The 51,106-nt window shown below is 44.6% G+C and carries 45 protein-coding genes and 1 pseudogene (1 of these 46 running past the window's edge); 40 read left to right on the top strand and 6 right to left on the bottom strand.

The features are described from left to right. A partial coding sequence (locus AACS92_RS06900; RefSeq protein ID WP_241537968.1) for a transposase occupies positions 1 to 264 on the top strand: 264 nt, incomplete at its 5' end. Positions 265 to 339: 75 nt separating this feature from the next. Here the strand turns inward: AACS92_RS06900 and srmB are convergent. Then, a complete protein-coding gene (gene srmB, locus AACS92_RS06895) occupies positions 340 to 1,680 on the bottom strand; it encodes an ATP-dependent RNA helicase SrmB (RefSeq protein ID WP_099110647.1) in 1,341 nt (446 codons plus the stop codon). Between the two features lie 160 nt (positions 1,681 to 1,840). Between srmB and trmN the strand changes: the two genes are divergently transcribed. The 12 genes and pseudogenes from trmN to AACS92_RS06835 all read left to right on the top strand — a co-directional run bounded on the left by trmN (position 1,841) and on the right by AACS92_RS06835 (position 12,291). Beyond that, a complete protein-coding gene (gene trmN / locus AACS92_RS06890) occupies positions 1,841 to 2,581 on the top strand; it encodes a tRNA(1)(Val) (adenine(37)-N(6))-methyltransferase TrmN (protein ID WP_099110646.1) in 741 nt (246 codons plus the stop codon). Between the two features lie 290 nt (positions 2,582 to 2,871). Further along, entirely contained in the window at positions 2,872 to 3,447 is a 576-nt protein-coding gene (gene rpoE, locus AACS92_RS06885) for an RNA polymerase sigma factor RpoE (protein ID WP_099110645.1), read from the top strand. A 70-nt stretch (positions 3,448 to 3,517) separates the two neighbouring features. Further along, a complete protein-coding gene (gene rseA / locus AACS92_RS06880; protein WP_099110644.1) occupies positions 3,518 to 4,171 on the top strand; it encodes an anti-sigma-E factor RseA in 654 nt (217 codons plus the stop codon). A 5-nt stretch (positions 4,172 to 4,176) separates the two neighbouring features. Then, positions 4,177 to 5,136, top strand: a complete 960-nt coding sequence (gene rseB / locus AACS92_RS06875; protein ID WP_099110642.1) for a sigma-E factor regulatory protein RseB — start codon at positions 4,177 to 4,179, stop codon at positions 5,134 to 5,136. Then, positions 5,136 to 5,600: a SoxR-reducing system protein RseC gene (gene rseC / locus AACS92_RS06870; protein ID WP_099110640.1), complete on the top strand. Its 465-nt coding sequence runs from the start codon at positions 5,136 to 5,138 to the stop codon at positions 5,598 to 5,600. The genes rseB and rseC overlap by 1 nt, the downstream gene beginning before the upstream one ends. Before the next feature lie 358 nt (positions 5,601 to 5,958). Then, positions 5,959 to 7,752 carry a translation elongation factor 4 gene (lepA, locus tag AACS92_RS06865; RefSeq protein WP_099110638.1) on the top strand — a complete coding sequence of 598 codons (1,794 nt, stop codon included), beginning with the start codon at positions 5,959 to 5,961 and terminating at the stop codon, positions 7,750 to 7,752. Between the two features lie 24 nt (positions 7,753 to 7,776). Continuing rightward, positions 7,777 to 8,751 (top strand): signal peptidase I, encoded by a 975-nt coding sequence (lepB, locus tag AACS92_RS06860; RefSeq protein ID WP_099110636.1) that lies wholly within the window; start codon positions 7,777 to 7,779, stop codon positions 8,749 to 8,751. A 210-nt stretch (positions 8,752 to 8,961) separates the two neighbouring features. Continuing rightward, entirely contained in the window at positions 8,962 to 9,642 is a 681-nt protein-coding gene (gene rnc, locus AACS92_RS06855; protein WP_099110634.1) for a ribonuclease III, read from the top strand. Beyond that, on the top strand, positions 9,639 to 10,544 hold the full coding sequence (gene era / locus AACS92_RS06850; protein WP_099110632.1) for a GTPase Era: 906 nt from the start codon (positions 9,639 to 9,641) through the stop codon (positions 10,542 to 10,544). Before rnc ends, era begins: the two co-directional genes overlap by 4 nt. Positions 10,545 to 10,552: 8 nt before the next feature. After that, complete coding sequence (gene recO / locus AACS92_RS06845) at positions 10,553 to 11,284, top strand: DNA repair protein RecO (RefSeq protein ID WP_099110630.1); 732 nt, start codon at positions 10,553 to 10,555, stop codon at positions 11,282 to 11,284. Between the two features lie 70 nt (positions 11,285 to 11,354). Beyond that, positions 11,355 to 12,086, top strand: coding sequence for a pyridoxine 5'-phosphate synthase (gene pdxJ / locus AACS92_RS06840; protein WP_099110628.1), 732 nt, complete (start codon positions 11,355 to 11,357; stop codon positions 12,084 to 12,086). Continuing rightward, positions 12,086 to 12,291, top strand: a pseudogene (locus AACS92_RS06835) (hypothetical protein). The gene pdxJ and the pseudogene AACS92_RS06835 overlap by 1 nt, the downstream one beginning before the upstream one ends. Before the next feature lie 77 nt (positions 12,292 to 12,368). On the opposite strand, the gene AACS92_RS06830 reads toward AACS92_RS06835, so the two are convergent. Continuing rightward, the gene (locus tag AACS92_RS06830) at positions 12,369 to 12,629 is read right to left on the bottom strand and encodes a YfhL family 4Fe-4S dicluster ferredoxin (RefSeq protein ID WP_099110626.1); all 261 of its coding nucleotides are present in this window, start codon (positions 12,627 to 12,629) and stop codon (positions 12,369 to 12,371) included. Between the two features lie 275 nt (positions 12,630 to 12,904). On the opposite strand from AACS92_RS06830, the gene cspE reads away from it, so the two are divergent. Both cspE and AACS92_RS06820 read left to right on the top strand, forming a co-directional pair. Then, positions 12,905 to 13,117 (top strand): transcription antiterminator/RNA stability regulator CspE, encoded by a 213-nt coding sequence (gene cspE, locus AACS92_RS06825; protein WP_099110625.1) that lies wholly within the window; start codon positions 12,905 to 12,907, stop codon positions 13,115 to 13,117. A 414-nt stretch (positions 13,118 to 13,531) separates the two neighbouring features. Beyond that, positions 13,532 to 14,434, top strand: a complete 903-nt coding sequence (locus tag AACS92_RS06820; RefSeq protein WP_099110623.1) for a DNA-3-methyladenine glycosylase family protein — start codon at positions 13,532 to 13,534, stop codon at positions 14,432 to 14,434. Positions 14,435 to 14,437: 3 nt separating this feature from the next. Here the strand turns inward: AACS92_RS06820 and fos are convergent, their stop codons facing one another. After that, positions 14,438 to 14,836 carry a fosfomycin resistance glutathione transferase gene (fos, locus tag AACS92_RS06815; RefSeq protein ID WP_099110621.1) on the bottom strand — a complete coding sequence of 133 codons (399 nt, stop codon included), beginning with the start codon at positions 14,834 to 14,836 and terminating at the stop codon, positions 14,438 to 14,440. Positions 14,837 to 15,039: 203 nt separating this feature from the next. On the opposite strand from fos, the gene AACS92_RS06810 reads away from it, so the two are divergent. Together AACS92_RS06810 and tadA are read left to right on the top strand one after the other, a co-directional pair. After that, a complete protein-coding gene (locus AACS92_RS06810; RefSeq protein WP_099110620.1) occupies positions 15,040 to 15,684 on the top strand; it encodes an HD domain-containing protein in 645 nt (214 codons plus the stop codon). 59 nt (positions 15,685 to 15,743) lie between these two features. Then, positions 15,744 to 16,250 carry a tRNA adenosine(34) deaminase TadA gene (tadA, locus tag AACS92_RS06805; RefSeq protein ID WP_099110618.1) on the top strand — a complete coding sequence of 169 codons (507 nt, stop codon included), beginning with the start codon at positions 15,744 to 15,746 and terminating at the stop codon, positions 16,248 to 16,250. A 7-nt stretch (positions 16,251 to 16,257) separates the two neighbouring features. On the opposite strand, the gene mltF is transcribed toward tadA, so the two are convergent. Continuing rightward, on the bottom strand, positions 16,258 to 17,736 hold the full coding sequence (gene mltF, locus AACS92_RS06800; protein ID WP_099110617.1) for a membrane-bound lytic murein transglycosylase MltF: 1,479 nt from the start codon (positions 17,734 to 17,736) through the stop codon (positions 16,258 to 16,260). Between the two features lie 265 nt (positions 17,737 to 18,001). Here mltF and purL point away from each other — a divergent pair, with 265 nt between their 5' ends. From purL to glnB, 7 genes are all read left to right on the top strand, one after another. Then, entirely contained in the window at positions 18,002 to 21,889 is a 3,888-nt protein-coding gene (gene purL / locus AACS92_RS06795; protein WP_099110655.1) for a phosphoribosylformylglycinamidine synthase, read from the top strand. 170 nt (positions 21,890 to 22,059) lie between these two features. Continuing rightward, positions 22,060 to 22,464 (top strand): RidA family protein, encoded by a 405-nt coding sequence (locus AACS92_RS06790; RefSeq protein WP_099110615.1) that lies wholly within the window; start codon positions 22,060 to 22,062, stop codon positions 22,462 to 22,464. Positions 22,465 to 23,229: 765 nt separating this feature from the next. Then, the gene (locus tag AACS92_RS06785; protein ID WP_193756950.1) at positions 23,230 to 24,669 is read left to right on the top strand and encodes a sensor histidine kinase; all 1,440 of its coding nucleotides are present in this window, start codon (positions 23,230 to 23,232) and stop codon (positions 24,667 to 24,669) included. A gap of 32 nt (positions 24,670 to 24,701) precedes the next feature. Then, positions 24,702 to 25,541: a two-component system QseEF-associated lipoprotein QseG gene (gene qseG, locus AACS92_RS06780; RefSeq protein WP_099110612.1), complete on the top strand. Its 840-nt coding sequence runs from the start codon at positions 24,702 to 24,704 to the stop codon at positions 25,539 to 25,541. Further along, a complete protein-coding gene (gene glrR / locus AACS92_RS06775) occupies positions 25,538 to 26,875 on the top strand; it encodes a two-component system response regulator GlrR (RefSeq protein ID WP_099110611.1) in 1,338 nt (445 codons plus the stop codon). The genes qseG and glrR overlap by 4 nt, the downstream gene beginning before the upstream one ends. 107 nt (positions 26,876 to 26,982) lie before the next feature. Next, on the top strand, positions 26,983 to 28,605 hold the full coding sequence (locus AACS92_RS06770) for an NAD+ synthase (RefSeq protein WP_099110609.1): 1,623 nt from the start codon (positions 26,983 to 26,985) through the stop codon (positions 28,603 to 28,605). Between the two features lie 15 nt (positions 28,606 to 28,620). Then, positions 28,621 to 28,959 carry a nitrogen regulatory protein P-II gene (glnB, locus tag AACS92_RS06765; RefSeq protein ID WP_086956068.1) on the top strand — a complete coding sequence of 113 codons (339 nt, stop codon included), beginning with the start codon at positions 28,621 to 28,623 and terminating at the stop codon, positions 28,957 to 28,959. A gap of 56 nt (positions 28,960 to 29,015) precedes the next feature. On the opposite strand, the gene hmpA is transcribed toward glnB, so the two are convergent. After that, a complete protein-coding gene (gene hmpA, locus AACS92_RS06760) occupies positions 29,016 to 30,263 on the bottom strand; it encodes an NO-inducible flavohemoprotein (RefSeq protein ID WP_369800393.1) in 1,248 nt (415 codons plus the stop codon). 287 nt (positions 30,264 to 30,550) lie between these two features. Here hmpA and glyA point away from each other — a divergent pair, with 287 nt between their 5' ends. Both glyA and AACS92_RS06750 read left to right on the top strand, forming a co-directional pair. Further along, a complete protein-coding gene (gene glyA / locus AACS92_RS06755) occupies positions 30,551 to 31,804 on the top strand; it encodes a serine hydroxymethyltransferase (RefSeq protein ID WP_099110605.1) in 1,254 nt (417 codons plus the stop codon). Positions 31,805 to 31,916: 112 nt separating this feature from the next. Then, entirely contained in the window at positions 31,917 to 33,143 is a 1,227-nt protein-coding gene (locus tag AACS92_RS06750) for a 3-phenylpropionate MFS transporter (protein ID WP_099110604.1), read from the top strand. 106 nt (positions 33,144 to 33,249) lie between these two features. Here the strand turns inward: AACS92_RS06750 and suhB are convergent, their stop codons facing one another. Next, positions 33,250 to 34,053 (bottom strand): inositol-1-monophosphatase, encoded by an 804-nt coding sequence (suhB, locus tag AACS92_RS06745; protein WP_099110602.1) that lies wholly within the window; start codon positions 34,051 to 34,053, stop codon positions 33,250 to 33,252. Between the two features lie 125 nt (positions 34,054 to 34,178). Between suhB and trmJ the strand changes: the two genes are divergently transcribed. From trmJ to pbpC, 14 genes are all read left to right on the top strand, one after another. After that, positions 34,179 to 34,940: a tRNA (cytosine(32)/uridine(32)-2'-O)-methyltransferase TrmJ gene (trmJ, locus tag AACS92_RS06740; RefSeq protein WP_099110654.1), complete on the top strand. Its 762-nt coding sequence runs from the start codon at positions 34,179 to 34,181 to the stop codon at positions 34,938 to 34,940. Positions 34,941 to 35,079: 139 nt separating this feature from the next. Further along, positions 35,080 to 35,574 carry a Fe-S cluster assembly transcriptional regulator IscR gene (iscR, locus tag AACS92_RS06735; protein WP_099110601.1) on the top strand — a complete coding sequence of 165 codons (495 nt, stop codon included), beginning with the start codon at positions 35,080 to 35,082 and terminating at the stop codon, positions 35,572 to 35,574. Positions 35,575 to 35,633: 59 nt separating this feature from the next. Then, the gene (locus AACS92_RS06730; protein WP_099110599.1) at positions 35,634 to 36,848 is read left to right on the top strand and encodes an IscS subfamily cysteine desulfurase; all 1,215 of its coding nucleotides are present in this window, start codon (positions 35,634 to 35,636) and stop codon (positions 36,846 to 36,848) included. 24 nt (positions 36,849 to 36,872) lie between these two features. After that, complete coding sequence (gene iscU / locus AACS92_RS06725; protein ID WP_099110598.1) at positions 36,873 to 37,259, top strand: Fe-S cluster assembly scaffold IscU; 387 nt, start codon at positions 36,873 to 36,875, stop codon at positions 37,257 to 37,259. Between the two features lie 260 nt (positions 37,260 to 37,519). Then, complete coding sequence (gene iscA, locus AACS92_RS06720) at positions 37,520 to 37,843, top strand: iron-sulfur cluster assembly protein IscA (protein ID WP_099110596.1); 324 nt, start codon at positions 37,520 to 37,522, stop codon at positions 37,841 to 37,843. A 31-nt stretch (positions 37,844 to 37,874) separates the two neighbouring features. Beyond that, positions 37,875 to 38,396, top strand: a complete 522-nt coding sequence (gene hscB / locus AACS92_RS06715; RefSeq protein ID WP_099110595.1) for a co-chaperone HscB — start codon at positions 37,875 to 37,877, stop codon at positions 38,394 to 38,396. Between the two features lie 127 nt (positions 38,397 to 38,523). After that, positions 38,524 to 40,371, top strand: a complete 1,848-nt coding sequence (gene hscA / locus AACS92_RS06710; RefSeq protein WP_099110593.1) for a Fe-S protein assembly chaperone HscA — start codon at positions 38,524 to 38,526, stop codon at positions 40,369 to 40,371. Positions 40,372 to 40,373: 2 nt separating this feature from the next. After that, on the top strand, positions 40,374 to 40,709 hold the full coding sequence (fdx, locus tag AACS92_RS06705) for an ISC system 2Fe-2S type ferredoxin (RefSeq protein ID WP_099110592.1): 336 nt from the start codon (positions 40,374 to 40,376) through the stop codon (positions 40,707 to 40,709). A gap of 154 nt (positions 40,710 to 40,863) precedes the next feature. Continuing rightward, positions 40,864 to 41,058, top strand: coding sequence for a Fe-S cluster assembly protein IscX (gene iscX / locus AACS92_RS06700; RefSeq protein WP_099110591.1), 195 nt, complete (start codon positions 40,864 to 40,866; stop codon positions 41,056 to 41,058). Positions 41,059 to 41,244: 186 nt separating this feature from the next. Beyond that, positions 41,245 to 42,570, top strand: coding sequence for an aminopeptidase PepB (pepB, locus tag AACS92_RS06695; protein ID WP_099110589.1), 1,326 nt, complete (start codon positions 41,245 to 41,247; stop codon positions 42,568 to 42,570). A gap of 21 nt (positions 42,571 to 42,591) precedes the next feature. Then, complete coding sequence (locus AACS92_RS06690) at positions 42,592 to 43,032, top strand: GNAT family N-acetyltransferase (RefSeq protein WP_099110588.1); 441 nt, start codon at positions 42,592 to 42,594, stop codon at positions 43,030 to 43,032. Between the two features lie 128 nt (positions 43,033 to 43,160). After that, positions 43,161 to 43,589, top strand: coding sequence for an enhanced serine sensitivity protein SseB C-terminal domain-containing protein (locus AACS92_RS06685; RefSeq protein ID WP_099110586.1), 429 nt, complete (start codon positions 43,161 to 43,163; stop codon positions 43,587 to 43,589). A gap of 70 nt (positions 43,590 to 43,659) precedes the next feature. After that, entirely contained in the window at positions 43,660 to 48,735 is a 5,076-nt protein-coding gene (locus AACS92_RS06680) for an alpha-2-macroglobulin family protein (protein ID WP_099110585.1), read from the top strand. A 78-nt stretch (positions 48,736 to 48,813) separates the two neighbouring features. After that, positions 48,814 to 51,106, top strand: partial view of a peptidoglycan glycosyltransferase PbpC gene (pbpC, locus tag AACS92_RS06675; RefSeq protein WP_099110583.1) — the 5' portion only. 29 nt of this gene lie beyond the right edge of the window; 2,293 of the gene's 2,322 nt are visible here — the first part of the coding sequence; the start codon lies at positions 48,814 to 48,816; its stop codon lies beyond the right edge, outside the window.

Raw genomic sequence — 51,106 nt, 5'->3', positions numbered from 1 at the left:
GTCACGTTAATCACGAATGTCCGGAGTAACATGAAATCCAAGGCATTATCTCTCTGGGATAGATTGATGTTAAGGCGGCGGTTTTTGATAGAAACCGTCATCGATCAGCTCAAGAATATTTCTCAGATAGAGCATTCAAGGCATCGCAGTCAACTCGGTTTTTTATTGGAAGTTACTGCCGGCCTTATTGCTTATACATTCCAACCTAAAAAACCGAGCTTGAATCTACGGGATAATGAGATCGCTATTTTTAAGCGAAGCTGAGGTTAATTAAGAATTCATGCGTTGAGAACAATACCGATAACAAGCGGGCAAATAGCCCGCTTATACCAAAATGGGTTAATTGTCAGTAGATTCTGGCAATTTTGGTTTAGGGTTTCCTGAAGGAGCGCGGCGCTTTCCGATGTTTTTGCTGTCACGATGACGCACTTTCACCCGGTTTTTCTTCGCTTCTTCTGTTTTTTTCTTTTCTTTACGCTTAGCCAGCACTTTCTTGGATGGCTTATAGCTTTTATTCTCACTTGGTGCTTTGGTTTGTGGACGAAGTTCGTCAACAACTCGCACTTTCAGTGGTTCCTGAAGATAGCGACTGATTTTTCCAAGTAATGGATGGTCATGGGACTCAATCAGCGCAATTGCAGTTCCTTTGCGGCCAGCACGGGCAGTTCGGCCAATCCGGTGCAGATAAACATCTGCTGTGCGTGGTAAATCAAAGTTAAAAACGTGGCTGATATTTTCGATATCCAGCCCACGGGAAGCAACATCGGTTGCAACCAGTACCTTAACTCGGCCATCATTCAGGCGCTTCACAGCGTCTGTTCGTTTAGCCTGTACCATTTCACCTTCAAGGAAACTGGACTGAATACCGGCCTGATGCAGCCATTCAACCAATTCGCGGACACGCTCCCGTTTACGTACAAAAACAATCGATTTTGTAACGTCTTCTTGTTTCAGCAAGTGGCATAACAAGGCTGTTTTATGTGCCAGATTATCAGCACGATAATAAAATTGCTGAATTTTCTTACGCTCACGACGGGAAGGCTCTGCATCGATCTCAACAGGATCTGTCAGCAGGCGCACCGCAAAATCACGGATACTTTCGCCTTCAAGCGTTGCGGAAAATAGCATGGTTTGTTTACGCCAGCGGGTCTCTCCGGCAATCGTCTCAACGTCATTGGCAAAACCCATATCCAACATGCGATCGGCTTCATCAAGGATGAGGGTTTCTACTGCACGGCAGTCAAAGTTTTCTTCTTTGATATATTGCAGCAGACGCCCTGTAGTTGCGACGACAATGTCCTGATTCTCACTGAACACTTCTGCATGATTCATATAGGCTACACCACCAGTAATTGTGGCAATATCCAGATTAGTATGTGCAGCCATCTCTCTGGCCTGCTCTGCAACCTGCATCGCCAGTTCACGGGTTGGTGTCAAAATCAAAATACGTGGTGGCCCTGATTTCTTACGTGGGAAATCCAGCAAATGCTGTATAGCCGGTAGCAGGTAGGCAGCTGTTTTGCCTGTCCCCGTTGGTGCGGAACCTAATACATCCCGCCCGTCCATGGCCGCAGGAATGGCTGCCGCCTGAATTGCGGTCGGGCGTTCATAGCCTTTATCATTTAACGCATCAAGCAGGCATTCATCAAGTTCGAAGTCGGAAAAGTTTGTCGCAGTCATCATATACCTCTGTTTGGGCCGATGATTATAAACAGGTTAGGCTCATTCTTCACCCTATAACATGCACCAGTGTTAAAAGTATCAGGCGTGCGTGTGGCTTTTATCCTCGAGTCATAAGATTTATGCTATGAAGAACTTTGGTTTTCAACAGATATAATTCATGACGTTAATACACAAACCTGCTTTGCGTCGCGGTGGTTTCACATTCAAACAATTTTTTGTCGGGCATGATAAATGTGCCATGAAAGTCGGAACTGATGGCGTGCTATTGGGGACATGGGCACCGGTAGATAATAGAAAAAATTGTCTGGATATCGGCTGTGGCAGTGGACTGATTGCACTGATGATAGCCCAGAGATCCGGAAACGATACAGCTATTGATGCCGTGGAGCTGGACGAAGATGCAGCAATGCAGGCTATTGAAAATATCGCTCAATCCCCGTGGCCTGACCGCATCAGGGTATACCGGCAGGATATTCATGATTTCGCTGTGAGAAGCGAAATCCGGTATGACTTGATTGTGAGCAACCCTCCTTACTTCGAACCTGCCATTGCCTGTCGTAATGAGGCGCGCAATCAGGCTCGTTATACCGAAGCACTGACTCATCAAGGGTTATTGGACTGTGTTGAACAATTGATTACCCCCAACGGGTTATTTTGTGTGGTGCTTCCTTATGGGATTGGAGAGCTCTTCGAAAAAATGGCGATAGAATGTGGTTGGTTTCCCCATTATCGGCTCAATATTCGTGATAGGCTGGATAAGCCGTTACATCGTTTATTGTTGGGATTATCCCGGCAGAGGCAGGAAATACAGGTTAGTGAGCTGATGATCCGTGCTGCTGATGGCACATATTCAAACGAGTTTCAGCAGTTAGTGAAAGATTTTTATCTTTATTATTGATAGGGTTATCGTTCATAAAAACCTTAAATTTTTTTACGGAAGATTGGGATAAATCTTTCTGTTTTTCAGAATCTAAAATCGAGTGAGCCACTGAATAGAGGCTATGATTTGTACTATAAATAAAAAGTGCAATGCAGAATAATCGGTGGTTGTAACACAAAATTACAATCAAAGTTGAACTTCACATGTAATGAACACTCAAAAGTGGTGCTTGTTCGAGTAGCAAAGTGTCATGGCTGGTGTAATGTAAGTGTAAATGTGGAGTTTTACCTCAGGAGAGTGAGCCTCGGATGAGCGAGCAGTTAACGGATCAAATGCTGGTCGAGCGAGTACAAAAAGGCGACCAAAAAGCGTTTAATTTGCTGGTAATCAGATATCAGCACAAAGTGGCAAGCTTAATTGCCCGTTACGTACCTCAAGGCGATGTTCCTGATGTTGCACAAGAGGTATTTATTAAAACTTATCGGGCACTGTCTTCTTTTCGGGGTGATAGTGCTTTTTATACGTGGTTGTACCGTATTGCCGTTAATACTGCGAAAAATTATTTGGTAGCTCAGGGGCGTCGTCCACCATCCAATGATCTGGATGCTAATGATGCAGAAAATTACGATACGTCAAGTTCATTAAAAGAAATTTCGAACCCTGAGAACTTAATGTTGTCAGAAGAATTAAAGAAAGTGGTATTTCGTACCATTGAATCACTGCCAGAAGATTTGCGGATAGCAATTACGCTTCGGGAACTTGATGGCCTGAGCTATGAGGAAATAGCCGTCATTATGGATTGTCCTGTGGGTACTGTTCGCTCGCGAATTTTTCGTGCAAGGGAAGCCATCGACAATAAAGTTCAACCCCTGATCCAGCAGTAAGCAGTAGTGGAAGCACCAGCAGCAGTGGAAACAGTAGTAGTGGAACAAAATAATATTGAAGGGTACTGGCATGCAAAGAGAGAAACTTTCCGCGTTAATGGATGGAGAAGCTCTTGATAGTGAAATCGTTCGTTTAATCTCTGAAGATGCTGAAATGCAGAAACAGTGGGAAAGATATCACCTCATCCGGGATACATTACGTGGTGATGTGGGTGAAGTGTTACATTTGGATATCGCTAGTCAAGTGGCACAGGCGCTTGAAAAAGAACCTGTCCATATTAATCCAGCAGCTATTCCGGAATCTCAGCCAAAACCTGATACGTGGCAGGAATTGCCGTTCTGGCATAAACTCCGCCCGTTAGTGACTCGGCCCTGGGCTAGTCAGATAACTCAGATTGGTGTTGCGGCTTGTGTGTCAATGGCAGTTATCATCGGTGTTCAGCAATATAATGGGTCTGACACTGATGCTCAGCTTGATAACCCGGTCTTCAATACATTACCGGTGATGGGTTCTGCTTCACCTGTTGGGTTATCGGTTCCCGCTGAACATGATGCTTTTGGTGGCGACTTGAGTACGCAGGTGAGGGAAAGTAATAAGCGTATTGATGCAATGTTGCAACAGTATGAACTTTTCCGGCGTATTAATGCAGAAAATGAACAAGGGTTGCCGGAGGTTAACGCAATACATTCGGGAGAACAAAGACCTGTAATCTCAAATAAGTAATAAAAATGAAATATACTGTTTTTTTCATTTTATTATTCGGGAGCTTCCTGAATTTATCAAAAGCCTCGGTTCAGCAAAAAAATAGTACCGAGGCTTTGTTACAGGTTATGGGGCACTCCGTACAGACCTTGCCTTATGAACTTGCTTTTATTAACCTGAGCCAGCAATTTATTATTCCTCTGCGTTATCGCCACGTTATTATTGATAATCAGCCCATCGCACAACTTATTCAAATGGATAACACGCGCCGTGAGATTATTCAGCGTGGTGATCAGATAAGCTATTACGAATCAGGCTTGGATTCATTTAGTCTGCGTGGTGATCATATTGTGGATTACCTGCCTCCGATCATCTTTGCCGATTTTTCTCAGATACAGAAATTCTACAATTTCATTGATGCAGGCTCTACCCATGTTGGCGATCGTCCTGTCTATTTCGTGCGTATAACATCCAAAGATAACGATCGTTATAATTATAATTTATTGATAGACAAAAAAAGTTATCTGCCTTTGCTGATTGAGTTATTTGATCAGGAAAAAATGGTGGTTGTTGAACAGTTCCGTGTTATATCCTCAAGGGTGAATGACGATATCAAGCAGGAATTGAACGCCATTGTGGATTTGAAATTACCACCGATGTTAGTTATTCCAAAAGCTGAAAAAGTAGCATTTAACTGGAAAGTTAGTAAGTTGCCTGAAGGCTTTCGGGAAATTTCCCGTAATCGGAGTCGGTTATCAAAGACAGAATTATTGGAATCCATTATGTACAGTGATGGGGTATTTAGTTTTTCTGTAAATGTGGTAAATACTGACGCAAAAGCTGCTGATGAGCCACTGTATCGACAGGGGCGACGAACAGTTTATACTGTGTCGAATGGCAGGCACAGCATTTCTGTTATTGGCGAATTACCCTTCGCCACAATTAAACAGATTGCCGGAAGTGTCACATTTACGGGGGGTAACTGATGGTTAAAGAATGGGCAACGGTTGTCCGTTGGCAGCAAGGCCGGGCAATATTGCGTTATGGCTCCTCTTCGGGTTGTGGCAGTTGTCAGGCAAAAACAGCCTGTGGGTCGTATTTGCTGGAAAAACTGGGGCCGGAAAATATCCACCAACTGGAGTTGGAGATTACTCAACCACTTCAACCGGGGCAAAAAGTCGAAGTTGGTATTCCGGAAAGTAGTTTATTACGTTCCGCTATGCTAGTTTATTTAACCCCATTATTAGGTCTGTTTTTAGGCGGGTTGCTTAGTCAATACTGGACTGCTGAGCAGTTATGGGTATGTATAGGTGGTATTGCTGGTGGTCTGGCCGGTTTTGCTTTTGCCCGTAAAATTGCTACATATTGGGATAATCAGCAGGCATACCAACCCGTGGTGTTACAAATTGGTTTACCTCCCGATACGATTAAGGTTCTACATCAGGAATAATCTGTTTTACCATAATCGCTTTCACGATTTATTACGAATATTTTCACTTTCTGGTCATACTGTATGGGTTGTACCCAATAGATTTCAAGTTGCATCGTTGCAGCAGGAGAATGAATCCCCAAGAGCATAGACAACTATGTGACCGGGGTGAATGAGCGTAGCCAACAAAGAGGCGGCTTGAAAGATGAAGGGTATAGGTTGAAAACCGTAGGCATGACTAGGTTTTCACTGTGTTGACATGTAGAATACGGCTTTTCAGGCCAGTGGCCAAACCCGTATCTAATAAACGTCGCTTTATGTCCATCAGTGTGTCCATAGGCGAATGATTCAGAAATATTAAGGCAAAAAAGATTTAATAATGAAGCAAATAAGAAATTTCTCCATTATCGCCCACATTGACCATGGTAAGTCCACGCTATCTGACCGGATTATTCAAATCTGTGGTGGGTTGTCAGACCGTGAAATGGCAGCGCAAGTACTGGATTCAATGGATCTTGAACGTGAGCGTGGTATCACTATTAAAGCGCAGAGTGTGACTCTTGATTATAAGGCACATGACGGAAACGTTTATCAATTAAACTTTATCGACACGCCGGGGCATGTTGACTTCTCCTATGAAGTCTCCCGCTCTTTGGCTGCCTGTGAAGGTGCTCTGTTGGTTGTGGATGCAGGGCAGGGCGTTGAAGCTCAGACGTTGGCTAACTGTTATACCGCGATTGAAATGGATCTGGAAGTTGTTCCGGTTCTGAACAAAATTGACCTGCCAGCTGCAGAACCAGAGCGCGTAGCAGAAGAAATTGAAGATATCGTCGGTATTGATGCAACAGATGCTGTTCGTTGTTCCGCAAAAACCGGTGTGGGTGTACAGGATGTTATTGAGCGTCTGGTTAAGGAAATTCCAGCACCGGAAGGTGATCCTGAAGCACCATTACAGGCATTGATTATCGACTCATGGTTCGATAATTATCTGGGTGTTGTCTCACTTGTACGTGTTAAGAATGGTACGCTGCGTAAAGGCGACAAAATCAAAGTAATGAGCACAGGTCAGGTATATAACGCTGATCGTTTAGGTATTTTCACACCGAAGCGCATTGACCGTGACGTATTAAATTGCGGCGAAGTGGGCTGGTTGGTCTGTGCTATAAAAGATATCCTTGGTGCACCTGTCGGCGATACGTTAACAACAGCGCGTCATCCGGCAGAAAAAGCATTACCGGGTTTCAAAAAGGTTAAACCTCAGGTTTATGCGGGATTGTTCCCTGTCAGCTCTGACGACTATGAAGCATTCCGTGATGCTTTGGGCAAACTGAGCCTGAACGATGCCTCTTTGTTCTATGAGCCAGAAAGCTCTACTGCTTTAGGCTTTGGCTTCCGTTGTGGTTTCCTCGGCTTGCTGCACATGGAGATCATTCAGGAGCGTCTGGAACGTGAATATAATCTGGATTTGATCACCACTGCGCCAACGGTTGTTTATGAAGTTGAGACAACTAGTGATGAAGTCATCTATGTGGATAGCCCATCCAAATTACCGCCATTAAACAATATTAAAGAACTGCGTGAACCTATTGCAGAATGTCACATGCTGTTGCCACAGGAATATCTTGGTAATGTCATTACACTCTGTATAGAAAAGCGTGGTGTTCAGACCAATATGGTTTATCACGGTAATCAGGTTGCGCTGACATACGAAATCCCAATGGCTGAAGTGGTGCTGGATTTCTTTGATCGCCTGAAATCTACCTCACGTGGTTATGCGTCGCTGGACTATAATTTTGTTCGTTTCCAACATTCTGACATGGTACGTGTGGATGTGTTGATTAACGGTGAGCGTGTCGATGCTCTGGCGTTGATCACTCACCGTGATAACTCGCAATACCGTGGTCGAGAGCTGGTGGAAAAAATGAAGGAATTAATCCCTCGCCAGCAATTTGATATTGCCATTCAGGCAGCCATCGGCACTCACATTATCGCTCGTTCTACGGTTAAACAGTTACGTAAAAACGTACTGGCGAAATGTTATGGCGGTGATGTCAGCCGTAAGAAAAAGCTGTTGCAGAAACAGAAAGAAGGTAAAAAACGCATGAAGCAGGTTGGTAACGTTGAACTGCCTCAGGAAGCCTTCTTAGCAATTCTGCATGTCGGAAAAGATTAATTAACAAGGTCGTAAGGAGTCTAAATGGCTAACACTTTTGCCTTGATCTTAACGTTTGCAACGTTAATCACCGGGATTATCTGGTGTGTAGATCGCTTTAAACTCGCCCCTGAGCGTAAGAGAAAACTGGCTCAGGCTCAGAAACAGGCAGCGGGCAACGAATCTCAGGAAGCTGCAATTAAAGAAATAAACAAGCCTACATGGGCTGAGACATTTGCATCTGTTTTTCCGGTGTTAGCCATTGTTTGGATCCTGCGTTCATTTGTGTATGAACCTTTCCAGATCCCTTCCGGTTCAATGATGCCTACCCTGTTGATCGGTGATTTCATTCTGGTAGAAAAATTTGCCTATGGTTTGAAAGATCCGATCACACAAACCACCCTGATTAAAACCGGTGAGCCTAAACGCGGTGATATTGCTGTTTTCAAATATCCCGTAAACCCAAGTATAGATTTTGTAAAACGGGTGATTGGTTTACCCGGGGATAAGATTGTTTACAACTATTGGGATAAAGAGCTTCAGATTTATCCTGGCTGTGGTTACGCTCAGCAATGTAAAGACATTCTCCCGATTACTTATGGGGATGTGTATCTTAGTGACTGGACTATCTCAGAGAAGATAAAGAAAGACGGTACGATTGCTAATGAAGTGCATCAAATTCCTGTTGGGCAAACATTAGGCCCTCGCACATTGCGTCAAGGGGAGCGGGTTGAAACGTTGGGTGATGTTTCGCACCATATTTTAACCCTTCCGCCACAACGTGAACCTGAGTTTGTTCAGGAAGGCCAACCGGTAGGCACTTGGGTTGTACCTAAAGGAGAGTATTTCATGATGGGCGATAATCGTGATAATAGCTCTGATAGCCGTTTCTGGGGATTTGTTCCGGAGAAGAATCTGGTCGGACGTGCAACCGCTATCTGGATCAGCTTCAATAAACAAGAAGGTGAGTGGCCTGACTGGCCATGGGTACGTTTCAGCCGAATAGGTGGAATTCACTAATATTTATATATTAGCGAAGCATTAATTTATCTCTCAGTGTAGAATATTCTCTCAAACGAGATGACTGGCTTCCTGAAATGATTAGCTTTTTAGGAAGCCAGTGCAAACGCAACAGTTTTGTAAGGCATATCATTAAGGCAGAAGTCAGGTAGCCTCACAGGTCTGTTGCGTGTGCTTTTATTTGACGGATTCTAACTGAATTGGTAGCACATGAACTCCATAATAATGAACAGGTTACAGCGTAAGCTGGGATATACCTTTAAGCAGAATGATTTATTGCTTCAGGCGTTAACTCACCGTAGTGCCAGCAGTAAACATAATGAACGTTTGGAATTTCTTGGCGACTCAATCCTGAGTTTTGTCATTGCTAACGCGCTTTATCACCGTTTTCCCCGGGTTGACGAAGGCGATATGAGCCGGATGCGCGCCACATTGGTGCGAGGTAATACACTGGCGGAACTTGCCAGAGAATTTGAACTGGGTGAATGTCTGCGTTTAGGGCCGGGCGAGTTAAAAAGTGGTGGTCATCGCCGTGAATCTATTTTAGCGGATAGCATTGAAGCCTTGATTGGCGGTATTTTTTTGGATAGCGATATTCAGACTGTTGAACAAATTGTACTGAATTGGTACGAAAGTCGTCTGAATGAAATAAGTCCGGGTGATAAACAGAAAGATCCCAAAACGCGTTTACAGGAATATTTGCAAGGGCGCCATCTGCCGTTGCCATCATATCTGGTTGTTCAGGTTCGTGGGGAAGCACACGATCAGGAATTTACAATTCACTGTCAGGTCAGTGGATTTGAGCAGCCTGTCAGAGGAATAGGTTCCAGCCGTCGCAAGGCAGAACAGGCGGCTGCGGAACAAGCATTAAAACAACTGGAGCTTGAATGAGCAAAGAAAAAAACTATTGCGGATTCGTTGCAATAGTCGGACGACCCAACGTCGGTAAATCGACTTTATTGAATCAGTTACTGGGTCAAAAAGTCTCCATTACTTCCCGTAAACCTCAGACGACACGCCATCGTATTATGGGGATCCATACGGAAGGGGTTTATCAGACTATTTATGTTGATACCCCGGGTCTTCATATCGAAGAAAAGCGAGCAATTAACCGCCTGATGAACCGTGCTGCAAGCAGTTCAATCGGTGATGTGGAACTGGTCATTTTTGTTGTGGAAGGTACTCACTGGACACCGGATGACGAAATGGTTGTGAATAAACTGCGTGACCTGCGTTGCCCGGTTATGCTGGTTATCAACAAAGTGGACAACGTTACGGATAAAACCATTTTACTGCCGCATATCGGTTTTCTCAGCCAGCAGATGAATTTCATTGATGTTGTGCCGATCAGCGCAGAAAAAGGCACAAATGTTGATACCATCGCTAAAATTGTGCGTGAGCGCATGCCGGAAGCGGAACATCATTTCCCCGAAGATTACATTACTGATCGTTCACAGCGTTTCATGGCATCTGAAATTATCCGTGAAAAACTGATGCGTTTTCTGGGTGAAGAATTACCTTATTCCGTTACAGTTGAAATTGAACAATTTGTCACTAATGAGCGTGGAGGTTATACGATCCACGGCCTGATTCTGGTAGAGCGTGATGGCCAGAAAAAAATGGTCATTGGTAACAAAGGCAGCAAAATCAAAACAATCGGAACAGAAGCCCGTCAGGATATGGAAAAGCTGTTTGATGTTAAAGTTCATTTAGAACTTTGGGTCAAAGTGAAAGCCGGCTGGGCGGATGATGAGCGTGCTCTGCGTAGCCTTGGCTATATTGACGATTTATAAGGTTAATCGTGGACGGCTGGCAGAGAGCCTTTGTGCTTCATGGGCGCCCTTACAGTGAAACCAGTTTATTACTGGATTTTTTTACTGAACATGAAGGGCGAGTGCGTGTTTTAGCAAAGGGAGCACGTAGCCGCCGTTCCAATCTGAAAGGCTGTCTTCAGCCTTTTACCCCGCTACTGGTTCGCTGGAGTGGGCGGGGTGAAATCAAAACATTACGGGATGCTGAACCCGTCTCGTTAGCTCTTCCTTTAACCGGTAGCGTGTTATACAGCGGCCTGTATGTTAATGAACTCTTATCCAGAGTCCTTGAACAGGGAACCGCCTATCCTGCCCTTTTCTTTGATTATCTCCAGTGCTTGCAAGTGTTGGCTGCAAGTGAATACACGCCTGAATACGCCCTGCGCCGTTTTGAATTATCGGTGCTAAATAACATGGGGTATGGCGTGGATTACCTCCATTGTGCCGGCAGTGGTGAGCCTGTCACAGACACAATGACATACCGCTATCGAGAAGAAAAAGGATTTATTGCCAGTCTGGTTGTTGATCACTACAGCTTTACTGGCAATGAACTAAAGGCACTGGCTGCGCGTGAATTTCCTGATCCGGCCACATTGAAAGCGGCCAAGCGATTTACTCGCATTGCCTTACAGCCTTATCTCGGGGGAAAACCGTTAAAGAGCCGTGAATTATTTCATCAATTTGTGCGCAGAAATACAGGTAACACGAACCAAAAAAATTAAGATGGGATCGCTCTCAATAATGGAGAGTGAGTACGTTGTTTTATCTAATATATAATTGCAGGAGCTAAAAATGGCTGAGGTATTGTTAGGCATCAACATTGACCATATTGCAACAGTACGTAATGCCCGTGGAACGCAATATCCTGATCCTGTACAGGCTGCATTTGTTGCTGAACAGGCTGGTGCTGATGGGATAACAGTTCACTTGCGTGAAGATCGTCGCCACATTACAGACAGAGATGTTCAGTTATTAGCAAAAACCATCCAGACACGTATGAATCTGGAAATGGCTGTGACTGATGAGATGGTAGAAATAGCCTGCCAAATCAAACCTGCTTTTTGTTGTTTAGTCCCTGAAAAACGTGAGGAAGTCACAACAGAAGGGGGATTGGATGTCTTCGGGCAGAAAGCACATGTTGGTGCGGCAGTTAAGCGTTTATCAGATGCCGGTATTCTTGTTTCCCTGTTTATTGATGCAGACCATCAACAGATTGATGCTGCGGCTGAAGTGGGAGCACCTTATATTGAAATCCATACTGGTGCGTATGCTGATGCAGAAAATGATGCGCAACAGGAAAAAGAGTTTCAGCGTATTAAAGAAGCTGTAACTTATGCCACCGCTAAAGGTATAAAAGTCAATGCAGGCCACGGGCTGACTTATCATAATGTACAGCGCATTGCAGCATTGCCGGAAATTTATGAATTGAATATCGGCCATGCCATTATAGGGCGTGCATTATTCAGTGGTTTGTCTGCTGCGGTTTCTGATATGAAAACATTGTTGCGTGAAGCCCGCCGTTAATGGCCATTATCGGACTGGGTACAGATATCGTTGAAATTCTCCGTATAGAGGAGATTGTCGGGCGTTCTAGCGAACGCCTGGCAAAACGTAAAAACTTCATGGCGAAGCAAGAATATTAGCGAGCCAACTGTATGTGAAATCTATGCATGTCACACTGGCAGATGAACGGCGATATGCCTGTGCAACGGTGATATTGGAGAGTTAGAAAAATATTATGGCCTCGTTCTATTTGGACGAGGTATCAGCAGAAAAGTTATTTTGAATTCCATGAACAAGCTGAATTTATATTTTGTCAGCATGATGTAAGAGTACAAATTTATCCCATAGCTGCTCTTCTGTCTCTTTATACTCGGGGTCGATAATAATAGTGTTGGTTATCGGACATACAGACTGGCAGGTAGGTTTCTCATAATGCCCTATGCACTCAGTACAGCGCTCTGGATCAATTTCATAGATTTCAGCCCCCATTGTAATGGCCTGATTAGGGCATTCAGGTTCACACATATCACAATTGATGCAGCGTTTGGTAATTAGTAGTGCCATTTCAATATATTACGCAAATTATTATTGTAAACTAAAGTGAGACAGAAAATAAAGTTTGCTATCACAGTGAAGATGTGGATATAATATCGCCACTGGTTTGGAAGTACAAACCTATTTATGATAAGCAAGTTTCAAGCAGTTCAGCAGTGAGCGTTATCTTTGATATCCCTTCATAGCGAATTCCTTCTAATTTAGTTCCCATAAGTACGTATAAATCAAATCAAAAATATCATCTTGCCTCATGGCAATTAATAAAACAATTCAAAGGAATTCGTATGTCTAATACAATGACTGGCACAGTAAAATGGTTTAACAACGATAAAGGCTTCGGTTTTATCTCTCCAAAAGATGGCAGCAAAGATGTGTTCGTTCACTATTCTGCAATCCAAAGTAATAGCTTCAAAAGCTTAGATGAAGGGCAAGAAGTTTCCTTTACCATTGAAAATGGTATGAAAGGCCCAGCTGCTGCCAATGTAGTGATCCTCTAAGGCACAACATCTATTTTTTGCAAAACAGTTATGCTACCTATTCAGATAGGTATACATCCAGATAATTAAATCCCGCAAATATAGGGTTTATTGAATAACTGTTTTCACTTCAAACCGTGTAGCGTTGATGCGCTTCACGGTTTTTTTGTATCCGTTGATTTATTTAGCAAATTCCTTACATTATCAGGGATTGACGCTATCAATAGTCAGTTCTTATGCCCAGTAAAATATAAATAATGGGCGCTTCATAATCCTCATAGTTTCTAAGAATCCATTCAGAATCTTTACTAAAACTTATTTATCCTTGATTATTTGCGGACTTGATAAGTTCACACATACCACTATAGATATAGTGTTTGGTCATCAGTAGCGCCATTCCGATCTATTATGAAAATTTATGATGGAGTTTTTGTAATGAAACCAAGCTTTTTTTCGGAAATTATCTTACCAGATAATTATCTCGCGCTAGATTTTTTGGCGTTTCATCAGCGGGATGAAAAGTGTGTTTCTGAAATTGTGCAGCTGGATCAGGTTAAAAAAGGCATTATCTGGCACGGAAAACCAGCATTACTGGCTATTTCAATGGAAAAAAACCGTGCTCAGGTACAGCTTGATATTGATGGTGACAGCGTTTCTTATTCCAAAGATGCTTTGTCTGTTTTAGCCACGCACATGCTTGGATTATTGCAGCCTGTTGAAATATTTGAAGAGCAATATCAGGAAAATCCAGTGATTGGAGAACTCATCACACGGCAGGCGGGTTTGCGTATTTATCAATCGGCATCGCCTTTTGAAGCGTTGAGCTGGGCGATTATAGGCCAGCAGATAAGTGTCAGTGCAGCAGTTTCCATTCGGCGACGATTTATTCAATCTGTTGGAATTAAACATACTTCAGGGTTAATGTGTCATCCGACTCATAAAGAAGTCATGCAGTGTACAGAGCAGGATTTGTATCAATGTGGTTTTTCTATGGGTAAAGCGAAGGCGCTGTTGAGTGTCTGTCAACTAATCGATTCTGGTGAATTGGATTTGTCTATTGAAAATGATGAAGCTGAAATTAGCCGGCTTACCAAAAATCTTTTAGCGATTAAGGGAATCGGTATCTGGACGGTCAATTATACCCTGCTAAGGGGATTAAATTATCTGAATGGCTCTTTGCATGGCGATGTCGCTGTGAGGCGTAATCTTCAGTACTTGCTGAAACAAGAAAACAAGGTAGATGCTGAGCAAACAGAGAAATGGCTAGCCGGTTTTTCTCCCTGGAAGGCTCTTGTTGCTGCTCATTTATGGAGACAACAATCCAGCAGTGGATATTAAATTTCAATACCACTCTAATCCGTCATAAGGCTTTATGCGTAGCGCATCAAGGCGGCTTGTCAGCGATCCCACATGGACTTCAAGCTGATGGCCGTCTGGATCCAGCAGGTAGATTGAATCTCCCTCACTCCGGTTCTCTTTCCATTGTGTTACTCCAGCACTGAGCAATTTTTCTCTGAAAGCAGAAAAATGTCGAGCTTCGATATTAAAAGCGATATGCGTATAATCCTGGGCTGGTTTTGCTTCGTCACAGGAAAGACAGAGCCACAGTTCTCCCAGAGTTAAATAAGCCCCATTTTGCCAGCGGGCATGTGGGGTGAATCCAAGCAGATTAATGTAAAAATCGAGACTATGCTCGAGATTAGAGACTGCCAGTGTCAGATGGTTTAGCCCTGTCAGCATAGAGTTTGCCTATTTTTATCTTGAAATAATCTTTTTAAAACAAATAATTAAATAATGTTATGCGATCATGCAATGACATCGCTATGTTAGGAAACGATATTATATCTGGCAAGTTTTCCTTGGTGTCCTCCTTTTGAAATCTAATAAAATGTTCCGAATGCTTTTGTTAAGATACCCTTTTTACCCATTAAGAGGTTTTGGCAATGTTATCTTTTTCACCGTTTGATGATTTAGCTCAGCAAATTTTACCGGTTGCAATAGAAGGGGATGATGGTGCGCATGATGTAGCTCATTTATACCGGGTTTGGAGAAATGCCCAGAAAATCTGTGAAGCTGAATGTGGTAATTTGAGGTTAGTTTTTGCAGCCGTTTTATTACATGATTGCGTTAGCGTTGAGAAAAATGACCCGAACCGGCATTTAGCCTCCCGTATGGCCGCGGAAAAAGCCACGCTGATATTAAAAGATCTTGGCTGGAGCGAAGAAGATATTGCTGCGGTCAGCCATGCAATTGAGACGCATAGTTTCTCTGCCGGATTGACTCCGGAGACACTGGAAGCTCAAATTGTACAGGACGCTGATCGGCTTGATTCCATAGGCATGATGGGAGTTGCCCGTTGTTTTTATACAGCAGGGCGTATGCGTTCAGGTTTATATAATGCTTATGATCCTTTGGCAAAGCAGCGTGAATATGATGATCGCTCTTATGCAGTTGACCATTTTTATACCAAATTATTCAAGATAGAAGCGGGTTTTCAAACGGAAACTGGCAAACAAATGGCTCGGGAAAGAACGAAGCGCATGGAACAGTTTCTGAATGAGTTCTTTGACGAAATTCAGGCTGAATAAATCAGTGTTAATTACATGAATGTATAATTAACAGGTTATAACCAGCAAGAGAACATGTAGTGACAGAAATATATAGTGATGAATACTGGATGCGTCAGGCCATGGATTTGGCAATGCAGGCACAGACAAAAGGGGAAATCCCTGTAGGAGCGCTGCTGGTAGCGGATAATAAAATTATTGCTGAAGGTTATAACCACCCCATAACAGATCATGATCCAACGGCCCATGCAGAAATTATTGCATTACGGCGTGGAGGCACTCAATTACAAAACTATCGCCTGTTGGAGACAACTCTGTATGTCACTCTGGAGCCATGTGTCATGTGCGCTGGAGCGATGATCCACAGCCGTATACAGCGGTTGGTTTACGGTGCAAGTGATATGAAAACGGGAGCAGCCGGGTCTTTGATCGATATTCTGCGTCATCCCGGAATGAACCATCGGATCGAAATTACTGGTGGTGTACTGGAGCAGGAATGCTCCGCTATGTTGAGTGCATTTTTCAAACAACGTAGGGAGCAGCATAAGGAATTAAAACGGCTGAAAAAGCAACAGCTGGAAGAGTGATAAACGTTTACTGTATAACCTGAGCAGATGCCGGGACTTCTGCTGGTGGATGAGAATTACTGGCAGTTGCTGGCTCAGCTTGTGTGTCAGGAATTTCTGTCTTGTTGCGGTTGTTCCTGGCTCTCAGATATCCTTCCAGGCTTTGATAATAACGACGAATATTTCCGACGTAGCGGTAGGCTTCATAGCCCCGAGCATAACCATATGTAGTATTGGCATAGTATTTTTTCTGAGCTAACAGGGGAATTCGCGATTTAACATCCATCCAGAGATTAGGATCTCCTTTTTGCATAGCGGTTAATTTGCGTGCATCAAGAATATGCCCATACCCTATATTATAAGCCGCTAATGCGAACCAAATTCTCTCATCTTCAGGAATGGTATCCGGCAAACGTTCCATCAGGTAATGTAAATATGCCATTCCTCCTTTTACACTTTCTTCCGGATCAAGGCGATCTTTGATTCCTGCCCATTCTGCTGTCGGACGGGTCAGCATCATCATGCCGCGAACTCCGGTGGGTGAGGTTGCCAGTGGATCCCAGTGTGATTCCTGCCATGCGATAGCTGCAACTAACCGCCAGTCCAGAGAGCCAGCGTATTTTTCAAAAATAGGCTGATATGTCGGCAGTAGTTTGTTGATTGCACGAATAAATGAAATAGTATCGAAGTAATCGAATGAACCAATATGGCTGAAGTATTTATCTTCCAGCCGTGAGGTTATACCGTTTTCGGTCAGCATGTTGAAAAAATCCAGCATTGCTGAATAGAGGCTATAGTCATCATTACGTTTTAAATACCAAGTCAGCGGTTTGTCTTCACTGACATCGAAAGCGATCGCCAGATTAGGATGGATCCGCTGTTGCAGGGAAAGGCTGATAGAATCACTGATGGTATAATCAATTTTACCCTCAGAAACCTGCTCAAGTAGTTCCTGAGTATTACTATGTGATGATTCTTCCCAGCTTAATTCTGGGTAAGATTTTTCTTTCAATTGCTTCAGCTCACTGACATGAGCTGAACCTGCGCTCACAACCAGTGAGCCAGCCAGGTCTGCAAATGAGCGCGGGCGTACCGTACCTTTACGATAAACCAACTGTTGAGATACAGAGTAATAGGCCGGGCCAGTTCGCGTCTGGTTAAGTCTTTCTTTATTGTAGATAAGACCTGCGGCTAAAAAATCAGCTTTGTCATTATCTAAGTCGTCAAAAAGCTGGTTAATGTTAGAACGAAACTTAATGCTTAGTTTGACACCCAGATAATCTGCAAACCGTTTGGCTAAATCATAATCAAATCCTACAGGTTCATTTTTATCATTAAGTGAAATCAGAGGGGAACTGATGGTACTAACCCTAAGTTCCCCCCGCGCCAAGATCCTGTTTATTTGCTCCTGCTGTTTATTAGGCCAACTGATGTTGAGGCCAATAATGGTGGCAGACAGGAGTGCGATAATGACGATGACAAAATAATTTATCTTGATATTGCTCAAACAGTTATCTCTCGTCAGTACGGTTAGGCTCAGTATGAAAAGTCAGATAATAGCATGGTTAAATTTCCAGTACTTAGGAATTTTGCGCAACAAAATTGAAGTCTGCAACTTTATTGGAGCTGTTTTAAAAGTCCATTGTATGTGTTGATAGATTAATTAACGCTCACGCAAACGGTTTCGTCGAGGAGAACATTCCTCTATAATGTCGGCGTTTCCCCTAAGGCATCAGTCAGGCTTTGCTTCTAAGATGAGAGAACCTATTACTATGGAAATTCTGCGTGGCTCGCCCGCTTTATCAGCGTTTCGTATTACTAAGCTCCATTCCCAGTGCCAGGCTCAACAGCTTCCCGTGACAGAAATTTATGCGGAATATGTCCATTTCGCGGAAATAAATTCACCTCTTACGGCAGAAGAACAGGAAAAATTAAACAGACTATTAAAATATGGTCCTTCTTTAGCTGAACATGAACCCAAAGGTCAACTATTTTTAGTCACTCCCCGGCCAGGTACGATATCACCGTGGTCTTCAAAAGCGACAGAGATAGTTCATAACTGTGGGCTGAAACAAATTGCCCGTCTGGAAAGAGGGATTGCCTATTATATCCAATGTGGTGAAATGAATGATATGCAGTGGCAGGCACTGTCGGCTTTACTGCACGATCGTATGATGGAACGCGTGTTTACTCAGTTTGAGCAGGCGGAAGTGCTGTTTTCTCACCAACAGCCAGCACCGTTGAAACAGGTTGATATTCTGCAATCAGGACGCGCAGCATTGGAATCTGCCAATATTGAATTGGGGCTGGCATTGGCGGCGGATGAGATTGACTATCTGCTGCGTGCTTTCCAGAAATTAGAGCGTAACCCGACTGATGTTGAACTCTACATGTTCGCACAGGCAAATTCTGAACATTGCCGCCATAAAATTTTCAATGCGGATTGGGTGATTGATGGTCAGGAACAGGAAAAATCTCTGTTTAAGATGATTAAAAATACATTTGAACAGACGCCGGATCATGTTTTTTCTGCTTATAAAGATAACGCTGCTGTTATGGAAGGTTCTCAGGCGGGGCGTTTTTTCCCTAATCCTGAAAATGGTGTGTACGATTATCATCAGGAACCCGCCCATATATTGATGAAAGTTGAAACACATAACCATCCAACTGCCATTTCTCCGTGGCCGGGAGCGGCGACAGGTTCGGGCGGAGAAATCCGTGATGAAGGTGCTACAGGCCGGGGGGCTAAACCTAAAGCCGGGCTGGTTGGTTTTTCTGTTTCTAACCTGAAAATTCCCGGATTTGAACAACCGTGGGAAGAAGAGTTCGGTAAACCTGAGCGCATTGTCAGTGCGCTGGATATCATGCTGGAAGGCCCTTTGGGAGGCGCTGCATTTAATAATGAGTTTGGCCGTCCTGCGTTATTAGGGTATTTCAGAACGTATGAAGAAGAAGTGACATCCCATAACGGTACTGAATTGCGTGGCTATCATAAGCCGATCATGCTGGCCGGAGGAATCGGCAATATTCGTGAAGAGCACATCCAGAAAGGAGAGATTTCTGTTGGTGCCAAATTGATTGTGCTGGGTGGCCCAAGCATGAATATCGGCCTTGGTGGCGGAGCGGCTTCTTCAATGACATCTGGTCAGTCTGATGCAGAACTGGATTTTGCCTCCGTGCAGCGTGATAACGCAGAAATGGAACGCCGTTGTCAGGAAGTGATTGATTGCTGTTGGCAGCTTGGCAATGATAACCCGATTTTGTTCATCCACGATGTTGGTGCTGGTGGGTTGTCAAATGCGATGCCAGAATTAGTCAGTGACGGCGGACGAGGAGGCCGTTTTGAACTGCGTAATATCCTCAATGATGAACCGGGGATGAGCCCATTACAGGTATGGTGCAATGAGTCTCAGGAACGTTATGTATTAGCTGTAGAGCCGGAGCAGCTTGCTCTGTTCGAGGATATTTGCCAGCGGGAACGTGCGCCGTATGCTGTTATTGGTGAAGCGACAGAAGAGCGCCATCTGTTGTTGAATGATAGCCATTTCGATAACCAGCCAATTGATATGCCATTGGATGTGCTTCTTGGTAAGACACCAAAGATGCTGAAAAATGTGAATTCACTGAAAGCAAAAGGAAAAGGGCTTGAGCGTCAGGGTATTGATTTGGCAGAGGCGGTTAAACGTGTTCTGCATTTACCCGCAGTAGCAGAGAAAACTTTCCTGATCACCATTGGTGACCGCTCAATAACCGGTATGGTAGCAAGAGATCAGATGGTCGGCCCTTGGCAAATCCCCGTTGCGGATTGTGCGGTGACGACAGCGAGTCTGGATAGCTATTATGGTGAAGCGATGTCGATGGGGGAGCGTGCTCCAGTTGCTCTGCTGGACTTTGCTGCTTCGGCCCGTATGGCTGTCGGAGAAGCACTGACAAATATCGCCTCAGCTTATGTACAGGATTTGAAGCGAGTGAAGCTGTCTGCTAACTGGATGTCAGCTTCAGGTCACGCAGGGGAAGATGCCGGATTATATGAAGCAGTGAAAGCGGTTGGCGAAGAATTATGCCCGGCATTGGGCCTGACGATCCCTGTCGGCAAAGATTCTATGTCGATGAAAACCCGTTGGACACAAGAGGGTGAAGAGCGTGAGATGACGTCTCCGCTTTCATTAGTCATTACTGCATTTGCGCGGGTAGAAGATGTGCGTTATACCGTTACGCCTGAATTATCAACGGATGATGATAACGCATTGATTCTGATCGATCTGGGATTGGGACAAAATGCATTAGGAGGAACGGCACTGGCTCAGGTTTATCGTCAACTTGGCGATAAGACTGCGGATATTCGCAGTACTGAGCAACTCGCAGGTTTCTTTAAAGCTATTCAGCAACTGATTGCAGAACGTAAATTACTGGCTTATCACGACCGCTCTGACGGTGGCCTGTTGGTAACATTGGCAGAAATGGCATTTGCCGGACATTGCGGCCTGCACGCCAATATCAGTGCTTTTGATGAAGATATTCTGGCTGCTTTATTCAGTGAAGAATTAGGGGCGGTGATTCAGGTTCGTGAAACTGACAGGGAACAGGTTGAAAATCTACTGACTGACTATGGATTAAGTGATTGCGTACATTATTTAGGTAAGGCCAAAGCAGGAGATGATTTTGTCATCTCCAGTAATAATATGGAAGTTTATCGCCAGAACCGGAGCACTCTGCGTTTATGGTGGGCAGAAACAACCTGGCAGATGCAGCGCCTTCGTGATAACCCCGAATGTGCAGATCAGGAACACCAATCAAAACAGGATTTGAATGATCCGGGTCTGAATGTGAAATTATCCTTTGATCCGGCAGAAGACATTGCCGCCTGTTACATATCAAAACAGGTACGCCCACGTGTTGCTGTGTTGCGTGAACAGGGAGTGAATTCGCACGTCGAAATGGCGGCAGCATTCCATCGCGCTGGTTTTGAAGCCGTGGATGTCCATATGAGCGATTTGCTGAGTGGACGAGTGACCTTGGAGCAGTTCCAGACACTGGTTGCCTGTGGTGGCTTCTCATATGGTGATGTTCTGGGTGCTGGTGAAGGCTGGGCTAAATCCATTCTGTTTAATTCACAGGTGCGTGATGATTTTGCCAACTTCTTTTCCCGACCGGATACCCTATCTCTTGGGGTATGTAATGGCTGCCAGATGATCTCGAATCTACATGAATTGATCCCGGGCACAGAATACTGGCCTCGTTTTGTCCGCAATTACTCTGAACGTTATGAAGCACGTTTTAGTCTGGTTGAAGTGACAGAAAGTCCATCGTTGTTTTTACAGGGAATGGCGGGTTCTCGTCTGCCAATTGCAGTGGCTCACGGTGAAGGTCAGGTAGAATTCAGAAGTAGTCAAAGTCTGGCCGAATTGGAAAAACATCAGCAAATTGCCCTGCGATTCGTAGATAACTATGGTCAGCCGACAGAAAATTATCCTGCCAATCCTAATGGATCTGTTGGTGGGATTACCTCTGTCACCAGCCGAGATGGCCGAGTTACCGCAATGATGCCGCATCCTGAAAGGGTATTCCGTACAGTCAGTAACTCCTGGCACCCTGAGGAATGGGGAGAAGATGGCCCGTGGATGCGTATCTTCCGTAATGCCCGCAAGCAGTTAGGTTAATCACTTAATTATCCAATTTTCACTTTTCATTATAAGGCTCTGAATATGTATCAGAGCCTTTATTTTTCATTTCGTTATCACAGATAATGTTTTTTCTACATGTGGTTTTTATCTTTTTGATTTATCGTTTTATTTGCGATTTTTTACTCTGACTGTCGAGGCATATATCTATGACTAAAAAAACGATAAATCCTGAAACGGTATTTAATTCTGTTCAATATGGTTTCAGTCAGGCAGTGATTAAAACAGGAACCCGACATCTGTTTTTGTCTGGTCAGGTAGGAATTAATAAAGATGAGGAAACAATTCCGGGAGGATTGCCTGCCCAAACTAAACTTGCGTTAGAAAATTTGCAATCAGTGATCCGAGAGGCTGGTGGTGAATTAAGCGATATTACAATGTTGCGTATCTATATCAAGCAGGGAGCTGAATCGCATGAGAATCAGTTGATCATATCATCTTTATTACAGCAGTATTTTCCTTCAGAGCCTCCCGCTTCTTCTTGGGTCATTGTAACAGGGTTATCTTTACCTGAATGGCTAATAGAAATTGAAGCTGAAGCCATTTTAGATTAATGCAAAGATTTTCCATAACACACGAAGTGTTGTGGAAATGTTTTTATTTGGTTAACTTGCGTTGTCTTATGAGTTAATTAAATTAATATTTTTAAAATGGTGTCTCTAAAGAGCGACAATGGTTGTTTTTTCTGTCTCAAAATGGAGACACTTAATATTATGATTTAATTAATTAAATTAATTTAAATCATGAAGTGTCATAAATTAGCGACAGAAATATATATCCCGCATCAAAAAAACATATAACAAAGTATAAATATTAAAGTGTTTTTTATTTTTATATAATAAAATCAATTAATTAATAAGTTTTTTAAAAGTTGGCACGCAATGTGCTTAATAAAAGGCAGTTGCTCATTCAATTTTTTATGTCGGCCCACAGAATAGGGTGGAAAAATGCCACATAAGCCCGGAATGACGCCAAAGTAAGGTGCCTACCGTCCAATTTATGATATTCGCTTTCGGGCCTTATCAAGCAACGGGCGACACGTGGAGTGAGGCACCACCTATATTTTTATAGGCTCCTCGCTGGCGGGATAGTAGAAAAAATACTATCCCGCCGTCATTATTGCTGATTCATTTTGCCCATCGTGTTGATATATCCGCCTGCATTATTCTTGTTCTTGCCAGCCCATTTGTTATAACCCATTATTTGAGACTATTTTTTTCTAAAACTATTTTTTCTGAAAAACGGCGATAAAATCCATCATCTGGCTGGCTTTCTACCACCTTATATCGGTTAGCATCAACGTAATTGCAGGTTTTAAGATGATTTCTCTGAAAAAAAGGCGTTTATTTCCCCGATCATTGCGTCAATTAGTTGTAATGGCTTTCTGGCTGGTGTTATTACCGCTATTAGTTCTGGCATATCAGGCATATCAAAGCCTAGACCAACTGAGTACTCAGGCGGCAGAAATTAACCGCACAACCTTATCTGATGCCCGACGCAGTGAAGCTATGATTGGTGTCGCCCTCGAAATGGAACGTAGCTATCGCCAGTATTGTGTTCTGGGGGATGTCCGGCTGGAAAAACTCTATCAACGCCAATATCAGCAGTACACAACGATGCTGAATAATCAGATGGCGATGCTGGCCAATAAAGAGTATAAGGATAAGTTTAATCAGCTCCTGTCCGGGTTGAATAAGATTACTTGTCGCAACAGTGTGCCAGAGGCTGACGCAGCTAAATTACTTGAACAATTCTCAAACGCGAATAATCAGTTAGTACAGGAAACACGCAATATCATCTTTATCCGCGGTGAGCAATTACAAAAAGAAATTGCGGATAAGGGACAGTTTTTTGGCTGGCAAAGTTTAATCTTATTTCTGTTAAGTGCGTTTTTAATTGCCCTGTTTACACGAATGATTATTGGACCGGTCAAAGGCATTGAGCGCATGATTAATCGGTTAGGTGCAGGGCAGGCACTTGAAAACAAAATTGAATCCTTCAAGGGCCCCAGAGAGTTACGCTCACTAGCATTGCGGATTATTTGGCTAAGTGAACGCCTGTCCTGGCTTGAATCTCAGCGCCACGAATTTTTACGCCATATCTCCCACGAACTGAAAACGCCTCTCGCCAGTATGCGTGAAGGGACGGAATTGTTGGCGGATGAAATTGCCGGGCCGTTGACTACAGATCAAAAAGAAGTGGTCACCATTCTGGACAGTAGCAGTAAACATTTACAGCAACTTATCGAACAATTACTCGAATATAATCGTAAAATTGTCGATGCCCCTGCCGAACAACAGGTTGTGTCGTTAAAAGAGATAATTGACAGCGTTGTCTTGTCACATCAATTACCTGCGCGGACAAAAAATATTCATACAGAAATTCAATTGGATACTGATGATTGTTGGGCTGAACCTAAATTATTAATGAGAGTTATTGATAATCTCTACTCCAATGCAGTGCACTATGGCGCTGAATCCGGTAACATTTGGATTTCCGGTCGGCAAGTGGATAAAAATATTCAGATCGATATTGCCAATACGGGAACACCTATCCCTGAGTTAGAGAAAAGCATGATTTTCGAACCATTTTATCAAGGAAAACTTCAACGCAAAGGTGCGGTCAAAGGAAGTGGTCTTGGTTTGAGTATTGCGCAGGATTGTATTAAACGGATGGGGGGAGAACTTCATCTGATAGAATCCGACTTTGCTGATGTATGTTTCCGGATTGAACTGCCGTTAACCGCAGAGAATGATTAAATAATATGCACAACAGGTTTACTCACCACTTTATGATGAAGACGGAGCAGCAGAATATTGTGACTCGGACAGTGAAAAAAAAAGCGGTAATGCCGCATTTATCTGAACGGGCTGTGTCCCGGTGTTTCCGTACTATGATGTTACTGTTTGTTCCCTATTTACTGACAGGGTGTGTTTCAAATTCCGCTTCTGGTGAGTTGACAAAAATTTCTGAAGCCATTATGCCGGAGCAGCGTGTCATCGATTATCACCCCAAAGCGTGTGATGTGATATGGAATATCACAAAAACAGCTGCAATGGAAAATAGCCTTTACTGGCTAAGACTGATCGACTGCACAGAGAAACTGTCTCCAACGGAAGCCCGTGACAAGGTCAAGCAGTTCATGGCAGATGATTGGTCACAGGTTTTCAAACAGAGTATTCTTATCAACCACTCGATACCTTCAGTTGCTGAACGGCGCAGTATCATAGAAAACCTGAATCGATATAGCACACAATTTCCGCCTTCGTTGCAGCCATTATTACAACTATGGCGTGACCAACAATATTTAAAAATTAGTCTGGCAGAGCAAAAGACAAAATATCAGCGATTACAATCAGATAGTGATAACAAAATTGATCGACTGAAAGAGGCACGAACTCGGCTGGAATATGAATTACATTCAATATCCCGTAAGTTAGAAAATCTGACCGATATTGAACGTCAGCTTTCATCCCGCAAGCAAAGCCAGAATGGCTCTTCGGCGTCAGTTGAAACAGAACACCCTGTTGATGAAAGCGGTAATAAAATCAACGAATCCCACCCGGAAAGAAAATCGGAAACAAAGACAGAAGATAATTTTTCAGAAGAAAAAGGAGCTGAAGTACAATGACCGCACGCAATCCTGCTCATCTCCTTCTGGTTGATGATGATCCAAGCTTGCTGAAATTATTGGGAATGCGTCTGATCAGTGAGGGATTTCGTGTCACGACAGTGGAAAGTGGGCATGAAGCATTACGCATCCTATTAAAAGAAAAAGTAGATTTGGTCATCAGTGACTTACGTATGGATGAGATGGATGGCATGGCCTTATTTGCTGAAATTCAAAAACAGCATCCGGGTATGCCGGTGATTATTCTCACTGCTCATGGTTCTATTCCCGATGCTGTTGCCGCAACACAGCAGGGCGTATTTAGTTTTCTGACTAAACCTGTTGATCGTGATGCACTTTACAAAGCCATTGATGATGCTCTGGAATTATCAACACCTGCCATAGATGGTAAATGGAGTGAGCAAATTGTCACCCGCAGCCCTCTGATGCTACGTTTGCTGGAGCAGGCAAAAATGGTGGCACAGTCTGATGTCAGCGTTTTGATTAACGGACACAGCGGAACCGGTAAAGAAGTGTTGGCTCAGGCTATTCATCGTGCAAGCCCCCGGGCAAAGAAACCCTTTATTGCGATTAACTGTGGTGCCTTACCTGAACAACTGCTGGAATCTGAACTGTTCGGCCATGCGAAAGGCGCATTTACCGGAGCAGTCAGTAGCCGGGAAGGGCTTTTTCTGGCGGCTCAGGGAGGAACGCTGTTTCTTGATGAAATCGGCGATATGCCACTGGCGCTTCAGGTTAAGCTATTGAGGGTATTACAGGAGCGTAAGATCCGCCCTCTGGGAAGTAATCGTGATTTAGATATTGATGTCAGGATTATTTCGGCAACTCACCGGGATTTGCCGAAGGCGATGCAGCGCAATGAATTCCGCGAAGATCTCTATTATCGATTGAATGTGGTCAACCTGAAAATCCCTACCCTGAATGAACGTGCCGAAGATATTCCTTTACTGGCAAACCATTTGCTGCGGGAATCAGCTAAACGCCATAAGCCTTTTGTGCGCAGTTTCTCCACCAATGCGATGAAATGTCTGATGGCAGCAAGCTGGCCGGGGAATGTTCGCCAGTTGGTCAATGTTATTGAACAATGCGTGGCCCTGACAACCGCTCCGGTGATCAGTGATGCCTTAGTCATGCAGGCATTGGAAGGTGAAAACACGGCATTACCGACATTTGTCGAGGCGCGTAGCCAGTTTGAACTGAATTACTTACGTAAATTACTACAAATGACTAAAGGTAATGTCACTCACGCCGCCCGTGTAGCAGGGCGTAACCGAACAGAATTTTATAAATTATTGGCTCGCCATGAACTGGATGCCAATGATTTTAAGGAATAACCTTCCTGTAATTTAAATCCCATAAATAATTGAAACGTTTTTAAAGCCGTATTGAACTGTCTGAACCAGACAGAGAAGTGAATAATGGCCCAGGAGAGCCGCATTCTATGAGTCGTACTCTTAATATTGCCCTTGCCCAATTAAACTGGCTGGTAGGGGATATCGAAGGCAACAGCGAGCGTATGTTGCATACAGTACAGGAACAGCAGGAAAAAGGCGCTGATCTCGTCATGTTCTCTGAATTATCACTGTCGGGCTATTTCCCAGAGGATCTACTGTTCCGTTCTGATTTCCATCAGCGTTGCCGCGAACAGTTAGTACGCTTACAAGAGGCAAGCTCTCAGGCTGGTATTTTAGTTGGTCACCCGTGGCAACAGGACGGAAAAATATACAACGCACTTTCGCTGTTCTGGAAAGGTGAAACCGTTGCGCGTTATTTCAAGCAACAACTGCCTAATTATGGCGTTTTTGATGAAGAACGCTATTTCGATGCGGGCGAGCGAAATTGTGTTATACCCTTTAAAGGGTATAACTTGGGTTTGTTGATTTGTGAAGACCTATGGTTTGATGCTCCGGTTGATGCTTTGAAACAGGCTGGAGCCGATATTATCCTATCAATGAATGCTTCTCCTTATAATCACGAAAAACCAAATATCCGCAGTGCGCTTATCAAATCACACTGCCAGCGTATCCATTTGCCAATCATCTATCTGAATCAGGTTGGTGGGCAGGATCAACTGATTTTTGATGGTTGTTCAAAAGTCTTTGATATGAATGGTGAAATCACACACCGCATGGCAGCTTTTGAAGAGCAGGTCGAGCAGTGTCGTTTGAGTGATATGACAATTGAGCCGATGGCAAATCCTATCCCTCCATTGCCGCCACTGGGGCAAATTTATAAAGCCTTAGTTCTTTCTGTGCGGGATTATGTACAGAAAAATGGTTTTAAAGGCGCGTTACTTGGATTATCCGGAGGAATTGATTCCGGCCTGACACTGGCGATTGCGGTGGATGCTTTGGGTAAAGAGCATGTACAGGCGGTGATGATGCCATTCCGCTATACCTCTGAAATGAGTATTCATGATGCCAGAGAACAGGCTGAATTGCTCGGTGTTGAATTTGATATTGTCTCTATCGAACCAATGTTTGACGCATTTATGGCGCAGTTGGAGCCGATGTTTGCCGGTACAGAAAAAGACACGACAGAAGAAAACTTACAGGCTCGTTGCCGGGCTGTCATTCTGATGGCAATGTCAAACAAGCGCCGCCGTCTGGTACTGACAACCAGTAACAAAAGTGAATCAGCGGTAGGCTATTCCACTTTATATGGCGATATGGCTGGTGGCTTCAATGCTTTGAAAGATGTGCCAAAAACTATGGTATTTGCATTGTCCACATATCGTAATACATTATCTCCTGCTATTCCTCAGCGTGTTATCGATCGTCCGCCATCTGCGGAACTGGCTCCCGATCAGCTCGATCAGGACAGCCTGCCTCCGTATGACATGCTGGATGCTATCCTTGAGGGATATGTAGAAAAAGATAAATCCGTGGCTGATCTGGTAGCAGAAGGTTTTGACGAAACGATTGTCCGTAAGGTGATCCGGTTGGTGGACATCAATGAGTATAAACGTCGTCAGGCTCCGATTGGCCCGCGTATTACACAGCGTGATTTTGGTAAAGACAGGCGCTATCCGATTACGTCTGGTTTCGGGCGTAAGAACTGGTAATAACAGGAATACTTCATGAAAAAGATTGATGCAATTATCAAACCTTTCAAGCTCGATGATGTGCGTGAAGCTCTGGCTGAAGTCGGTATCACAGGTATGACGGTAACAGAAGTGAAGGGATTTGGCCGCCAGAAAGGACATACCGAACTGTATCGTGGTGCAGAATATATGGTGGATTTTCTGCCCAAAGTCAAAATAGAGATTATCGTACCGGATGATATTGTTGATACCTGTGTCGATACTATTATGCAGACAGCCCAAACCGGTAAGATTGGTGATGGCAAGATTTTTGTGTTCGATGTTGCTCGTGTTGTACGTATTCGTACTGGTGAACAGGACGAAGAAGCAATTTAAGCTCTAAGTGCCTCATCCCCCGCCATTATGGCGGGGTTCCAGATGACGATGCTGATTTAAATGACTTTATGCGGGCCAAAACATTCGTAATGGATATGTTGTTCATGGATGCCCATTTTCAGAAGTTGAGCGGCGATATATTGCATGAAAGCGACCGGCCCACAGAGATAAAACTGCATCCCTTCTACATTTATTTCATCTTTTACTGAAGTCAGTTCCATCAGCCCTATCTGTTGGTAATCTGCGCCGTAATTATCTTCATTTCTGGGTTCGCGATACCAGACCTGATAATTGATATTAGGCATGGATTTGGCAATCGCCTTTACTTTTTCTGAGAAGGCATGATAACCACCATGTTCTGCTGCGTGAAACCAATTGACGGTACTAGGATGTTGTTGTTTATGCAGATATTGCAGCATACTCATCATCGGAGTCAGGCCGACACCGGCAGAGATCAGCGTAACAGGAGTATCAGGCTGGATATCAAGGAAGAAATCGCCTCGCGGTGCGGACAGTAATACAGTATCCCCTTCCTGTACTTTATCGTGCATATAGCTGGATACCCTGCCATGAGATTCCCTTTTAATGGCGATTTGATAGTGAGTTCCATTTGGTGCGGCAGTTAATGAATACTGACGAATTTCACGATGCTCAAAAGCAGGATCTTCCAGATAAATACTCAAGTATTGCCCCGGTTTATAATCTAAGACTTTACCGCCATCGACAGGCACAAATTCAAAACTGGTAATAATATCGCTTTGCGGTTGTTTCCGGCTGACACGAAACTGACGCAGACCACGCCATCCTCCTGCCGAAAGTTCACCACTCTGATAAATTTCTTCTTCACGATTGATAAAAACACCGGCTAATACGTCGTAAGCTTTTCCCCAGGCATCCAGCACTTCTTCTGCCGGATGAAACATTTCATCAATTGTTGCTAATAGATGAGTTCCCACAATTTGGTAGTGTTCCGGCTGAATATTCAGGCTTGCATGTTTGTGAGCAATCTTTTCTACCGCCGGTAACAGAGCAGATAAGTTATCGATATTAGCCGCATAAGCACACAGGGCATTGAAAAGAGCCTGACGCTGATCACCGTTACTCTGGTGGCTCATATTAAAGATATTCTGTAATTCAGGGTTATGACTGAACATACGTTCATAAAAATGAGCAGTTAATTTTGGCCCGGTAGAAACAATCAGCGGAATAGTGGATTTTATAGTTGCGATAGTTTGACTGTCTAACATCATGATCTCCTGAATTTTTAAATCATGCTCAATTGATAAGTTGCATTTTAAATGCAACTTATTATTCAGTGAAAGAGCTTAAAGTAAAAAGCAGAAATTATTTTGACTTAAATCAAAATCGCAGGATTTGTGAAACAACAATATTTGACAGGAATCACAAAGATCAATGATAAATCCCGGACGGATAAAAAACATTATGGGCTATAGGGCGGTAGGTCTTAAAGCAATCGTTTGCGTAAAATGTCCTGTCAAGACTATCTCATTTGATAAAAAGAGTTTACACTGTGTCACATTCTGGCCCTCAGGGGTATTTTTCAAAGATGTAGCTGAGTCAGGAGAACCAAATGCTAAAGCGTGAAATGAATATTGCGAATTATGATCCCGAACTGTGGCAGGCGATGGAGCAGGAGGTTCGTCGTCAGGAAGAACACATTGAACTGATTGCTTCTGAAAACTACACCAGTCCAAGAGTTATGCAGGCTCAAGGCTCTCAGCTGACTAATAAGTATGCGGAAGGTTATCCGGGTAAACGCTACTATGGTGGCTGTGAGTACGTTGATATAGTTGAACAACTGGCAATTGACAGAGCAAAAGAGCTGTTTGGTGCAGATTATGCTAATGTCCAGCCGCATTCAGGTTCTCAGGCGAATATGGCGGTATATATGACGCTGTTGCAACCCGGTGACACTGTTTTAGGGATGAATCTGGCACACGGTGGGCACCTGACTCACGGTTCTCCGGTCAACTTCTCTGGGAAACTTTATAATGTTGTCCCCTATGGTATTGATGAAAATGGAAAAATTGATTACGACGATATCCGTAATCAGGCACTGAAACATCAGCCTAAAATGATCATCGGTGGCTTCTCTGCCTACTCTGGAGTGGTTGACTGGGCAAAAATGCGTGAAATTGCTGATGAAATCGGTGCATACCTTTTTGTTGATATGGCTCACGTTGCCGGCCTGATTGCCGCAGGTGTTTATCCAAACCCGGTTCCTCATGCTCATGTTGTGACAACGACAACCCACAAAACACTTGCAGGCCCACGCGGTGGTCTGATTCTGGCAAAAGGTGGGGATGAAGAGCTGTATAAAAAACTGAACTCTGCTGTTTTCCCTGGTGGTCAGGGTGGCCCGTTGATGCATGTTATTGCAGGTAAAGCGGTTGCGCTGAAAGAAGCCATGGAACCGGAATTCAAAACGTATCAGCAACAAGTCGCTAAGAATGCGAAAGTCATGGTAGATGTGTTTTTACAGCGTGGTTACAACATTGTTTCCGGCAGCACTGAAAACCATTTGTTCCTGCTGGATCTGGTGGATAAAGATATTACGGGTAAAGAAGCTGATGCAGCATTAGGTCGTGCCAACATTACCGTCAATAAAAACAGCGTACCTAATGATCCTCGTAGCCCATTTGTCACTTCTGGTATTCGTATTGGTACCCCGGCAATTACCCGTCGTGGTTTCAAAGAAGCAGAAACCAGTGAACTGGCTGGCTGGATATGTGATGTGCTGGATAACATCAATGATGAAACGGTGATTGAAAGCGTTAAACAGAAAGTATTGGCAATCTGCGCAAAATATCCGGTCTACGCATAACTTAGAATAATTATTGAGTATAAATACTGAATAAATAGTTAATAAGCCCGTCTCATTAGTTTTGAGCGGGTTTTTTTGCATTAAACTTTTGCATTAAACACGGGGGCAAAGGATGGTTGTTCCATCAACATTTTGGCTGGGATTAGGCTATTTCACCTATTTCTTTTCTTTTGGGATCTTTTTACCATTCTGGTCAGTCTGGTTACAGGGAGAAGGCATTACTCCTTCCATGATTGGTATAATATTAGGCATTGGTTTGGTTTCCCGTTTTGTTGGCAGTCTCATTATTTCTCCTACCGTTAAAGATCCTGCCAAATTAATTACAGCGTTAAGATTATTATCTTTTCTGGCTTTGATCTTTGCGGTCAGTTTTTCTTTTGGCAGCCACTGGGCTTGGATTTGCCTTGTAATGATAGGATTTAACCTGTTTTTTTCGCCGTTAGTCCCTTTATCAGATGCTTTAGCGGGTACATGGCAAAAGCAGTTTACTTTTGATTATGGCAAAGTGCGTGTGTGGGGATCGATTGCCTTTATTATCAGTTCTTCTTTAACCGGTATATTACTCTCTTCCTCCGGTATTGAGTTTGGATCAAATGTCAGTATTTCCTTTGATAAACTCAATGACTGGATTGGTGGTAATTTATTTGGTCATCACCAGATTATCCTTGCTTCTCTGATTATCAGTGTTGCCATTATGCTGTCAGGTATGATGCTGAAACCGTCTATTATGCCTGCGGGTAAAATCAAGGTAGAAAACGCCAATACAGTATCATTCAAAAAGTTATTATCCGAAAAATCAGTGTGGCAGTTTTTATTATGTGTCACGCTATTACAGGCCGCTCATGCTGGTTATTACAGCTTTGGTTCCATTTATTGGGAAAAAGCCGGTTATTCTTCATCAACTATCGGTTATCTCTGGTCACTGGGTGTAGTAGCTGAAGTTGTTATTTTCACCTTCAGCAAACAGTTATTCCGCCGCTGGAGCGCTCGCAGTCTTCTGCTACTTTCTGCTATTTGTGGGGTGATTCGCTGGGGATTAATGGGAGCATTCACGGAACTACCCGTGCTGATTATTATTCAAATCCTGCACTGTGGGACTTTCACTGTCTGCCATTTAGCGGCGATGCGTTTTATCGGTGCCAGAAAAGAAAATGAAGTGATTCGCTTACAGTCAGTCTACTCTGCGTTAGCAATGGGAGGCGGCATCGCTGTTATGAGTGCGGTAGGCGGTTTCCTGTATGAACATATGGGTGGCGGTATTTACTGGGTGATGGCACTGGTCGCATTACCGGCGATTTTCTTACGGCCTAAAGCTGAAGGTCAAATTCATTCGGTGTGAAATTAAATTATAAATAAGAAACAATAAATTAATAAAAACTAAGTAAAAAGGGCACCTATCGTTTTGGTGCCCTGTAAATAACATTGCTCAGATAATTATTTTTTAATTAACGTTTCAGTGCTTCAGTCAATTCTTCACGCATTTCAGACAGCATATCTTTAACAATACGTGGGCTGCCTGCAACGATATTACCGGAACTGATGTAGTTGTGACCACCAACGAAGTCAGTCACGATACAGCCGGATTCACGTACCAGCAGTTCACCACCCATGAAATCCCATGGTTTCAGGCCAATCTCGAAATAACCATCAACACGGCCGGCAGCAACATAAGCCATATCCAGTGCTGCGGAACCGGTGCGACGGAAATCTGCGCAGCGTTCAAATAATTTACCCAATACGTTCATATAAGGGATAGCGTGTTGTTTAGCTTTGAATGGGAAACCGGTAGCAATGATAGTGCCATCCAGATCACGGGCGTTCGCACCACGCAGGCGATAGCCATTCAGCTGTGCACCCTGACCGCGGGTAGCAGTGAACAGTTCGTTACGCATTGGATCGTAAACCACAGCAACTTCGGTGCGGCCTTTGATGCGCACAGCAATGGAAACAGCGAAATGAGGGAGACGTTTGATAAAGTTGGTGGTGCCATCCAGTGGATCGATTACCCATTGGACATCGCTATCTTCACCTAAGTGTTCACCAGTTTCTTCAGTGATAATAGTATGCTTAGGGTAGGACTTGCGGATAATGTCAATAATCATGCTTTCTGCATCACGATCAACGTTAGTGACAAAATCGTTACTGCCTTTTTGGCTTGCTTCAACAGCGTCAGGAGTTTCATAGCTTTTGGCAATGTGGTTGCCGGCCTTACGAGCAGCGCGTATAGCGATATTTAGCATCGGATGCATGGGGTATCTTCCACCAGAATTTTAAAGAACGGGAAACAAATCGGCGCGCAGTATAGCAGTAGTTCGTCAAAATGACTAATGCTGTGTTAAGATATTCGGCTCTTATACTGAAATTAAAAGCCGTCATGTTAGAGAACATCCGCATTATCCTGGTAGAAACTTCCCACACGGGCAACATGGGTTCAACTGCCAGAGCTATGAAAACCATGGGGTTAACCAATCTGTATCTGGTCAATCCGCTTGTTTTGCCTGATTCTCATGCAATCGCACTTTCCGCAGGTGCCAGTGATGTCATTGGTAATGCAACGATTGTGGATTCGCTGGATGAAGCACTGTCCGGGTGTGAATTGGTTATCGGAACCAGTGCCCGTTCCCGTACACTTTCCTGGCCAATGGTGGAACCGCGGGAGTGTGGTGAACGCTGTGTCAGCGCTGTTCAGAACTCACCGGTAGCTATCGTTTTCGGTCGTGAACGTGTGGGTCTGACTAACGAAGAACTCCAGAAGTGTCACTACCATCTTTATATTCCTACTAACCCGGAATATGGTTCGCTGAATCTGGCTATGGCTGTTCAGTTGGTCAGTTATGAGATCCGAATGGCGTACCTTGCTCTTACTGCTCAGGAAAAACAGGAAAAAGCGGATGCGACAGAGCATGAAGCGGAATACCCGCCTGTTGAAGATATGGAGCGTTTTTACCAGCATCTTGAACAGGTATTAAGTCATTCCGGCTTTATTCGCAAAGCGCATCCTGGGCAGATAATGAACAGATTACGGCGTCTTTATACCCGTGCCCGTCCGGAAACTCAGGAGTTGAATATCCTGCGTGGCATTCTGACTTCTATGGAAAAATGGGCTAATAAATCGTCTGAATCTGGCCGGAAATAGGATCAGAAATGGGGCTTGTGAGCGGTAACAGGATGAAAGACAACTAAATAATAGTTGAGTAAATTACTAGGTTAAATAGTTGACTAAAACGCTCAGGAATGCCACAATTTGACCCATATTTCACCATGGAGTTTTTGTTATGAGACTGACATCAAAAGGACGTTATGCGGTAACTGCCATGTTAGATGTGGCATTGCATTCACAAGAAGGGCCGGTGCCACTAGCTGACATATCTGAACGTCAGGGAATTTCCCTTTCCTATCTTGAGCAGTTGTTTTCTCGCCTACGTAAGAATGGTCTGGTTTCTAGCGTCCGTGGTCCGGGTGGCGGTTATCTGCTGGGCAGAGATGCCGGTAAGATTTTCGTTGCCGAAGTAATTTCTGCTGTTGATGAATCCGTAGATGCAACTCGCTGTCAGGGCAGGGAAGGCTGTCAGCGCGGTGATCGCTGTCTGACTCATACATTATGGCGTGATCTTAGCGAGCGCATTACGAGCTTCCTGAACAGCATCAGTTTAGAAGAATTAGTGAACAACCAAGAAGTTTTAGACGTTGCTGATCGTCAAGACAGCGATAAGCGCCGTACAGCTAATGGCCGGGTTCAAGAAATGATTAACGTTAACCTGCGTGCTTAATTAGTGGTAAATAAGCGGCAAACAAATGTATTAAAAGTGTCTTACGGAGCATGTGAGCAATGAAATTACCCATTTATTTGGACTATTCAGCAACAACGCCGGTTGACCCTCGTGTTGCTGAAAAGATGATGAATTATCTGACTATGGACGGGGTTTTCGGTAACCCTGCTTCCCGGTCACACCGTTTTGGCTGGCAGGCTGAAGAAGCGGTTGATATTGCGCGTAACCAGATTGCTGATCTTATCGGTGCCGACCCGCGTGAAATCGTCTTTACTTCAGGTGCAACAGAGTCAGATAACCTCGGTATTAAGGGTGCAGCGAAATTCTATCAGAAAAAAGGCAAGCACATTATTACCAGTAAAACTGAACATAAAGCTGTTTTGGATACTTGTCGTCAGTTGGAGCGTGAAGGTTTTGAAGTGACTTACCTTTCACCAATGAGCAACGGCATGATCGATCTGAAAGAGCTGGAAGCCACAATGCGTGACGATACGATTCTGGTTTCTATCATGCACGTCAACAACGAAATTGGTATTGTTCAGGACATCGTGACCATCGGTGATATGTGCCGCAGTCGTGGCATCATTTTCCACGTTGATGCGACTCAGAGTGTCGGGAAACTGCCTATTGACCTCAGCAAACTGAAAGTTGACCTGATGTCTTTCTCGGCTCATAAGATTTATGGCCCGATGGGTATCGGCGGTCTGTATGTTCGTCGCAAACCTCGTATCCGTATTGAAGCACAGCAGCACGGCGGCGGTCATGAACGTGGTATGCGTTCCGGTACACTGCCTGTTCACCAGATCGTCGGCATGGGCGAAGCCTACCGCATTGCAAAAGAAGAACTGCAAGCCGAGTCAGAACGTCTGCGTGGTTTACGCCTGCGTTTATGGAACGGTATCAAAGATATTGAAGAAGTTTACCTGAACGGTGATTTGGAACTGGGTGCACCACACATTCTGAATGTCAGCTTCAATTATGTTGAAGGTGAATCATTGATGATGTCACTGAAAGACTTAGCGGTTTCTTCCGGTTCAGCATGTACTTCTGCGAGCCTGGAGCCTTCCTATGTTCTGCGCGCACTGGGCATGAATGATGAGCTGGCACACAGTTCTATTCGTTTCTCTTTGGGGCGTTTTACCACAGAAGAAGAAATAGACTATGCAATCAAGTTGATTCATAACGCGATTGGTCATCTGCGTGATCTTTCTCCATTGTGGGAAATGTTCAAGCAGGGAGTGGATCTCAGCACCATCGAATGGTCTCATCATTAATCAGACAGTTTCAGGAGTAACGACATGGCTTACAGCGAAAAAGTAATTGATCACTACGAGAATCCACGCAATGTAGGGTCATTTGATAGTGAAGATCCTTCAGTGGGTAGTGGAATGGTTGGTGCGCCGGCTTGTGGTGACGTCATGAGACTACAAATTAAAGTCAGCGATGACGGTATTATCGAAGACGCACGTTTTAAAACTTATGGCTGCGGCTCCGCGATTGCATCCAGTTCTCTGGTAACAGAGTGGATGAAAGGAAAATCACTGGATCAGGCAGAAGCAATCAAAAACACTGAGATTGCCGATGAACTGGAGCTGCCACCAGTGAAAATTCACTGTTCTATTCTGGCAGAAGATGCAATTAAAGCTGCGATTGCAGATTATAAGAGCAAGCGTCAGGCCAAATAATTCTTCTAAATATACTCTATGGATTTCGAGTTGTATCGAGGCGGCAAGAGAATGAATCCCTAGGAGCATAGATAACTATGTGACTGGGGTGAATGAGCGTAGCCAACAAAGAGACGACTTGAAATACGACGGGTAAATATAATTCTGGTGGATATTGTTTTAATATCCACCTTTACTGATTTTGAAGATGGCAGCTTTGAAAGTGATAGCTTCAAAGATAATAGTATTCAAAATTAATAGTTTTAAAAGTGAGGTGTTGTATGTCAATTTCCCTGACAGAAAGTGCAGCCCAGCGTGTTTTGGCTTTCCTTGATAATCGTGGAAAAGGTGTTGGTCTGCGTCTGGGAGTGAGAACTTCCGGCTGTTCTGGTATGGCATATGTACTTGAATTTGCTGATACAGTTAATGATGAAGATCAGATTTTTGAAGATAAGGGTGTGAAAGTTATCGTTGACGGTAAAAGCATTGTTTACCTTGATGGAACTGAGTTGGATTTTGTCAAAGAAGGCCTGAATGAAGGCTTTAAATTCAACAACCCCAATGTTTCCGGCGAATGCGGCTGTGGGGAAAGTTTTAACGTTTAACCCCCGTATTTTGCGAAACCAAGAGTAACTTATGGACTACTTTACTTTATTCGGGTTGTCTGCGCGTTATGCAATCGATCGCCAACAATTAGCGACCCGCTATCAGGAGTTACAGCGTCAGTTTCATCCTGATCGTTTTGCCAACCAGCCAGAGCGTGAAAAAACGCTGGCACTTCAACAGGCTGCAACCATTAATGATGGTTACCAGACTCTGAAACACCCCCTGAAACGTGCAGAATATATGCTATCTCAGCAAGGGTTTAACTTATCCAGTGAACAGCACACGATGCAGGATACGGCTTTCCTGATGCAACAGTTAGAGTTGCGTGAAGAGCTTGATGCTATTGAACATAGTGCCGAGCCGGATGCTGCATTGGCTGGTTTTTCATCTCGCCTGAATAAAATGATTAAAACTCGTAGTGAGCAGATGGAACAGCAGCTGGATGCAGAACAGTGGTCAATTGCAGCCGATACTGTCCGTAAGTTACGCTTTCTGGATAAATTGCAACAGCAGGTCGAACAGCTGGAAGAACGGCTGTTGGATGATTTTTAGCTGAATCGCGTTTTAGTGAACAATGCGGGGCTGATTTAGTATATCCGAGAAATTTCAAGTTATATTGAGGCCAATAACAAAGAGGCAGCTTGAAAGACGGGTATAATTGGTTTTTATAGGGGCACACATGGCTTTATTACAAATCAGTGAACCTGGTTTATCTGCCGCACCACACCAGCGTCGTCTGGCTGCGGGGATTGATCTTGGTACAACACACTCCCTGGTTGCGACAGTCCGCAGTGGTCAGGCTGAGACCTTAGCAGATAGTGAAAACCGTCACTTGCTTCCTTCAGTTGTACAATATTGCAAAGATGAAATTCAGATCGGCTGGCAGGCCCGTCAACAGGCGGCTTTTGATCCTGTTAATACGATAAGCTCTGTCAAACGTATGATGGGGCGCTCTTTGGCTGATATTCAGCAGCGTTACCCAAATCTTCCTTATCAATTTCAGGCCAGTGAAAATGGGTTGCCGTTAATTAATACAGCGGCAGGTTTGGTTGATCCTATTCAGGTTTCTTCTGACATATTGAAATCGTTGGCTCAACGGGCAGAAGAAACACTGGATGGTAAACTTGATGGTGTTGTTATCACCGTTCCCGCTTATTTTGATGACGCTCAGCGTCAGGGCACGAAAGATGCTGCTCGCTTAGCAGGTTTGCATGTCCTTCGCCTCCTGAATGAACCTACTGCGGCTGCGATTGCTTACGGGCTTGATTCTGGTCAGGAAGGTGTGATTGCTGTTTATGATCTGGGCGGCGGAACATTTGACGTTTCTATCCTGCGTTTGAGCCGTGGTGTTTTTGAAGTATTAGCAACGGGCGGTGATACCGCACTGGGTGGTGATGACTTTGACCATCTGCTGGCAGACTGGATCCGTGAGCAGGCCGGGATTACTGATACTGACCACGGGTTACAGCGTCAGTTACTGGATGTTGCGACACAAACTAAAATTGCATTGAGTGATGAAGATTCAGTCTCAATTAATTTTGCTGACTGGCAGGGCAATATTACCCGCACCGAATTCAATGAATTAATTACGACACTGGTTAAACGTACTTTATTGGCTTGCCGTCGGGCATTGAAAGATGCTGGCGTGATAGCTGACGAAGTGTTACAGGTCGTGATGGTGGGAGGCTCAACAAGAGTTCCGCTGGTGCGCAGCATGGTAGGCGAATTTTTTGATCGTGAACCGCTGACCTCAATCGATCCGGACAAAGTTGTTGCGGTTGGAGCGGCAATACAGGCGGATATTCTGGCAGGTAACAAGCCAGACAGTGAAATGCTGTTGCTGGATGTTATTCCGCTGTCACTGGGCCTTGAAACGATGGGCGGGCTGGTTGAAAAGGTTATTCCGCGCAACACCACTATTCCTGTCGCAAGGGCGCAGGAATTTACGACCTTCAAAGACGGTCAGAGTGCAATGAGCATCCACGTAGTTCAGGGGGAACGCGAATTGGTGGCTGATTGTCGTTCTCTGGCGCGTTTCACGCTGCGGGGAATTCCTCCGTTGCCGGCAGGTGGTGCGCATATCCGCGTCACTTTTCAGGTTGATGCTGATGGTTTACTGAGTGTCAGTGCACTGGAGAAATCAACGGGTGTTGAAGCTTCTATTCAGGTGAAACCTTCTTACGGTCTGTCTGATGAAGAAATCGCTCGAATGATCAAAGATTCAATGAGTAATGCGCAGGAAGATATTCAGGCGCGTAAATTGGCTGAGCAAAAAGTAGAAGCAGCACGTGTGCTGGAAAGCTTAACCAGTGCGCTGGAAAAAGACGCTGATTTACTCAGTCAGGAAGAACATGCTGCAATTGATGCTGCCGTACAAGTATTAATTGAAAGTGCTCAGGGAACGTCTCCTGAAGCGATCGAAAGTGCAATTAAACAATTGGACAAGCAAACGCAGGAATTTGCTGCGCGTCGCATGGACACATCGATCCGCCGGGCTTTGGCGGGCCATTCTGTGGATGAAATTTAATTATGCCTAAAATTGTATTTTTACCTCATAACGAACTTTGCCCTGAAGGTGCAGTATTGGACGCTAAAGAAGGCGAATCAATTCTGGATGTTGCACTGCGAAACGGTATTGAAATTGAGCATGCCTGTGAAAAATCCTGCGCATGTACCACTTGTCACTGTATCGTCAGAGAAGGGTTTGACTCATTGGAAGAAAGTGAGGAACTGGAAGATGACATGCTGGATAAAGCGTGGGGACTGGAGCCGGAAAGTCGCTTGAGCTGTCAGGCTAAAGTTGCTGATGAGGATTTGGTTGTTGAAATTCCTAAATACACGATCAACCACGCGCGTGAGCACTGAGTTTAAAATAAAGTTATACACAATGGATTTCAAGATGCATCGCGGCGGCAAGGGAGTAAATCCCCAGGAGCATAGATAACTATGTGACTGGGGTGAGCGAGCGCAGCCAACAAAGAGGCAACTTGAAAGACGAAGTGTATAAGGAGAACAAAAAATGAAATGGTCTGACAGCCGTATAATTGGCGAAGCACTTTATGATAAGTTCCCGGATTTAGATCCTAAGACAGTGCGTTTCACCGACATGCATCAATGGATTTGCGAACTGGATGGTTTTGATGACAACCCAGAAAAATCCAACGAAAAAGTATTAGAAGCCATTTTATTGGTTTGGTTAGATGAGTTTGAATAACAGAGCTGAATCTTAGAAGTCATGTTACGCAAACAAATAATGCGAAAAACAGTACTAACTCACCAATTTTTGCCCAATGACTTGGCATAGTCTGTATTTAATGAAAAACTGGCATCCGCCAGTTTTTTTACATTTATTACTCTAATAATGATCCTAATACAGTAAAAATAAGAAGAGAGAAAGATAATGACCAAAAACGCTATACCGGCGCAAATCATGCCGATAACTCTGTCTTATGAGCCAGCTAAAGCATGCTGGGGTGAAAAAGCGCTAATTAGCTCAAATGATCAGGGAATGATGATCCATATGTCAGGCGAGAAATCTGACATAAACAGTGAACTGGCGTTGATCCAGCGTGCCGGACGTAAAATTAATGGGCAAGGTATCTATAATGTGGCTTTGGCCGGTGAAGGCTGGGATCTGGAAAAAAGCTGGGCGTTTTGGCTCGGTTTCCGGGCACCAAAAGGACTGCGCACTATTGAATGGCCGCAACTGAATGTCGAAGAAAAGCAGGAACTGGAACATCGAATTAAATTCATCGACTGGGTGCGTGATACCGTCAACCTGCCTGCCGAAGAACTAGGGCCAGAGCAGCTTGCTCAGCGTGTTATCGATTTAATTAACAATGTAGCGCCAGATGCTATCAGTTATCGCATCATAAAAGGTGATGCGTTATATGAGCAGGGCTATGTTGGTGTCCATACTGTTGGTCGTGGTTCTTCCCGTGTTCCTGTTTTTCTGGAGCTGGATTTCAACCCAACAACAAACAAAAATGAACCCGTATTTGCCTGCTTAGTCGGAAAAGGTATTACTTTCGATTCAGGCGGATATAGCCTGAAGCCATCTAACTCGATGAGCGCCATGAAATCTGATATGGGTGGTTCAGCAACTCTGTCAGGTGCGCTGGCACTGGCAATCAGCCGTGGTCTGAAACAGCGTGTAAAACTGTTCCTGTGCATTGCTGATAATATGGTCAGCGGGAATGCATTCAAACTGGGTGATATCATTCGCTATCGTAACGGTAAAACCGTTGAAGTCATGAATACTGATGCAGAAGGCCGTCTGGTACTGGCTGACGGTTTGATTGATGCTAGTGCAGAAAATGCCCCTTTGATCATTGATGCAGCGACATTGACGGGTGCTGCAAAAATGGCAGTGGGTAACGATTACCACTCTGTTTTCAGTTTTGATGATCAACTGGCGGCGGATTTATTGGTTGCAGCGGATACAGAGCATGAACAATTCTGGCGTCTGCCATTGGCTGAATTCCACCGCAATCAGCTGCCATCCAACTTTGCTGATTTGAATAACATTGCTGCACCTTCTCACACGGCTGGCGCAAGTACTGCCGCTGCTTTCCTGTCTCATTTTGTCGAGAATTACAAAAAAGGTTGGGTACATATCGATTGTTCAGCAACCTATCGTTCATCTGCGGTTGAACAATGGTCGGCAGGTGCAACAGGTTATGGTGTTCGCACCATCGCCAACTTACTGCTGACAAAAGCAAAATAAGCGCATAGGAAGGAAAATGTAATGAATCAGGACATTGTGCTACCCGACTTTGACATCACGGATTCTGACGAAAATGATCCACATGCGCGTGAACGGGTCAGTGAATTACTCGATCAATGGAATATCAGGCAGACAGGCGAGCAGGGTAACCAGCCTCTGGATATTTATATCCGGGATAGCGATGGGGAAGTGATTGGCGGTTTGGTCGGACGAACGTCACTTGGCATGCTTTTCATCAACTATCTTTATCTCCCTGATGAACTCAGAAGTCAGAGACTGGGCAGTGTGTTACTCAGAAAAGCTGAGGAAAAAGCCCGCCAGCGTGGTTGTCATGCTGTGACGTTGTACACGATGTCCATTCAGGCACCTGAATTTTACCTCAAACACGGATACACGGCTTTTGGTGAAGTCGCCTGTAAACCGGCGGGAAATGCCAGAATATTTATGTATAAGCTGTTGTGATATCTGAATACTTCTGCTTTCCTGTTTTCTGGCCTCCTCATATGGGGAGGCTATGATTTAGCACTTTTTATTGGGTATAACTCTGCCTTTAACATCTGTATCAACATATATACTGTTCGGAGATTTTCATGAGCTTGTCAAACGAAGCCGTTGCCACTGAAATTGAGGTTCCGAGTGGAAGTCGTATTACTCTCAGCCAACTAGAAGAACAACCAGTCCAGCTTATTGAAGCCCTGATTAATTTATTTAAACAGCATAAACCTGTACGCCGTGCTTTTCTGGTGATGGCACACGATAAAGGGCAGGATGAAAACCCCAATCTGTTAATTGGTCTGGAGCTGAGTGGGATACAGTCAGACGGTGACATTAATATACTGATCCAGACTGCTGGAGAGGTAGCTTGTGAACACCTGAATGAAGATGAATCAGTGGATTTTTGCCTGCTTGATGAAAAAGATGGCGGGATAAGCCACTACCTGATTCAACATACTCAGCCTTTCTACCAACGGAAACTGGGCAGTTGGCTGAGGGAGACTATTCCTGTACTCAATCAATAAATAAATATTAATTAACACAGGGATCGTGTAATGAATGAGTGCCAGCCGGTGAACAATAAGGATTATGGTTATGTGTCAACATCAACTGAGGCAATGGGCAACAAGGAAAAAACGCACAATCACGTCAATGGTTGTTACTTTGTTTGCATTCTTTGCGCTAGGTATTTTATCTGGATGCGATCAATCGCAGGATAATGAAAAGAGTATAAAACCGGAAACATCAGCAATTCCGGCACCTTCAGAAATAACCGATACCGCCAGTCGCGGTTCTCACTCCCCAGCAACACAATCTCCAGCAACCCAATCCCTGCCAAGCCAATCCCTGCCAAGCCAATCACTGGAAGAGCAATATGCGGGTAAAGATGTCACCATTTTAGATGCTTCAGAAGTACAGCTGGATGGTGCCAGTGCAATGGTCGTGACATTCTCTGTTCCTCTGAATCCTAATCAAAATTTTGCTCAGCGAGTTCATTTGGTTGATGTTAAATCCGGCAAATTAGATGGTGCATGGGAATTATCAGATAACCAAATGGAGCTGAGACTCCGCCATTTGCCTCCAAAGCGCCAATTAATATTAACTATTGATGATGGTTTACAGGGTATCAACGGGAGCAGTCTGTTCAATGTCTATGAAAAAAAATTCCAGACTGCCTCAATTCAACCGGCTGTCGGTTTTGCCAGTAAAGGTGTACTTTTACCCAGTAAACTAGCAGAAGGATTACCCGTTCTGGCACTGAATGTTGATCGGGTCGATGTTAATTTTTTCCGCATCAAAGAAGCTTCATTACCCATGTTTATCGCTCACGGGCGATACCTCAGAGGTATAACTTCCTGGGATTCTGAGCGATTACTGGAAAATGCAGATTTGGTCTATACCGGTCGTTTTGACTTGAACCCGACACCGAATACCCGTGAAAAACTGTTATTGCCATTGCACGATATTAAAGAGTTGCAAAAGAGCGGTGCCTATCTGGCCGTTATGCAGCAGGCCGGAAAATATGCTTACACTAACCCAGCAATTCTGTTTACGCGGAGTGATATTGGCGTCTCAATGCATAGCTATCTGAATCAGATAGATGTTTTTGCTCAATCACTGGAGCAGGGTTCCGGCCTGAAAGGTGTTGAAGTTCGTGTACTGGATATTAATGGGCAACTTCTGGCAAAAAACACGACAGACAGTAATGGCCATGCCACGCTGGAAAAAAGTTCCAAAGCGGCCTTGTTGCTGGCAACGCAGGGCGAGCAAGTCAGTATGATTGATTTGTCATCCCCCGCACTGGATCTGTCTGAATTTGATATCGGTGGTGAACAAGGGTATAGCAGGCAGTTTTTTGTATTCGGCCCCCGGGATCTTTATCGTCCGGGCGAAACACTGATTGTTAATGGCTTACTGCGTGATGCGGATGGTCGTTTACTGAAACCTCAGCCGGTAAAAGTGGATATATTAAAAGCCGATAATCAGGTTGCGCGCAGTTTTGTCTGGCAGCCTGAAAATGGGCTGTACCAATATCGTTATTCAATCCCACAGTCTGCTGAAACCGGGGTGTGGTCACTGCGTTTGGATTTGGGAGATAACACTCCACGTTATTACAAATTCAACGTTGAAGACTTTATGCCTGAGCGTATGGCCTTAGAAATTAAAGGAAATACGGATAGTCGACCAATACAGAAAAACGAAAGTGTTAACTTTTCCATTACGGGCCGTTATTTGTATGGTGCTCCGGCAGCCGAAAATCGGCTACAGGGCCAGTTATTCATGCGTCCGAACCGTGATGCAGTAGCGAAGCTATCAGGGTATGAGTTTGGCTCGTCGAAAGAAGAAGAGTTAAGCAGAACACTGGATGAGTTTGATTTAGCCCTGAATAGCGAAGGAAAAACTAACATTACTGTCGGTGAGGATAACTGGAGATATGTATCTTCCCCAGTAAGCATCCTCGTACAAGCCAGCCTGCTTGAAGCAGGAGGGCGCCCGGTAACACGCCATGCTGAACAGGCGGTCTGGCCTGCTGAAAAACTGGTTGGTATACGCCCGCTATTCAATAAAAAATCGAATTATAACTATTACACAGATCACTATGAATCCCGTTATAACGTTAATGAAAACTCGCTGGCGGAGTTTGATGTTGTTTATGCGGATGCCAATGGTAAAAAATACGCCACGAATGACTTGAGAGCTCGCTTGATATACGAACGCCGTGATTATTATTGGCGCTGGTCTGACAGTGGTGGCTGGGATTCTGGATATGACCAGAAAGATCTGATGATGGCAGATGAGCCTGTTCAAATTGTGGAAGATGGTACAGCAAAAATCAGCTTTCCGGTTAAATGGGGTTCTTATCGTATTGAAGTTGTGAATCAGAAAAATCAACTGATCACCAGTCTGAACTTTTGGGCCGGCTATTCATGGCAGGATAATACCGAGGGAACAGGAGCCGTCCGGCCGGATCAGGTTAAATTATCACTGGATAAACCTGCGTATAAACCGGGGGATAAAGTCAAACTGCATATAGCTGCCCCACAGGCAGGTAAAGGCTATTTATTACTCGAATCCAGTGATGGTCCGTTATGGTGGCAGGAAATTAATGTGCCGGCACAAGGTCTGGATATTGATGTACCGATTAATCAAACATGGGCGCGTCATGATCTGTATCTGACCGCAGTTGTGGTACGACCGGGAGATAAAAACCGTCAGGCAACATCAAAACGGGCAATCGGCGTCTTACACTTACCATTGATGGATGAAGGGCGTAAGCTGGATCTGATGCTCAGCGCGCCGGACAAAGTACGCCCTAATCAGAACCTTTCTGTCAAAATTAAGGTAACACCTCAAAAAGGCAGAGAGTTGCCAAAGCAGGTTTATGTACTGCTTTCTGCTGTTGATTCTGGTGTCCTCAGTATTACTGACTTTAAAACACCGGATCCCTATGGGGCATTTTTCGGGCGTAAGCGTTATAGCGTTGACCAGTATGATGTTTACGGACATCTGATTGAAAGCGAAGGGCGCAAGGCAAATTTACGCTTTGGTGGTGATGGTGGTGAAGGTGAGCCGGAAAGAGGCGGTAAAAAACCACTGACAGTCGTCAATATTCTGGCGGAACAGGCTAAACCTATTAGCCTGAATGCTGATGGCGAAGGGGAGATTACGTTACCAATTCCTGACTTTAATGGTGAACTCAGGCTAATGGCGCAGGCATGGAGCGATGACGAATTCGGAAACAGTGAACGCAAAGTTACTGTCGCCGCACCAGTGGTTGCGCAGATGTCATTACCGCGTTTTATGGCTGGTGGTGATCAATCTCAACTGGCATTAGATCTCACTAATCTCACTGAGCAGCCGCAAAAGCTGACATTGAATTTTGCTACAACCGGGCTGATACAATTACAGGGATCTGAGAATAACACCATCACGCTGGAAACAGGAAAAAGGGTAACGATTCAAATTCCGGTTAAAGCTGATTATGGATTTGGACAAGGTGAAATTTCCCTGACCGTTGACGGCCTGAAGGTATCCAACGAGATACAGCAATACAAAAACAGTTGGAAAATAGGTGTTCGTCCGGCATACCCTGCTGTCACCAGACAGTTTGCGGATGTTATCCGGCAAGATGAAGAATGGCTGTTACCGCCAGATGCGATCACAGGTCTGGCACCGGAAACATTGGAAGGTCAGCTTTTACTGACCAGCAGGCCACCACTCCAAATCGCGCGTTATATCGGTGAATTATATGCTTACCCATATGGCTGTCTGGAACAGACAATCAGCGGGCTTTATCCGTCTCTCTATTCCAATGAAGCTGAACTGAAAAAGCTGGGCATTAAGACACAAACTGATGAAAGTCGTCGGGCAGCCATTGACGCCGGTATTACACATCTGCTGAGTATGCAACGTCATGATGGCAGTTTTTCTCTTTGGGATCGTCATGGTGAAGAAGAATTCTGGCTAACCGCATATGCGGCTGATTTCCTGTTCCGTGCCAATCAGCAGGGCTACAGTATTCCGGTTGATGCCCTGAAAAATGCCAATAACCGGCTACTGCGTTACTTGCAGGATAAAAACATCATCAACGATCGCTATAGCGGTTCGCACAGTGCGACACAGTTTTCTGTGCGGGCTTACGCCGGTTTGGTTTTAGCCAGCCAGCAAAAAGCGCCATTAAGTAGCTTGAGACAACTCTACGAGCAGCGGGAGCAGGCTGATAGTGGATTGTCTCTGGTGCAATTAGGCATAGCATTAAGAATGATGGGAGATGATAACCGAGGCAATGAAGCCATTCACTCCGGTGTGTCTAAATCCCGTCAACCGGGTTATGGATTGCTTGATTACGGCAGCACAATACGTGACGATGCATTGATTGTCGCCCTGTTGACTGAAAACAACATCTTGCAGAAAGAGCGGGATGAAAAGCTACTTGCATTATCCAATGAACTTTCGTCCCGAAAGTACTTTTCAACGCAGGAAAGTAATGCGCTTTATCTGGCCGGACGTTATTTTATTGATGCCAGTGAACAGCCTTGGAAAGCCGTCATTAACCGACAAATACCACCGATTAACCGCGATACTGCGTTAAATAACGCTTTGTCTGCCAAACAGCTCCTGAATGGTATTGAGATAAGTAATCGGGGGGACAATTCCCTGTATTCACGGCTGAATGTGGTGGGTTACCCTCTGAAAAAACCAGAGCCTTATTCAAACATACTGAATATTAAGCGTACCTATCTTGATTTGACGGGTAAAACTTACACACCGGATCGCCTAAATAGCGGCGAACTGGTGATTGTAAAACTGGAAATCAGTGCGACCCAACCTGTTTCAGATGCGCTGGTTGTTGATCTCCTGCCAGCAGGATTGGAGCTTGAAAACCAAAATCTGGCATACAGCAGCGCCAGCCTGAGTGAAAGCGCAACAGATTTACAGGATATGATTTACAGAATGCAAAGAGCAAATATTCGTCATATGGAGTACCGGGATGATCGTTTTGTTGCTGCTGTTTCTGTAGAGCCTTACCAGCCAGTTACCCTGTTATATTTAGCCCGTGCTGTTGCACCGGGGGTTTATCAAATTCCGGCTCCCCAGGTTGAATCCATGTACGTACCTTACTGGCGTGCCGTGGGTGAAACAGGTGAAAAACTGGAAGTTGTCCGTTAATCGGGACTGATTTTCAATCATGATTTCTGGTCAGCCCTTATGTCTAGTGATAAGGGCTGTTTTTTGGATTCTGTTTTAATGAAAAGATTTTTCTACCATATCTGTCTGCTCACTCCGGCCATCTTATTCACACTGTTTGCCACCTTATGGCTAGCCGACAAAATCTGGCCGTTACCATTAAAAAACGTCACTGCCGCACGCGTTGTGGTAGGAGCTGATGGTTCACCCTTATGGCGCTTTGCTGATAGCGAAGGGATCTGGCGTTATCCCGTGACTCTAGAGCAGGTTTCTCCTGAATATATTCAGGCTTTGTTAACCTATGAAGACCGTTGGTTTTACCAGCATCTGGGAGTGAACCCAGCTTCATTGTTACGGGCAGCTTGGCAGGATATACGCGCTGGTAAAATTGTCTCGGGGGGAAGTACGATCTCTATGCAGGTTGCCCGTTTGATAGATCCTCACTCACGTACTTTTGGCGGCAAGTTCAAACAGCTTTGGCGTACTCTGCAATTAGAGTGGCACTATTCGAAAGATGAAATTCTGGAGATGTATCTGAACCGGGCGCTATTTGGCGGCACGTTACAGGGCATCGGGGCGGCAAGTTGGGCCTATCTGGGAAAATCGCCGTCAGATTTATCATCCGGTGAAGCGGCATTATTGGCAGTTTTGCCACAGGCTCCGAGTCGTTTAAGGCCGGATCGCTATCCTGAGCGGGCTCAGGCTGCCCGTGACAAGGTATTGCAGCGATTGAAGCAATATGGTGTTTGGTCAGCAGAAAAAGTGGCGGATATTGAGGAAGAAAATTTGTGGCTGGCTCCCCGTCAGGTTCCTCAACTTGCCCCTTTGTTGGCAAGGAGAATGGCTCTCAATAATCAGCAGGAAATTATCCGAACCACTATTGATACCGGCTTGCAGCGCCAACTGGAAGATATGGTGATTAACTGGAAATATCAGTTAGCGGAAAAAACATCAATTGGTGTGCTGGTGGTCGATCATACTGATATGACAGTGAAGGCTTATATTGGCTCGGCGGATTTTCAGGATAACAGCCGTTTTGGCCATGTTGATATGGTCAGCGCATGGCGCTCTCCGGGTTCGACATTAAAACCTTTTCTGTATGCAATGGCGCTGGATGATGGTCTGATCCATGCGGAATCTCTTTTACAGGATGTTCCCCGCCGTTTCGATAATTATAGGCCGGGAAATTTTGATAGTGGGTTTAATGGCCCGGTCAGTGCCAGTGAGGCACTGACTCGTTCACTAAACTTACCTGTAGTACAGCTTCTGGAAGCCTATGGCGCGAAACGGTTTACTGCCAATTTGCGTAATGCAGGTATGACGCTGCGTTTCCCTCTGGGAAGTGAGCCGAATCTGGCGCTGATTCTGGGAGGAACGTCGGTTCGTATGGATCAGCTGGTTTCTGTTTATAGCGCGTTTGCCCGTCAGGGAAAAGTCTCTCCGTTACGCTTTACTGCACAGCAGGAACTGAGGGACAGACAGCTTTTTACTCCGGGAGCCGCCTGGATTGTCAGGCGGATTATGGCAGGGGAAAGCCGCCCGCTACCGGATAATGTCTTACCTGCCGAAGTGCCACTGGCATGGAAAACAGGCACGAGTTATGGCTATCGTGATGCATGGGCAATCGGTTTAAATGCCCGATACACCATTGGTGTCTGGGTCGGCAGGCCGGACGGGACACCTGTAGCAGGGCAGTCTGGTTATGCGACTGCAATTCCTATCATGAACCAGATTCATGGATTATTGATGGCTGATCTGCGCTATGGTTCGCAACCTATTCCTGTTGATCCGCGACCGGAGAATGTTAGTCAGGCAGTTATTTGCTGGCCGAGTGGTACGGCATTCCAGTCGGAAGACAGCAACTGCCGTCAGCGCCGTTTGAGCTGGATTCTGGATAACACTATCCCGCCGACACTGCCATCTACGGGGCAGGAATCGATTTCGGGTATCCATGAACAGATATGGGTCGATAAAAACGATTTACGTGTTGCTGCCGATTGCACTGATGCCCGACCTGAAACAATCTCTTTATGGCCTATTGCACTGGAAGCATGGCTGCCAGAGAAAGAGCGTCGGGCAAATCGTCTTCCTCCAATTAATCCTCAGTGCCCGCCAATGAAAACAGATGACGCACCGTTATTGATTACCGGTATCCGAGAAGGGGATGTTCTGACTCGCTTGCCCGGTCAACGGACGTTGGATCTGCGGGTAGCAACACAGGGCGGGCAGGGACAACAATGGTGGTTTTTGAATGGTGAGCAGGTTACCGTGACTGAAAATAACCAGTCGTGGACGAAAACATTGTCACAGCCAGGAAAATATCAGCTTAGTGTTTTAGATCTGAGTGGGCAAA

Origin of the sequence: Xenorhabdus sp. KJ12.1, assembly GCF_963876495.1 — a bacterium.
Classification (GTDB): domain Bacteria; phylum Pseudomonadota; class Gammaproteobacteria; order Enterobacterales; family Enterobacteriaceae; genus Xenorhabdus; species Xenorhabdus stockiae.
This window is presented reverse-complemented; position numbering and strand designations above follow the sequence as displayed.

Coding starts and splice junctions, on each gene's coding strand:
- srmB (WP_099110647.1), bottom strand. CDS start 1,680: ATGACTGCGACAAACTTTTCCGACTTCGAACTTGATGAATGCCTGCTT.
- trmN (WP_099110646.1), top strand. CDS start 1,841: ATGACGTTAATACACAAACCTGCTTTGCGTCGCGGTGGTTTCACATTC.
- rpoE (WP_099110645.1), top strand. CDS start 2,872: ATGAGCGAGCAGTTAACGGATCAAATGCTGGTCGAGCGAGTACAAAAA.
- rseA (WP_099110644.1), top strand. CDS start 3,518: ATGCAAAGAGAGAAACTTTCCGCGTTAATGGATGGAGAAGCTCTTGAT.
- rseB (WP_099110642.1), top strand. CDS start 4,177: ATGAAATATACTGTTTTTTTCATTTTATTATTCGGGAGCTTCCTGAAT.
- rseC (WP_099110640.1), top strand. CDS start 5,136: ATGGTTAAAGAATGGGCAACGGTTGTCCGTTGGCAGCAAGGCCGGGCA.
- lepA (WP_099110638.1), top strand. CDS start 5,959: ATGAAGCAAATAAGAAATTTCTCCATTATCGCCCACATTGACCATGGT.
- lepB (WP_099110636.1), top strand. CDS start 7,777: ATGGCTAACACTTTTGCCTTGATCTTAACGTTTGCAACGTTAATCACC.
- rnc (WP_099110634.1), top strand. CDS start 8,962: ATGAACTCCATAATAATGAACAGGTTACAGCGTAAGCTGGGATATACC.
- era (WP_099110632.1), top strand. CDS start 9,639: ATGAGCAAAGAAAAAAACTATTGCGGATTCGTTGCAATAGTCGGACGA.
- pdxJ (WP_099110628.1), top strand. CDS start 11,355: ATGGCTGAGGTATTGTTAGGCATCAACATTGACCATATTGCAACAGTA.
- AACS92_RS06830 (WP_099110626.1), bottom strand. CDS start 12,629: ATGGCACTACTAATTACCAAACGCTGCATCAATTGTGATATGTGTGAA.
- cspE (WP_099110625.1), top strand. CDS start 12,905: ATGTCTAATACAATGACTGGCACAGTAAAATGGTTTAACAACGATAAA.
- AACS92_RS06820 (WP_099110623.1), top strand. CDS start 13,532: ATGAAACCAAGCTTTTTTTCGGAAATTATCTTACCAGATAATTATCTC.
- fos (WP_099110621.1), bottom strand. CDS start 14,836: ATGCTGACAGGGCTAAACCATCTGACACTGGCAGTCTCTAATCTCGAG.
- AACS92_RS06810 (WP_099110620.1), top strand. CDS start 15,040: ATGTTATCTTTTTCACCGTTTGATGATTTAGCTCAGCAAATTTTACCG.
- purL (WP_099110655.1), top strand. CDS start 18,002: ATGGAAATTCTGCGTGGCTCGCCCGCTTTATCAGCGTTTCGTATTACT.
- AACS92_RS06790 (WP_099110615.1), top strand. CDS start 22,060: ATGACTAAAAAAACGATAAATCCTGAAACGGTATTTAATTCTGTTCAA.
- AACS92_RS06785 (WP_193756950.1), top strand. CDS start 23,230: ATGATTTCTCTGAAAAAAAGGCGTTTATTTCCCCGATCATTGCGTCAA.
- qseG (WP_099110612.1), top strand. CDS start 24,702: ATGATGAAGACGGAGCAGCAGAATATTGTGACTCGGACAGTGAAAAAA.
- glrR (WP_099110611.1), top strand. CDS start 25,538: ATGACCGCACGCAATCCTGCTCATCTCCTTCTGGTTGATGATGATCCA.
- AACS92_RS06770 (WP_099110609.1), top strand. CDS start 26,983: ATGAGTCGTACTCTTAATATTGCCCTTGCCCAATTAAACTGGCTGGTA.
- glnB (WP_086956068.1), top strand. CDS start 28,621: ATGAAAAAGATTGATGCAATTATCAAACCTTTCAAGCTCGATGATGTG.
- glyA (WP_099110605.1), top strand. CDS start 30,551: ATGCTAAAGCGTGAAATGAATATTGCGAATTATGATCCCGAACTGTGG.
- AACS92_RS06750 (WP_099110604.1), top strand. CDS start 31,917: ATGGTTGTTCCATCAACATTTTGGCTGGGATTAGGCTATTTCACCTAT.
- suhB (WP_099110602.1), bottom strand. CDS start 34,053: ATGCATCCGATGCTAAATATCGCTATACGCGCTGCTCGTAAGGCCGGC.
- trmJ (WP_099110654.1), top strand. CDS start 34,179: ATGTTAGAGAACATCCGCATTATCCTGGTAGAAACTTCCCACACGGGC.
- iscR (WP_099110601.1), top strand. CDS start 35,080: ATGAGACTGACATCAAAAGGACGTTATGCGGTAACTGCCATGTTAGAT.
- AACS92_RS06730 (WP_099110599.1), top strand. CDS start 35,634: ATGAAATTACCCATTTATTTGGACTATTCAGCAACAACGCCGGTTGAC.
- iscU (WP_099110598.1), top strand. CDS start 36,873: ATGGCTTACAGCGAAAAAGTAATTGATCACTACGAGAATCCACGCAAT.
- iscA (WP_099110596.1), top strand. CDS start 37,520: ATGTCAATTTCCCTGACAGAAAGTGCAGCCCAGCGTGTTTTGGCTTTC.
- hscB (WP_099110595.1), top strand. CDS start 37,875: ATGGACTACTTTACTTTATTCGGGTTGTCTGCGCGTTATGCAATCGAT.
- hscA (WP_099110593.1), top strand. CDS start 38,524: ATGGCTTTATTACAAATCAGTGAACCTGGTTTATCTGCCGCACCACAC.
- fdx (WP_099110592.1), top strand. CDS start 40,374: ATGCCTAAAATTGTATTTTTACCTCATAACGAACTTTGCCCTGAAGGT.
- iscX (WP_099110591.1), top strand. CDS start 40,864: ATGAAATGGTCTGACAGCCGTATAATTGGCGAAGCACTTTATGATAAG.
- pepB (WP_099110589.1), top strand. CDS start 41,245: ATGACCAAAAACGCTATACCGGCGCAAATCATGCCGATAACTCTGTCT.
- AACS92_RS06690 (WP_099110588.1), top strand. CDS start 42,592: ATGAATCAGGACATTGTGCTACCCGACTTTGACATCACGGATTCTGAC.
- AACS92_RS06685 (WP_099110586.1), top strand. CDS start 43,161: ATGAGCTTGTCAAACGAAGCCGTTGCCACTGAAATTGAGGTTCCGAGT.
- AACS92_RS06680 (WP_099110585.1), top strand. CDS start 43,660: ATGTGTCAACATCAACTGAGGCAATGGGCAACAAGGAAAAAACGCACA.